Source organism: Pseudoalteromonas sp. S4741, from assembly GCF_005886135.1.
Classification (GTDB): domain Bacteria; phylum Pseudomonadota; class Gammaproteobacteria; order Enterobacterales; family Alteromonadaceae; genus Pseudoalteromonas; species Pseudoalteromonas tetraodonis.
Window position 1 is genome coordinate 1 of sequence record NZ_PNCN01000026.1, and the last position, 48,506, is coordinate 48,506.

At 39.4% G+C, this 48,506-nt stretch carries 53 protein-coding genes; 39 read left to right on the top strand and 14 right to left on the bottom strand.

The annotated features are described in order from the left end of the window. The first annotated feature begins 30 nt into the window (after positions 1–30). Genes CWC30_RS04290 through CWC30_RS04300 form a run of 3 tightly spaced genes read left to right on the top strand, consistent with a single transcriptional unit; the run spans position 31 to position 2,988 of the window. Positions 31–2,472, top strand: coding sequence for an intermembrane phospholipid transport YdbH family protein (locus tag CWC30_RS04290; protein WP_138626520.1), 2,442 nt, complete (start codon positions 31–33; stop codon positions 2,470–2,472). Further along, positions 2,465–2,647, top strand: a complete 183-nt coding sequence (locus CWC30_RS04295) for a YnbE family lipoprotein (protein WP_008468221.1) — start codon at positions 2,465–2,467, stop codon at positions 2,645–2,647. Before CWC30_RS04290 ends, CWC30_RS04295 begins: the two co-directional genes overlap by 8 nt. 11 nt (positions 2,648–2,658) lie before the next feature. Beyond that, a complete protein-coding gene (locus tag CWC30_RS04300; protein ID WP_008468219.1) occupies positions 2,659–2,988 on the top strand; it encodes a YdbL family probable chaperone protein in 330 nt (109 codons plus the stop codon). A gap of 36 nt (positions 2,989–3,024) precedes the next feature. On the opposite strand, the gene CWC30_RS04305 is transcribed toward CWC30_RS04300, so the two are convergent. Next, positions 3,025–3,573, bottom strand: a complete 549-nt coding sequence (locus CWC30_RS04305; protein ID WP_008468212.1) for a DUF1415 domain-containing protein — start codon at positions 3,571–3,573, stop codon at positions 3,025–3,027. Further along, positions 3,570–4,850: a lipid IV(A) 3-deoxy-D-manno-octulosonic acid transferase gene (gene waaA / locus CWC30_RS04310; protein WP_076923179.1), complete on the bottom strand. Its 1,281-nt coding sequence runs from the start codon at positions 4,848–4,850 to the stop codon at positions 3,570–3,572. Before waaA ends, CWC30_RS04305 begins: the two co-directional genes overlap by 4 nt. A gap of 235 nt (positions 4,851–5,085) precedes the next feature. On the opposite strand from waaA, the gene CWC30_RS04315 reads away from it, so the two are divergent. Next, positions 5,086–5,676, top strand: coding sequence for a D-sedoheptulose-7-phosphate isomerase (locus CWC30_RS04315; protein ID WP_008115583.1), 591 nt, complete (start codon positions 5,086–5,088; stop codon positions 5,674–5,676). After that, positions 5,676–7,115 (top strand): bifunctional D-glycero-beta-D-manno-heptose-7-phosphate kinase/D-glycero-beta-D-manno-heptose 1-phosphate adenylyltransferase HldE, encoded by a 1,440-nt coding sequence (gene hldE / locus CWC30_RS04320; protein ID WP_138626521.1) that lies wholly within the window; start codon positions 5,676–5,678, stop codon positions 7,113–7,115. Before CWC30_RS04315 ends, hldE begins: the two co-directional genes overlap by 1 nt. Positions 7,116–7,181: 66 nt before the next feature. Here the strand turns inward: hldE and CWC30_RS04325 are convergent, their stop codons facing one another. Further along, positions 7,182–8,729, bottom strand: coding sequence for a capsule assembly Wzi family protein (locus tag CWC30_RS04325; protein WP_138626522.1), 1,548 nt, complete (start codon positions 8,727–8,729; stop codon positions 7,182–7,184). A gap of 175 nt (positions 8,730–8,904) precedes the next feature. Between CWC30_RS04325 and CWC30_RS04330 the strand changes: the two genes are divergently transcribed. Then, positions 8,905–9,978, top strand: a complete 1,074-nt coding sequence (locus tag CWC30_RS04330) for a hypothetical protein (RefSeq protein WP_036979816.1) — start codon at positions 8,905–8,907, stop codon at positions 9,976–9,978. 43 nt (positions 9,979–10,021) lie between these two features. Here CWC30_RS04330 and CWC30_RS04335 read toward each other — a convergent pair whose 3' ends face one another. After that, positions 10,022–10,744, bottom strand: coding sequence for a 3-deoxy-D-manno-octulosonic acid kinase (locus CWC30_RS04335; protein WP_138626523.1), 723 nt, complete (start codon positions 10,742–10,744; stop codon positions 10,022–10,024). A gap of 123 nt (positions 10,745–10,867) precedes the next feature. Between CWC30_RS04335 and CWC30_RS04340 the strand changes: the two genes are divergently transcribed. From CWC30_RS04340 to glpG, 6 genes are all read left to right on the top strand, one after another. Continuing rightward, complete coding sequence (locus tag CWC30_RS04340; protein ID WP_138626524.1) at positions 10,868–11,929, top strand: glycosyltransferase family 9 protein; 1,062 nt, start codon at positions 10,868–10,870, stop codon at positions 11,927–11,929. Further along, positions 11,926–12,495: a D-glycero-beta-D-manno-heptose 1,7-bisphosphate 7-phosphatase gene (gmhB, locus tag CWC30_RS04345; RefSeq protein WP_138626525.1), complete on the top strand. Its 570-nt coding sequence runs from the start codon at positions 11,926–11,928 to the stop codon at positions 12,493–12,495. The genes CWC30_RS04340 and gmhB overlap by 4 nt, the downstream gene beginning before the upstream one ends. A 163-nt stretch (positions 12,496–12,658) precedes the next feature. After that, positions 12,659–13,855 carry a glycine C-acetyltransferase gene (locus tag CWC30_RS04350; RefSeq protein WP_036979809.1) on the top strand — a complete coding sequence of 399 codons (1,197 nt, stop codon included), beginning with the start codon at positions 12,659–12,661 and terminating at the stop codon, positions 13,853–13,855. Positions 13,856–13,907: 52 nt separating this feature from the next. Further along, complete coding sequence (gene tdh, locus CWC30_RS04355; protein ID WP_138626526.1) at positions 13,908–14,933, top strand: L-threonine 3-dehydrogenase; 1,026 nt, start codon at positions 13,908–13,910, stop codon at positions 14,931–14,933. A 66-nt stretch (positions 14,934–14,999) separates the two neighbouring features. Further along, a complete protein-coding gene (gene glpE, locus CWC30_RS04360) occupies positions 15,000–15,317 on the top strand; it encodes a thiosulfate sulfurtransferase GlpE (RefSeq protein WP_138626527.1) in 318 nt (105 codons plus the stop codon). Then, entirely contained in the window at positions 15,314–16,135 is an 822-nt protein-coding gene (gene glpG / locus CWC30_RS04365; RefSeq protein ID WP_138626528.1) for a rhomboid family intramembrane serine protease GlpG, read from the top strand. The genes glpE and glpG overlap by 4 nt, the downstream gene beginning before the upstream one ends. On the opposite strand, the gene CWC30_RS04370 is transcribed toward glpG, so the two are convergent. Further along, positions 16,132–16,530, bottom strand: a complete 399-nt coding sequence (locus tag CWC30_RS04370; RefSeq protein WP_138626529.1) for a flagellar basal body-associated protein FliL — start codon at positions 16,528–16,530, stop codon at positions 16,132–16,134. The two genes, glpG and CWC30_RS04370, sit on opposite strands and share 4 nt — an antisense overlap. Positions 16,531–16,780: 250 nt before the next feature. On the opposite strand from CWC30_RS04370, the gene CWC30_RS04375 reads away from it, so the two are divergent. Both CWC30_RS04375 and ubiA read left to right on the top strand, forming a co-directional pair. Further along, positions 16,781–17,326, top strand: coding sequence for a chorismate--pyruvate lyase family protein (locus CWC30_RS04375; RefSeq protein ID WP_036979802.1), 546 nt, complete (start codon positions 16,781–16,783; stop codon positions 17,324–17,326). Then, positions 17,323–18,201, top strand: coding sequence for a 4-hydroxybenzoate octaprenyltransferase (gene ubiA, locus CWC30_RS04380; protein ID WP_138626530.1), 879 nt, complete (start codon positions 17,323–17,325; stop codon positions 18,199–18,201). The genes CWC30_RS04375 and ubiA overlap by 4 nt, the downstream gene beginning before the upstream one ends. On the opposite strand, the gene CWC30_RS04385 is transcribed toward ubiA, so the two are convergent. From CWC30_RS04385 to CWC30_RS04395, 3 genes are all read right to left on the bottom strand, one after another. Next, positions 18,198–18,818 (bottom strand): 2OG-Fe(II) oxygenase, encoded by a 621-nt coding sequence (locus CWC30_RS04385; RefSeq protein WP_069438529.1) that lies wholly within the window; start codon positions 18,816–18,818, stop codon positions 18,198–18,200. The two genes, ubiA and CWC30_RS04385, sit on opposite strands and share 4 nt — an antisense overlap. Positions 18,819–18,913: 95 nt before the next feature. After that, positions 18,914–19,792 carry a LysR family transcriptional regulator gene (locus CWC30_RS04390; RefSeq protein WP_138626531.1) on the bottom strand — a complete coding sequence of 293 codons (879 nt, stop codon included), beginning with the start codon at positions 19,790–19,792 and terminating at the stop codon, positions 18,914–18,916. Between the two features lie 243 nt (positions 19,793–20,035). Continuing rightward, entirely contained in the window at positions 20,036–20,485 is a 450-nt protein-coding gene (locus CWC30_RS04395) for a DUF2721 domain-containing protein (RefSeq protein WP_054201982.1), read from the bottom strand. Positions 20,486–20,548: 63 nt separating this feature from the next. Between CWC30_RS04395 and CWC30_RS04400 the strand changes: the two genes are divergently transcribed. The 3 genes from CWC30_RS04400 to tsaD are packed head-to-tail and all read left to right on the top strand — an operon-like array spanning position 20,549 to position 22,555. Then, positions 20,549–20,923 carry a putative signal transducing protein gene (locus CWC30_RS04400; RefSeq protein ID WP_374275697.1) on the top strand — a complete coding sequence of 125 codons (375 nt, stop codon included), beginning with the start codon at positions 20,549–20,551 and terminating at the stop codon, positions 20,921–20,923. Beyond that, positions 20,907–21,497 (top strand): YjaG family protein, encoded by a 591-nt coding sequence (locus CWC30_RS04405; RefSeq protein ID WP_036979791.1) that lies wholly within the window; start codon positions 20,907–20,909, stop codon positions 21,495–21,497. Before CWC30_RS04400 ends, CWC30_RS04405 begins: the two co-directional genes overlap by 17 nt. 44 nt (positions 21,498–21,541) lie before the next feature. Beyond that, positions 21,542–22,555 (top strand): tRNA (adenosine(37)-N6)-threonylcarbamoyltransferase complex transferase subunit TsaD, encoded by a 1,014-nt coding sequence (tsaD, locus tag CWC30_RS04410; protein WP_036979790.1) that lies wholly within the window; start codon positions 21,542–21,544, stop codon positions 22,553–22,555. Between the two features lie 23 nt (positions 22,556–22,578). Here the strand turns inward: tsaD and plsY are convergent, their stop codons facing one another. Beyond that, entirely contained in the window at positions 22,579–23,184 is a 606-nt protein-coding gene (plsY, locus tag CWC30_RS04415) for a glycerol-3-phosphate 1-O-acyltransferase PlsY (protein WP_069438532.1), read from the bottom strand. Positions 23,185–23,391: 207 nt separating this feature from the next. Here plsY and folB point away from each other — a divergent pair, with 207 nt between their 5' ends. The 8 genes from folB (at position 23,392) to trmB (ending at position 29,556) form a co-directional block, all read left to right on the top strand. Continuing rightward, positions 23,392–23,751, top strand: a complete 360-nt coding sequence (folB, locus tag CWC30_RS04420) for a dihydroneopterin aldolase (protein WP_036979785.1) — start codon at positions 23,392–23,394, stop codon at positions 23,749–23,751. Continuing rightward, positions 23,752–24,240, top strand: a complete 489-nt coding sequence (gene folK, locus CWC30_RS04425) for a 2-amino-4-hydroxy-6-hydroxymethyldihydropteridine diphosphokinase (RefSeq protein WP_138626533.1) — start codon at positions 23,752–23,754, stop codon at positions 24,238–24,240. Further along, a complete protein-coding gene (locus CWC30_RS04430) occupies positions 24,237–25,037 on the top strand; it encodes an undecaprenyl-diphosphate phosphatase (RefSeq protein ID WP_138626534.1) in 801 nt (266 codons plus the stop codon). Before folK ends, CWC30_RS04430 begins: the two co-directional genes overlap by 4 nt. Before the next feature lie 173 nt (positions 25,038–25,210). Next, positions 25,211–26,566, top strand: coding sequence for a UDP-N-acetylmuramate:L-alanyl-gamma-D-glutamyl-meso-diaminopimelate ligase (gene mpl / locus CWC30_RS04435; RefSeq protein ID WP_138626535.1), 1,356 nt, complete (start codon positions 25,211–25,213; stop codon positions 26,564–26,566). A gap of 1 nt (position 26,567) precedes the next feature. Then, positions 26,568–27,191 (top strand): flavin prenyltransferase UbiX, encoded by a 624-nt coding sequence (locus CWC30_RS04440; protein WP_138626536.1) that lies wholly within the window; start codon positions 26,568–26,570, stop codon positions 27,189–27,191. Further along, a complete protein-coding gene (locus CWC30_RS04445; protein ID WP_075170692.1) occupies positions 27,188–28,117 on the top strand; it encodes an ABC transporter ATP-binding protein in 930 nt (309 codons plus the stop codon). The genes CWC30_RS04440 and CWC30_RS04445 overlap by 4 nt, the downstream gene beginning before the upstream one ends. Continuing rightward, positions 28,118–28,885 carry an ABC transporter permease gene (locus tag CWC30_RS04450; RefSeq protein WP_010391022.1) on the top strand — a complete coding sequence of 256 codons (768 nt, stop codon included), beginning with the start codon at positions 28,118–28,120 and terminating at the stop codon, positions 28,883–28,885. After that, complete coding sequence (gene trmB, locus CWC30_RS04455; RefSeq protein ID WP_033104026.1) at positions 28,885–29,556, top strand: tRNA (guanine(46)-N(7))-methyltransferase TrmB; 672 nt, start codon at positions 28,885–28,887, stop codon at positions 29,554–29,556. Before CWC30_RS04450 ends, trmB begins: the two co-directional genes overlap by 1 nt. Here the strand turns inward: trmB and CWC30_RS04460 are convergent. Next, positions 29,553–31,421, bottom strand: coding sequence for a GGDEF domain-containing protein (locus CWC30_RS04460; RefSeq protein WP_138626537.1), 1,869 nt, complete (start codon positions 31,419–31,421; stop codon positions 29,553–29,555). The genes trmB and CWC30_RS04460 overlap by 4 nt on opposite strands. A 259-nt stretch (positions 31,422–31,680) precedes the next feature. Between CWC30_RS04460 and panP the strand changes: the two genes are divergently transcribed. Continuing rightward, on the top strand, positions 31,681–33,306 hold the full coding sequence (panP, locus tag CWC30_RS04465) for a pyridoxal-dependent aspartate 1-decarboxylase PanP (RefSeq protein WP_010391026.1): 1,626 nt from the start codon (positions 31,681–31,683) through the stop codon (positions 33,304–33,306). A 249-nt stretch (positions 33,307–33,555) separates the two neighbouring features. On the opposite strand, the gene argE is transcribed toward panP, so the two are convergent. Beyond that, the gene (gene argE / locus CWC30_RS04470; protein ID WP_138626538.1) at positions 33,556–34,701 is read right to left on the bottom strand and encodes an acetylornithine deacetylase; all 1,146 of its coding nucleotides are present in this window, start codon (positions 34,699–34,701) and stop codon (positions 33,556–33,558) included. 221 nt (positions 34,702–34,922) lie between these two features. Between argE and argC the strand changes: the two genes are divergently transcribed. From argC to CWC30_RS04525, 10 genes are all read left to right on the top strand, one after another. Beyond that, a complete protein-coding gene (gene argC / locus CWC30_RS04475; RefSeq protein WP_138626539.1) occupies positions 34,923–35,936 on the top strand; it encodes an N-acetyl-gamma-glutamyl-phosphate reductase in 1,014 nt (337 codons plus the stop codon). Continuing rightward, complete coding sequence (gene argB, locus CWC30_RS04480) at positions 35,933–36,700, top strand: acetylglutamate kinase (protein WP_138626540.1); 768 nt, start codon at positions 35,933–35,935, stop codon at positions 36,698–36,700. Before argC ends, argB begins: the two co-directional genes overlap by 4 nt. Positions 36,701–36,707: 7 nt before the next feature. Beyond that, positions 36,708–37,640, top strand: a complete 933-nt coding sequence (locus tag CWC30_RS04485; RefSeq protein WP_138626541.1) for an ornithine carbamoyltransferase — start codon at positions 36,708–36,710, stop codon at positions 37,638–37,640. Continuing rightward, the gene (locus tag CWC30_RS04490; protein ID WP_076920188.1) at positions 37,637–38,839 is read left to right on the top strand and encodes an argininosuccinate synthase; all 1,203 of its coding nucleotides are present in this window, start codon (positions 37,637–37,639) and stop codon (positions 38,837–38,839) included. The genes CWC30_RS04485 and CWC30_RS04490 overlap by 4 nt, the downstream gene beginning before the upstream one ends. A 52-nt stretch (positions 38,840–38,891) precedes the next feature. Beyond that, positions 38,892–40,757 (top strand): argininosuccinate lyase, encoded by a 1,866-nt coding sequence (gene argH, locus CWC30_RS04495; protein WP_138626542.1) that lies wholly within the window; start codon positions 38,892–38,894, stop codon positions 40,755–40,757. A 251-nt stretch (positions 40,758–41,008) separates the two neighbouring features. Then, positions 41,009–41,206 carry a hypothetical protein gene (locus CWC30_RS04500; RefSeq protein ID WP_109875635.1) on the top strand — a complete coding sequence of 66 codons (198 nt, stop codon included), beginning with the start codon at positions 41,009–41,011 and terminating at the stop codon, positions 41,204–41,206. A gap of 15 nt (positions 41,207–41,221) precedes the next feature. Continuing rightward, positions 41,222–41,755 (top strand): hypothetical protein, encoded by a 534-nt coding sequence (locus CWC30_RS04505; RefSeq protein ID WP_109875634.1) that lies wholly within the window; start codon positions 41,222–41,224, stop codon positions 41,753–41,755. A 62-nt stretch (positions 41,756–41,817) separates the two neighbouring features. After that, positions 41,818–42,267: a hypothetical protein gene (locus CWC30_RS04510; protein WP_249929825.1), complete on the top strand. Its 450-nt coding sequence runs from the start codon at positions 41,818–41,820 to the stop codon at positions 42,265–42,267. Beyond that, positions 42,260–42,805 carry a hypothetical protein gene (locus CWC30_RS04515; protein ID WP_249929826.1) on the top strand — a complete coding sequence of 182 codons (546 nt, stop codon included), beginning with the start codon at positions 42,260–42,262 and terminating at the stop codon, positions 42,803–42,805. The genes CWC30_RS04510 and CWC30_RS04515 overlap by 8 nt, the downstream gene beginning before the upstream one ends. A gap of 228 nt (positions 42,806–43,033) precedes the next feature. Next, positions 43,034–43,552: a hypothetical protein gene (locus CWC30_RS04525; protein WP_075170685.1), complete on the top strand. Its 519-nt coding sequence runs from the start codon at positions 43,034–43,036 to the stop codon at positions 43,550–43,552. A 40-nt stretch (positions 43,553–43,592) separates the two neighbouring features. Here the strand turns inward: CWC30_RS04525 and coaD are convergent, their stop codons facing one another. Then, positions 43,593–44,084 (bottom strand): pantetheine-phosphate adenylyltransferase, encoded by a 492-nt coding sequence (gene coaD / locus CWC30_RS04530; RefSeq protein ID WP_010391041.1) that lies wholly within the window; start codon positions 44,082–44,084, stop codon positions 43,593–43,595. A 177-nt stretch (positions 44,085–44,261) separates the two neighbouring features. Between coaD and CWC30_RS04535 the strand changes: the two genes are divergently transcribed. Continuing rightward, positions 44,262–44,915, top strand: coding sequence for a TetR/AcrR family transcriptional regulator (locus CWC30_RS04535; RefSeq protein ID WP_010391043.1), 654 nt, complete (start codon positions 44,262–44,264; stop codon positions 44,913–44,915). A gap of 100 nt (positions 44,916–45,015) precedes the next feature. Then, positions 45,016–46,473, top strand: coding sequence for a tRNA uracil 4-sulfurtransferase ThiI (gene thiI / locus CWC30_RS04540; RefSeq protein ID WP_010391044.1), 1,458 nt, complete (start codon positions 45,016–45,018; stop codon positions 46,471–46,473). 26 nt (positions 46,474–46,499) lie between these two features. On the opposite strand, the gene CWC30_RS04545 is transcribed toward thiI, so the two are convergent. Beyond that, positions 46,500–47,402 carry a ketopantoate reductase family protein gene (locus CWC30_RS04545; RefSeq protein WP_138626544.1) on the bottom strand — a complete coding sequence of 301 codons (903 nt, stop codon included), beginning with the start codon at positions 47,400–47,402 and terminating at the stop codon, positions 46,500–46,502. Beyond that, complete coding sequence (locus CWC30_RS04550) at positions 47,395–47,745, bottom strand: VanZ family protein (RefSeq protein ID WP_008113182.1); 351 nt, start codon at positions 47,743–47,745, stop codon at positions 47,395–47,397. Before CWC30_RS04550 ends, CWC30_RS04545 begins: the two co-directional genes overlap by 8 nt. 151 nt (positions 47,746–47,896) lie before the next feature. Here CWC30_RS04550 and CWC30_RS04555 point away from each other — a divergent pair, with 151 nt between their 5' ends. Then, entirely contained in the window at positions 47,897–48,379 is a 483-nt protein-coding gene (locus tag CWC30_RS04555) for a YajQ family cyclic di-GMP-binding protein (RefSeq protein WP_008466001.1), read from the top strand. The last annotated feature ends 127 nt before the right edge of the window (positions 48,380–48,506 follow it).

A 48,506-nucleotide genomic window follows, 5' to 3' on the forward strand; every position in this document is an offset into this window, starting at 1 on the left:
GTTCAAGGTTCAAGGTTCAATAAGGATAGTATGATCAAACGCATCGCATGGGGAGTCGTGTTTTTATTTCTGAGTGTTTTAACACTGGGTTATGTATTTCGTATGCCTATAACTCAATGGGCTATAGCGCCAACTTTGAGCCAATCTGGCGTTGAACTACATTGTTTAGATTGGTCACTAAACTCAAATATTAGCTTAGACGTAAACCGATTATGTTTGACTTACCAAGGCCATCAAATTGAGCTTGGTGGAATTGTGGCTGATACAAAAAAAATAACTGTTGGCCGCGCTAATCTTCGTTTAAATGATAGCGAGAGTGTCTCAACAAGTAATAACTCCTTCAAAAAGCTGGCACTTAGTTTACCCAAAGAGCGGCCGAAAATTGATATCAAAAGATTGTTAATTACCCACCCACAACTTCATGATGAATTAGTGGTTAGCATTGGTGAAGAGAAGCTAAATACATTTGTGATTTCAGGTGATGCGATTGCAGAAGTAACAGTTAGCAATCATAAAATTACTGGTCACTTTAAGTTAGCAGATGGATTACTAACAAAGATAAAGCCGATACCCGCGCTTTCATTAAACAGTGGGCATGAGTTCACCTTTGATGGGTTATCCGTTGATATAAAATCAAACATAGATGCTGAGTTTACACAGCAGTTTAGTAAATGCCCAGTAACGCTAAAGGCTTTTGGTGATATGAATATTTACTATCACTTTAACGATAAAAAAGCCTTATTAAATACACAGCAATTAACCAGCTTGGTAACGTTTGATAGTGATTGTTTGACGCTTATAAGCAATCAATCACAGCGTGAATTTGTAGCCAAGCAGCTGCCGTTAAAATGGCAATTGATGCTTAGTGATACGGTAAAGTTTGAAAACGGACAACTTGTTATACCGTCAATGCTATTAAACACTAAAAATAGTGAAACGAAGCTCAGCCTGAAAAACCTAGCAATTAATATTCAGCAGCCGTTAGAGTATGCCAAAGGCAATATTAAGTTATTGTTTATCAGTGAAGACGTTGAGCATATAGAAATAGATGCAGCTTTAAATAACTTGGCTGTGAATGGCAACTACCAATTAAAAGTTGATGAGCTGCCTGGTTTTTTACCCGCATCAGCTAAAAAGGTAGCAAGCACAGGTCAATTTAAAATAGCGGATGTTTTACAACATAAAAAAAATGCGAAAATAACCAGCGAGATTGCTTTTGCTGAGCTTAGTTTTGATAAATTAACAGTAAAGGGCTACAAGGCACAGTTTACGACTGAGATTGACGATAAACAAAATATCAATGCAAGCTTGGATAGCCAATTACGCTCAGTGGCTTATGAGCAATACCAAGTGCGCGGTGTAAATAATCAATTATCAGCATCTTCTAGTTTGGCTGTTGGCGAATTATTTGTCGATTTAAACAGTGAAACTAAACTTACCCAACTTAACAGTGCTCTTTTAAACCTAAGTAATATTCGCATAAGCTCCAAAGGCCTGCAAAGTCGGGCGCTTCAAGCCTCACATCATGTATTTATTGATGGTGTTGAGTTGGTAGCCAGTCACCACATATCTGCTGTGGAACACCCATTTGAGATAACAGTTGCAGATCAAGCTGTGACTAAACTTAACCCTGTTTTACAGCAGTTTGAACCATTAGCCACGCTGACCGACGGTAGCTTTAATGGGGTTGTTCGCGGAGATGTTAATTTACAGCAGGCTGAGTTTGCATTTCAAGTAGAACAGGTAAGTGGCTTATACAACGATTATTTAGCTACGCATTTTAGCAGTCGCTTAACGGGTTCTTATGATTCAGGGCAGCTTAATGTGGCTCCTACTACATTTGAATTAAATGAGTTACGAGCAGGTGCTGTTGTGAGTAACATTGTCGGTAATTTTAGTGTTGAGAACTCTATTGCTCGCGCTGAAAAAATAACTGCTGATGTACTTGGTGGTCGTTTTGCTTTGGATAGCTACAAAGTGACTGAAAAAGCGCAGCAGTCTTTGGTCACATTTGAAAATATTGATGCGAGTAAACTTATTACCTTAGATGATAAATCGGGCATAACACTAACTGGTCGAGTGAATGGCCGCTTACCCGTTTACTTTGATCAACAAGGTATTTCGGTAAAATCTGGTGAATTATCTAACCAAGGAACAGGTAAACTAGTTATTACTGACAATGCAGCTTTTGATGCAGTTAAAGCTCAGCAACAAGAACTGGGCCCGATTTTAAGCTTGTTGGAAGATTTAGACATTCAGAGCTTAAACAGTAGTGTTGACTTAAAGCCTGACGGTTGGCTTTATTTAGGTGTAAACTTAAAGGGATACAATAAGGAACAGGCGCAGCAAGTTAACTTTAATTACAACCATGAAGAAAATGTTTTTACACTCTTAAGAGCATTGCGCTTAAGTGATGAAATTACTCAAAAAGTTGAACAAGAGTATTCAACAAAAGGAACTAAAAATGACTAAATGGCTGATAATACTTACAGCACTGGGGTTGCTTAGTGCATGTACGCACCGCGTTGAAGTGGCAGCGAAAGAGCCAATCACTATTAATTTAAATGTTAAGGTTGATCATGAAATTCGTGTCAAAGTAGATAAAGAGCTCGATAATTTATTTAGCGATGACAGTGAGTTATTTTAAGGAGCTAGAATATGAATATTAAAAATAAATTAAATATAGTAACCCTAATCAGTGCCGTTTGTATGTCATTTTCAGTTTGGGCTATGAGTTTAGATGAAGCTAAAAGCCAAGGCTTAGTTGGTGAAAACAGCTCAGGCTACCTTGGATTAGTTGTACAAAATACAGAAGCAAAAGCGGTTGTTGATGACGTTAACGAAAAACGTAAGGCACAGTACTTAAAATTAGCTAAAAAGAATAACTTGTCACTTGCACAAGTTGAGGCATTGGCAGCAGCAAAAACAATCGAAAAAACGCAAAGCGGCCATTATATTGAAGTAAATGGTAGCTGGGTCAAAAAATAAAGTTAATGGGTCAACTAAAGGTATTAAAAGCCGAGCTTATACGCTCGGTTTTTTACAGTTTTCTAATAATTGTTGCCAAAAATCAATGCCTTTTCGGCGTGCTAAGTTTATATTATGCTCAGGAATAGACTCAGGTTCGTCATAGTTTTCAAGTGCTTCACTCATACTTGCTTCACGAATTAGGTGCAAGGTAGGAAACGGTGCTCTATTTGTGTAGTTGGCCGGATCGGTTTCATCGCTATCGGCAAATACATAATCAGGGTGAAAATTTGCAATTTGATATTTACCTTCAAAGCCTTGTGCAACCAATAGCGCATTTGCTAAATCGACTAAATCTAAAAAGTCTTCAAAGTCACTAAAACCGTTATCGAACATGATTAGCGTGGTTTCTCGTTCGCGCTCGCGGTCAAGCTCGATACATTGCTCAAGCATATCCATTACAGCATCATCGATAGTATTGGCGTTACTTACAATGTAATGAATACAGTTGTTTTCGACTTCTTTACGGGCAAACGGGCAAAAGTTATATTTTACAATAACGGATGAAACCCATTCTCGGGTTTGGCTAATAGCTATGTTAGTCACTGTTTTAGCTCTAAGTATTGATTAATAATAGTGAGTGTTTTTTTTATGGCGCCTTGGTTTTTAGCAACACATTGCGCAGCTTTTGTGCCGAGCGTTTGGCATGCCTTTTTATTTTGGCTAAAGGTAATGAGTTGTTGTGCCAGTTCATCTGCATTTTCTACCACGCATGCCCCTTTGAGCTTTGTTAACTCAGGATAGACATGATCAAAGTTATACGTGTGAGGGCCTGTTATTACACCGACCGAAAATGCGGCTGACTCAAGCGGGTTATGACCACCACGACGAATCAAACTACCGCCAATATAACTAACACTAGCCGCGCCGTATAAACACTGTAATTCACCTAGCGTATCGGCAAGTAAAACGTGTTCGTTTTGGTAATTATTTTGGCTACGACGACTAAAGCTTAAAGTACTTTGTGTGAGTAGTTCAGCCACTTTATCAAATTGCTCGGGGTGTCGCGGGGCAATAATCAATAAAGCATCAGGCTGCTTTTTTAACAACTGCTGGTGGGCATCGAGTATTAATTCATGCTCTATAGGGTGAGTAGAACCTGCGACCCATATAAAGCGTTCTGCTTTTTTATAATATTGCTTTAAAGAGGCTACTTTATCGAGTTGTGTAGTGGTTGGGGTAATATCAAATTTTATTGATCCCGTTACATGGCTTTTTTCAGCAGGTAGCCCTAATTCAATAAAGCGATTTGCATCGGTTTTGTCGTGACTTGCAAGTGCGGTAATTGATTGCATGATACTGCGAGTTAGCTGGGCCACTTTTTCGTAGCCTTGCTGAGACTTTTCAGATAGTCGTGCATTAACTACCAATACAGGTATATTTTGTTTGTGCGCATTAGCCATTAAGTTCGGCCATAGTTCAGTTTCTAAAATACAGAGTAATTGCGGTTTTACTCGTTTTAAAAAGCGAGTGGTGGCCATTGGAAAATCAATGGGTAAATAACTAACAGCAACGCTTTGTTTAAATTGTGCGGTAACTTGCTCTCGTCCTGTTGGAGTATTGCAGGTAATTAAAATATTTAACTGCGGTTGTTCATGTTGTAGGGCTTTAATTAAAGGGGTTGCAGCTAACACCTCGCCCACAGAAGCACAATGAAATACAACTGGTTTGTTGTTTGAAAATAAAGCGCGGCTTATGAAGCCAAAACGTTCCTTAAAGTGAGCGCGATATCCTGCGTTTTTTTTACCTCTTAGTACATATAAGTAAAATACAATCAGTGGGCTAATAATAATTAATGCGAGTGAATAAAAAATGCGTGCCATACTGTTGCTTTGTATAAATGAAAGTGGCGCTAGTTTAGCGTGAAATCGTTTTTTTCTAAATACACAAATATAAAATAGCAACTTGAAAAAGGTAACAACGATAAAAACCTTCTTTATCTGAATAATAACTTTCTACCCGTACTTTAATTTAGTTATATAGAGGTGATTTGGCTATAAAATTATGGAATAATGAAATTAATTTTTCCTGCCATTTCAGTTCCAAGAGGAATATCTCATGTCAATTATAGATTCAGTGGCAACTAGCTACCTAGAAAGTTTAAATCGTCACCAAGTATTGTTCGAAACCATGGAGGCGTATCATCAAGAGGTAATGCAGTTGTTAGAAGCATGTCATAGTGCTTTACAGGCTGGTGGTAAGGTTGTTTGGTTTGGTAATGGCGGCAGTGCGGCTGATGCTCAGCATTTGGCTGCAGAGTTTGTGGTACGTTATAAGTTAGAGCGAGGACCGTTAGCGTCTATTGCTCTCACCACAGACACCTCTATTTTAACAGCGCACAGTAATGACTATCATTTTGACACAGTATTTGAACGCCAAGTTCAGGCGCTATGTAAACCTGAAGATATCGTAATTGGCTTAACTACATCGGGCACCAGTAATAATATTAATTTAGCGTTAGAAGCCGCTAATAAAATAGGAGCATTCACTGTTGCATTTACAGGTCGCGATGGAGGTAAAGTAAAAGACATCGCCAAGTTACCTATTATTATTAAAAATGATGAAACAGCCCGTATTCAAGAGGCGCACATGTTTATTGGCCATTGGCTGTGTGAAGCCATGGATATGGTTGTTGCGGAGCAGCAGTAATGGATTTATCGCTATTAAAAAACTTATCAGCAGCGCGTATTTTAGTGGTTGGTGACGTTATGCTCGACCGCTACTGGTATGGTGATTCTGGCCGTATTTCGCCGGAGGCACCAGTACCCGTTGTAAAAGTCAGTAAATTTGAAGACAAAGCCGGTGGTGCCGCCAATGTGGCTAAAAATATAGCCCGACTAGATGGCAAAGTGGGTTTACTTGGCCTAATTGGCGAGGATGAAAGCGGACAAATTTTAGAAAACATTCTAGAGGGTGAAAAAATAAATTCACAGCTTGTGAGTGTATGCGATTTGCCGACTATTTCTAAAATGCGGGTGATCAGTCGTCATCAACAAGTTGTGCGTTTAGATTTAGAAGAAACTTTTAACGAATCACATAGCCAGCTTTTATTAAATCGATTAGAGCTGGTGCTGAGTGATTACGACTTTATTGTATTTTCTGATTACAACAAGGGCTCACTCGCGCTAATCCAAAAAATGATTTCGGTTGCTAAAGATGCAGGTAAAACCGTGCTTGTTGACCCTAAATCATCTGATTTAGAGTTGTACCGTGGAGCTGATTACATAACCCCTAATTTAAATGAGTTTAAATTAGCGGGTGGTCAGGTTGGTTCAGAAGAGTTGCTTGCTAGCAGCGCGCGTACCCTGATTAGTGATGCGGGTATTAACGCCATGCTACTAACACGCTCAGAACAAGGTATGTCGCTAATTGATGCAACGCAAAAGCATGACTTTGCAGCGCAACAACTCGAAGTAAGTGATGTAACCGGTGCGGGCGATACTGTTATTGCTACATTAGCTGTAATGCTAGGTGCGGGTATGACCGCCAAAGATGCAGTCGAAATTGCTAATTTAGCTGCCGGTATTGCAGTAAGTAAATTGGGAGCGGCTACGGTTTCTCCAGAAGAGTTAAGCCGAAAACTGGGGCTATACTTACAAGCCACTGGCGAGCATTATCAAACCCCATTTGATGATGTATTACAACATATTGAATTTGCAAAGCAAAATGGAGAAACCATTGTATTTACTAATGGTTGTTTTGATATTTTGCATGCAGGCCATGTGCGCTATTTAGCGCAAGCTAAAGCGCGTGGTGATAGATTAGTGGTTGGTTTAAATAACGATGAATCCATTGCCCGTTTAAAAGGTCCTGAGCGCCCAATTAACCCATTAGATGAGCGTGCTATGGTTTTAAGTGCATTAGCCTCAGTTGATTGGGTTATTCCGTTTGGCAGTGAGGATGAAAATGACACACCAGCAAAGCTAATTGAGCAAATTAGCCCAGATATTCTTGTTAAAGGCGGTGATTACACTGTTGAGCAAATTGCTGGTGCCGAGCATGTGTTGCGTCATGGCGGAAAAGTAGAAGTGCTTGAGTTTTTAGATGGTTGCTCTACATCAAAAGTGATTAGCAAAATAAAAAGCTAGCTAGTTAGTGAAATAAAAAAGGGGGATAAACTTTGGTTTATCCCCCTTTTTTTAATACTTGCAAAACTAAAAGTTATATTCGAACTTTGCAAATGCAGACGTATCGTTTTCTGCTCCATCGTTATTAGAGGCAAGTCCGCCAAGGGTTAAGCGCCCCCCCATGGCAAGCATTCTGTAACGTACTTCAAGCTGTTTAGAGCTAAATGCTGTTTTGGTAATCGAGTTACCTAAGTCTGGGTTATTTGGGGATCTATCACGGTTGTCGCTGTTGTAGTCTACATCACGTAATTTTACTTGCCAGTCAGTTCCGCTTGAGAGTTGCCCAAGTACGGTTAATACCAGTGATTGCGCATCATTATCATAGGTAGAGCCGATAGGGCGACCATGGTAACGATACCCTGAATTATAAATACTGTGCTCATAGAAGCAGTTTTCAGTTGCTGATGTGGCAGAACACGCTACGCCGGTATCAGTGTATTCTAGGTTAAATAAAATATTCTGATTATAAATGCGAGTCGTGGTTTGTATTCCACCAAGATAACCTCTGTCTACTGGCTTAATACCGCCACTGGTATCTTCACCAATCGTGCTTGCATATACCGCATAAGGTTGATCAAACAAAGTGTCCGACCAACGAATATCAAAACCCGCGAGTTGATTACCTAAACGAGTAATGAGCTCGCCATCGCAATCATTAGTGCCATCAACACATTCACCTCCGCCGGTTATTAAATCAAAAAAGTCGCCTGCTGAACTGGGTTGTCCCTTGCCAGCCCATTGTGCTGACCAACTAAAGCCAATTTCTAATTGTTGAATTGGACGAAGATTTAAACGAGTACTCCATAATAATGCATCAGGTACAACTCGGGTTGATTCAAGCTTAGCCATTTGTGCAGTAAAGCTCCACTGACCAATCCAGCTAAGCCAAGGTGTTTCGAACGCGCTACTTTGTTCTCTGCTGAGACTTATTGCGGGAAGTGGCTTTGAATTACCAGACATAATTAAGCTGTTATCAACACCCGGCCCCCAAAATTGCTCAACGGCACCCGCTCTTACAATCCAATTACCCATACGATATGCTAAATAGCTGTCATCTAGAGAGGTATCATTGCAGTCAGTTAGTGCTTGCTCGTTTTGAGCTATATCATCAGTTGTTTTACCGTCGACTAAGCAGTTTTTGCCATCATTACGATGATTAATCGCTATTTTAGCTGCAAAGTTATGTCCTAAATAAGCGTAGGCAGCAGTTAACTCTGATTCTTGGCTATTGGTGGCACCAAAGCTAGTGGCTACAAGAGGATCTGAGCTGGCAAATGCCGAAAGCTGTACACTATGCGAACCGCTATTTTCTGACTTATAACGATGTTTTACACGTAATAACGCATCTTGCAGTTGAGGGGGTAATTGTTCTAACGAAGTATTGTTAACATCATTAATAAAGCTTTTCCACATTAATGGATATGTTGTTACTGGCGCTAAAATTATACCTGCATCGGCAAGCTGTTGTATATCTGCTCTAAGAGCATAGTCGTCAGGCTTTACCCAAGGTTCAGCATTTACGGTTGTCGTTACGGCACAAAAAAGCGAAGAAAGTATAAAAATTTTGTTTCGCAAAGCTCAGATCCTTATGATTGAAATTGCCGACAAGTTTAGCAATCTACGCTCTTTATTGCAGTAATTAAATCAGCCAAGATAAATTTAAAATACCACTATAGATTAAAACATTGTAGCTCTATCGGAAAAATGATCTCGTTGATATACTCGTTGCAAAGAAAAAAAAGAGATAGTAATGAGCAACAAACGACTTTTATTTATTCCCGTGTCATCGCCCGAAGGTATTGGTGAATATATGCGCTCGTTACAGCTAGCTAATACCCTTACCTCGGAGTATGACAATTCGTTAGATATTCATTTCATTTTAAATAAGCACACGGCTTATGCTAAAAACTGCCCATTTCCTACCTTATTGTTAAATCAATCGGCAACAAAAGAAAATACGCATGTATGTCAGTTCATTGAACAATACAAACCAGATATGGTGCTATTTGATTGCGCAGGACGAGCCGAACAAATGAAAGCGGCAAAAAAAGTGGGTGCTAAAGTTGTTTTTATTTCACAGCATGCAAAAAAGCGAGCAAAAGGTTTAAAGCTTAATAGAGCGGGCCTTATTGATACTCATTGGGTTGTTCAGCCTGATTACTGTATTGACCCTCTTTCGTGGTATGAAAAGCTAAAATTGAGCATGCTGCCCCTGGCTTACCCTGCTAATGTTGGGCCGTTTACAGTGTTTGCATCAGCACAGCAAAAATCCGATGCACTAACCCGTTATCACTTGAAAGAGAAAGAATTCTTTATTGTTAACGCGGGCTCTGGTGGGCATACAGTTAATGGCGTGAATTGCGCAGATTTATATTTTCAAGCAGGGCTTATTATTGCTAAGCAAACAGGCTTAAAAGGTGTAGTGGTATTTGGTCCTAATTACACTAAATCGTTACCTAAAAGCGATGAGTTAATTTGTTTGCCAAGCCAAGGGGGAGCTGAATTTTTAGCCTTACTAAGTCAGGCCAAGGTTGCATTATTAAGCGCGGGTGATACTTTACTCCAAGCTATTGCCTTGCAAACCCCCACAATTGCGTGTGCTATTTCAAAAGATCAAGGTGAGCGTCTTACCCGTTGTACTCGCACTGAAGTGGCTTATCAGGCACAGCTTGATATTGTTGATATAAGTGAAAAAGTGCAAACGTTACTTACAGAGTCTCGTTATAAATATATTATTGATAAGTATTCTACTTTAGAAACAATCCACAGTTTTGACATTATTACACAAGGTTTGAAAAACATGTTGTTTAATAAGACTCATTAGTTATTAATAATTTAGTTTTTAGGAGCTTGATTTAACAAGTTTTTTAGAATTCGAGCTTTTGGTTGTATTGATTGCGTAATGTTTGCCAATCGTTTTGCTGCCAATGAAAGTGGCTATTGCGGCTTTGCTCTTTTAAAAAGGAGCGTTGTAAGCGAGACATGTTGCTTTGTTGCCATTTTTTATTGGGCACTTTTATTTCGCCACGGTCAAAGTCGATAATATAAACGTCGCCAGAGTCATCAAATAAAATATTATTAATATTTAAATCAGCGTGATACACCCCTTTATTATGAAACTGGGCAATGGTTTGTGCTACTTTTTTTATCTCAATATCACTTAAGGGGCGCTCAATCAGAACATCTAATACACTTTTAGCGCCGCTTACTGCTTCAGTAATAATATCACCTCGGTAAATAAAACTATGTCGGCTCACTTTAGCTGCAATGGGCTTTGGTACATTTAAACCTAACTCTATTAATTGCGTCATTAAGCTAAATTCTTGATAAACACGCGTATGCTTTAGTCCCCAATATAAATATTGGTCACTAAGTAGCTTGCCTATGAGGCCGCCACGCCAATAATGGCGCAATACAGCCGTTAAATCTGCGTGTTTAAAAAACCAAGCAGTTGCACGCCCCTTTTTAGCGCCAACAATTTTTTGCTGTTGCTGCCAGAAGTCGGGGTTAAACCAATCTAACTCTATTTCGGTGCTATATTGAGGATGGCTCAAAATGACATGGTTATTTTTGACGTGTTGATTAAACATAGCTCATAGGATTCGCTTTAATATGTGCACATATTAACGTGTTTTAAGTCTAAGGATAAGTACTTGCAATGACGCGATTATAATTTAAGATCGGGTTTAACTATTTTACTCCCAAGGAAACGTGTGACTTCAGCGCCTACTTACACATCAATTTGTATTTTACGTCTTTCTGCTATTGGTGATGTATGCCATGCAGTGAGTGCGGTACAAGCAATTCAAAAAGCGCATCCAAATGCTAAGATCACTTGGGTGATAGGGAAGGTCGAGGCGATGCTGTTAGCTGACTTACCAGGCGTTGAGCTTGTTGTATTTGATAAAAAACAAGGTAAGGCGGCACTAAAACAGTTAAAGCAAACCTTTAAAGGGCAGTGTTTTGACGTACTGCTTAACATGCAAGTGGCTTTAAGAGCTGGTTTTGTCGCTCGCTGTATTCCTGCCAAAGTTAAAATTGGTTTTGATTGGGCTCGTTCAAAAGAGCTGCATAGTTTATTTATTAATAAACGTATTAAAGCCCAATCTCAGGCGCATGTTTTAGAGGGTTTTAAAGGCTTTGCTCAAGCGATTGGTGTTGATGATTATGTCCCTGTTTGGAATATGCCCTACACCGACAAAGATCAAGCTAAAGCTGATGAGCTGTTAGGTGACGATTATTTATCAACTAAGCTATTTGTTATTTCGCCAGCAGCAAGTAAAGCACAGCGTAACTGGTTAGCCGAACGCTATGCTGCGCTTGCGGATTATGCCAATTCGCAAGGTTTTAAAGTGGTGCTAACCGGTGGGCCTACTGAGCTGGAAATTAATTTAGCAAATAACATCATTAAACACAGTGATTCACCCATTCTGAACTTGGTGGGTAAAACAAAACTCAAAGAATTATTGTGCGTACTTAAGCGTGCAGACTTAGTACTGGCACCTGACACAGGCCCAGCTCATATGGCGGTGACCGTGGGCACACCGGTTATTGGCTTATATGCGCATTCAAACCCAGCGCGAACGGGGCCCTATTTATACCAAGATTACGTGGTTGAGGTTTATCACCAAAACTTATTAAAGCAAACTGGTAAAACCGCCGAGCAATTACCTTGGGGCACTCGGGTTAAGGGCGATGATTTAATGAGTCAAATAACTACGGATGCAGTAAAAGAAATGTTTGACCATGTTGTTAAAAAAGAGTCGTTATTATGAATGATAAACACACAAATAAGGCGCTTTTTTTAGACCGCGATGGTGTAGTAAATGTTGATCATGGCTATGTATTTAAAAGCGAAGAGTTTGAATTTATAGATGGTGTGTTTTCAACGTGTAAAGTATTTTATGACGCGGGCTATAAGATAATTGTTGTAACCAACCAATCAGGTATTGGTCGAGGTTATTACTCAGAAGCTGATTTTTTTGCCCTTAACACATGGATGAAAGCGCAGTTTAGTCATCATCAAATTGAAATTACTGATGTTTATTTTTGTCCTCATCATCCTAAAAATGCATTACCAGATTATTTAAAAGAGTGCGATTGCAGAAAGCCAGCGCCAGGAATGTTACTGCAAGGAATAAAAGATCATCATATTGACCCTGCACTTAGTGTGATGGTGGGGGACAAACGAGGTGATATGCAAGCTGCTATAAGCGCCAATATACGGACTAAAATATTGGTACGTTCTGGGAAAACAGTTGATGAGCAAGCCGTAAAGTCTGCTGACTATGTTTGTGATTCAATCAAGGAGCTTCCTGTTCTGCTTGCTGGTCTGATTTAGTGCATACCTCATGCCCGTAAACTGGCAGCTTTTCCTGCCAGTTAGCTAATTTACGACGAATGACAAACAGTGCAATTTGGCGCTTAAACTTTTACAATACTCGCATTATAAATAGCAGCAACGTGTCTGCTGTTTAACCCGTTCAACCAAATGGAGATCACAGATGAGAGCATCTGCTTTTTTTAGCCAATTACAACAGCAAATCGAAGACGTTAAAGCGGAAGGTTTGTACAAAAATGAACGTGTTATCACTTCACAGCAGCAAGCTCAAATTGAAGTGGCATCAGGTGATAAGGTTATTAACTTTTGTGCTAACAACTACTTAGGTTTAGCTAATAGCCCAGAGCTAATTGCAGCTGCCCAACAAGGCTTAGATGACCATGGTTTTGGTGTTGCGTCTGTGCGTTTTATTTGTGGTACCCAAGATATTCATAAAACGCTTGAGAAAAAAATCAGTCAATTTTTAGAAACTGAAGACACCATTTTGTATTCATCATGTTTTGATGCGAATACGGGCTTGTTTGAAACTATTCTAGGTGCAGACGATGCGATTATTTCTGATTCATTAAATCATGCTTCTATTATTGATGGTGTACGTTTATGTAAAGCAAAGCGTTTCCGTTATGCAAATAATGATATGGCAGATTTAGAAAAGCAATTAATTGCAGCCGATGAAGCTGGAGCTAAAACTAAACTAATTGCTACTGATGGCGTGTTCTCAATGGATGGCGTTATTTGTAATTTAGAAGCCGTGTGTGATTTAGCCGATAAATATGACGCGCTTGTTATGGTTGATGACTCACATGCCGTTGGTTTTGTTGGCGAAAATGGTAAAGGTACACCTGAGTACTGTAATGTACTCGACCGTGTCGATATTATTACCGGTACCTTAGGTAAAGCGCTTGGTGGAGCTTCTGGTGGTTACACTTCAGGTAAAAAAGAAATTGTTGAGTGGCTTCGTCAGCGTTCACGTCCATACTTATTCTCAAATTCATTGGCGCCTTCAATCGTAACGGCGTCAATCAAAGTGTTAGAAATGCTTGAAAATGGCGGTGAGCTTCGCGCTAAGCTATGGTCAAACGCTAAATACTTCCGCGAGCAGATGGAAGCGGCAGGCTTTACTTGTGCAGGTAAAGATCATGCGATTATTCCTGTGATGCTGGGAGACGCCAAAGTAGCGTCACTTATGGCTGATAAGCTTTTGGCCGAAGGGATTTATGTAACTGGCTTTTCATTCCCTGTTGTACCAAAAGGTCAGGCACGTATTCGTACCCAAATTTCTGCAGCGCATAGCAAGGAACAGCTTGATACAGCCATTGCAGCCTTTACCCGTATTGGTAAAGAGATTGGTGTTATTTAATTTTCTTGTTAAATCGCGGCTAAAGTCGCGATTTTTTAATTGAGTGTGGATTATGAAAGCATTATCAAAGTTAAAAGCAGAGCCGGGCATTTGGATGACAGATGCGCCAAAGCCTGAAGTGGGTCATAACGATCTGTTAATTAAAATTCGTAAAACAGCCATTTGTGGTACCGATGTTCATATTTATAAGTGGGATGAGTGGGCACAAAACACTATTCCTACGCCTATGGTGGTTGGCCACGAATACGTGGGTGAAGTAATTGACATGGGCCAAGAAGTTCGCGGTTTTGAAGTTGGCGACCGTGTTTCGGGTGAAGGTCATATAACCTGTGGTCATTGTCGTAACTGTCGTGCTGGACGCGTTCACTTATGCCGTAATACAACCGGTGTGGGTGTTAATCGCGAAGGTGCATTTGCTGAGTACTTAGTGATCCCAGCATTTAATGCATTTAAAATTCCAGATAACATTAGCGATGAACTTGCCTCTATTTTTGACCCGTTTGGTAATGCAGTACACACGGCTTTATCGTTTGATTTAGTGGGTGAAGATGTATTAATCACCGGTGCAGGCCCTATTGGTATTATGGCTGCAGCTGTAGCTAAACATGTAGGTGCACGTCATGTGGTTATTACCGACGTAAATGAATACCGCCTAGACTTATCGCGTAAAATGGGCGCAACGCGTGCTGTAAACGTTGCAAATGAAAAGCTTGAAGATGTAGCTAAAGATCTAGGTATGACCGAAGGCTTTGATATTGGCTTAGAGATGTCAGGTGTTCCTAGTGCATTTAATGCCATGTTAAATAACATGAATCATGGCGGCAAAATTGCCATGTTAGGTATTCCACCTTCAGATATGGCGGTCGATTGGAATCAAGTAATTTTTAAAGGCTTAGTGATCAAAGGTATTTACGGTCGTGAGATGTTTGAAACTTGGTACAAAATGGCCAGCTTGATTCAATCAGGACTTGATTTAAAACCAATTATTACTCATCAGTATTCAATTGATGACTTCCAAGCTGGCTTTGATATGATGATTTCAGGCCAATCGGGTAAAGTAATTCTTAACTGGGATTAATTATCCCCTTGTTAAGAGAATTAAAGGCGGCATTTGTCGCCTTTTTTGTAATTATAAGAGAGTACTATGGCATTTAAACATATATCAATCGCACAAACCCTCAAACTACTAGACAAAGAGGATGTAGTGATTGCCGATATTCGCGATCCTAATTCGTATCAGGCAGGGCACATTCCAGGTTCTGAAGCACTTTCAAATGCAAATATCGCCCAATTTATGATGGAAAAAGAGTTTGACCAGCCGATTATTATTGTTTGTTATCACGGCATGAGTTCACAAGGTGCTGCCAGCTACTTAGTAGAGCAAGGCTTTGAAGATGTTTACAGCATGGATGGTGGTTTTACTGCATGGGAAGCCGCTTACAAGGATAAAGTAGCACGATGATAGAGCTAGGCAGTCTAACTAACCCCCGTGCTGCACAGGGCTTTATAGATTACCTAAAAAGCCAAGGGCTTTCAGGGCAAATTCGTACTGAGGATGGCCATACGCTTGTTATTAGTGTGGCACCTGAAGACTTTCATGCAGTGCAGCCTTTATGGAACGAATTTGCTAAAAACCCTAATCATGAACGTTATCAACAAGCATCATGGCAAGTAGGTACTACGCAGTCACCGTTAAAGTATCAAGGGCAGTCGCTTAATTTAGTTGCCCGTTTTAAAGCCTTAAGCTGGCTTAATCAAGGTATTAGTATTCTCAGTATCGTTGTTTATGTTGCCTTTTTATTTGGTGCGTTTGAGCCTATTTATATGGCGTTGCAGTTCAATCCTGCGTCACCACTTACCTGGTTAACACCTGCTATTGTGCATTTTAGCGCTATGCATATTGTGTTTAACTTAATCTGGTGGGTATCGCTGGGTGATAACATTGAAAAGCAATGTGGTAAATCGAGTCTAATCGGACTTTTTTTAGTTACCGCTTTAATAAGTAATTGGGCACAGTACTTAATGGTCGGTCCTAACTTTGGTGGGCTTAGCGGTGTTGTATATGGGTTGTTAGGCTTTTGTTGGATTTACAGCACCCTTAACCCTAAACAGCCTGCACTGGTTACAACCGCAATTGTTGGATTTATGCTGGTATGGTTAGTACTTGGTTTTGCAGATGTATTATTTGTTGGAATGGCTAATTGGGCACACTTAGGTGGGCTCGTTAGCGGTATGGCTTTTGCCTATACCGCTCAGCTTTTTAAAACAAAAAGTGCCTAATGATATAAATATTTAGTAAATAACAGGTCTCGGATTATTTCTTGGCCTGTTTCTTCCTTAAGTAAGCTTTTTAGTTTTTCTGCGCTTTTAAGGCGTATTTGCTCGCGTCCTGTTAAAGACTTTATTTTGTTTTCATGCTCTTTAGATAATATCTCAACTAACGCATCACGAAGTAACGGCGTGTGGTGTTCCACGATTGCAATATCTGATGTTTTATTTAGCATTAAATCTACCGTGACGCGAACGTAACCCATTTTTTTACTCGATGGACCAATGTAATTAGTAATAATGTCTGGCTCAAACCCAAAATAACCCACAGTAGACTCAGCACGTGCTGATAAGCTAGTTAGGCTGACTAAAAGAATAAAAAGGCCTGTAAATACTGTTTTTTTCATTTCAAAAGCGTTTCCGTAAACTGGTTACAAATAGTTTATACTTATTAATAAATAAGATACAGCAAGATGCTGTTATTTGTTGAGCTATGTAAAGGCCCTCTATACTCAAGTTTGGGATAGGCAATAGCGAGAGTCAAATGTTGATTAGCTTTTTATAATAACAGGGTGTGCTTGGTAGTAAGTAAATCGCGCTTTTTCAAATCTCTTAGCAATGTTATGATCTTGCTGATTTTTATCAAGTAGAGCTATTGTGATTACGTTTCCTCTTTCTTTATCTGCTGATTGGCAGAGTACCGCTCAAGTCAGTGGCTTATCTAGCGCTGAGCAAGAGTGGTTATTTGAACCGCATTCTTTAACGGCTAAATTAAAAAGCCAGTCTCAGCGTTTTGCTGTAAAAGTGTTGAGTGAGCAAAAAGTTAACCTCTCGCAACCTCAGCAAGCTTTATTAAGTAATGAGGTGAACACTGTACTTAACCGTGAAGTTTTATTGTTGTGTGATGACAAACCGGTTGTATATGCTCAAAGCTGGTTGCCAATATCAAACAACAATACAAATAATCAGCTGCATAATATGGGTGAACGTCCGTTGGGTGATGTTATATTTCAAGACCCTGCGTTAAAGCGTACTGATATTGAAATTGCTCGCTTTGATGATAACCACTCATTGCAATCACTGGTGAGCGAACTTAATTTACCCATACACATATTATTAGGGCGACGAAGCGTGTTCTCTTTGCATGACTACAAATTTTTAGTTTGTGAAGTTTTTTTACCAGGAGCCTATTTATACTCATGAAACTAGCCCCTTTATCGGTAAACCATGTACCGTATTACGTTCAGTTAATGCGAATAGATAAGCCCATAGGCACCTTATTATTACTTTGGCCAACTTATTGGGCGCTGTGGATAGCAAATGAGGGGATACCAAGCCTAACAAACTTCATTGTGTTTACCCTTGGGGTAATAGTTATGCGCAGCGCAGGATGCGTTATCAATGATTTTGCTGACAGAAAAATAGATGGCTCAGTAAAACGAACCTGTCAGCGCCCTTTAGCAACTGGGGCTGTGAGTAGTGGGGAAGCAATTAGTTTGTTTTTGCTGCTGGTTAGCATCGCTTTTATTTTAGTAATAATGCTAAATACCAATACTATCTTGTTATCGTTTGGGGCGCTTGGGCTCGCGTTTTGTTATCCCTTTATGAAACGTTACACACAACTTCCACAGGTTGTATTAGGGGCTGCTTTTGGTTGGGCAATTCCTATGGCATTTATGGCATCAACAAACTCGTTGCCTGTGCAGGCATGGCTGCTATTTATTGCCAATATTTGCTGGACGGTGGCTTACGACACTATGTACGCCATGGTTGATAGAGATGATGATTTAAAAATAGGAGTAAAATCAACCGCTATTTTATTCGCCAGTTATGACCGCCATATTATTGGGTTGCTTAACATTATATTCTTAGTATTAATGACATTGATCGGCTTTATTAACCAAGTTGGAGCAAGCTTTTGGCTAGGGTTAGCGGTTGCTGCGGCTTTATTATTGTATCAACAGCGTTTGATTCATTTACGTCAACGAGATGCCTGTTTTAAAGCGTTTTTGAATAATCATTATGTGGGACTTACTGTATTTATAGGCTTATTATTTTCTTACCCCGTTTTTTCTTAACGGGGTGGGTCGATAATACCACTAATTGACGCATTTTTTCTGAACCAACCAGCAATCGAATAGCGGTTATCAAAAGCCGGAAGTACTTCATGCACAAAGCGTTCGCTTTCAAATAATACCAAAGTGCCTGCCGTGGGTTTTATAACCACTTCTATTTCTTTACTTTTAGGCTTGTAAATAACCAGCTCCCCGCCTTTCTTAGGAGAGTTTAAGTACAATACGGTGGTAAAAACTCGATTTGAACGACCTTTGAACGCATCTACATGTTTTTTGTAAAAATCACCCTGCGTATACTTTGCATAGTGACACTCATAATCAAACAAGCCCATGAAAAAGTTACGATTAAGGGTAGTGCGAACAGCTTCCATTATTTGTTGATAGCTAAGCTGTGCATTTGAGCTGCCATCAAACCAGTAGGTTTTATCTTTACGAACGGAGTCATCAATTTGTAAATTGTTTAATCGTCCAATACCGGCAAGGCTAAAGTGAGGATTTATTCTATAGCAATCAGCCATCAACTCGGATATTAAGTCACTATCAATGGCGTTTTCAATAATGGCATAGCCATGCGTTTCAATGTGCTCTAGGTAAATTTCAGCAGCTGTAAAGTTTTTCATTAACGCTAGTCATAATATAAGGGAGCGTTAGTGTAGTGAAAAAAAACTTTAATGCCACTAATTTATAGTTGTTATAAAACGCATGGAGTCATTTTTTATGCTCTAGAAACTTTCTTAATTAGCGAGAGTAGGTGGTCAACATGCTCACCTGCCTCTATCTGCTGGCTTGTTTGCACCACAAGTTGTTCATGGCTAATATCGTTATTCGTTTTAAGCTGGATTAAGTTATGGTTTTCTGCCACAGAGCTGGTGTGTTCAATACCGGCAATGGCAAAATGATCTGACTTTTCAAGTCCAGCCATTACCTGAGCAATACTACCTACTTTAATCGTTGAAGCTTTATTTAGCGAGTCTATTACTTCATTAAGCATTGATTGCACTTGTTTTGACTGTGAAAAACAACTGAACATTGGATAGCTTTCGAGCTCTTTTTTACTAATATCGCTTTTATTTGCTAAAGGATGTTGTTTTGAACAAAATAAAATAAGCTGATCAGGTAATTGTATGTCGCTACCAATACTATTGACTATTTGCGAGCATACACTAATGTCTATTTCACCTTGAAGTAACTTTCTATGAAGCTCAGTTTTATTTTGTAGCTGCATTTCGATTTTAATGTGAGGATATTGGCTTAAAAATTCACCGCAGGTAATTGGTACTATGCTGCTGGTTGTTGTGGTGTAACCAATAACTAACTTTTTCTCTTCAGTGCCATTAATTGACTGAAAAGCGCGATGCTTTATTTGCTCTAGCTCATTGAGGGTATTTTTTGCAAAGTCGAGGAAAAGTTCGCCTGCTTGAGTTAATTTAACCGAGCGAGTAGAGCGGGTAACAAGTTCGTAGCCAAGCTCTGTTTCAAGAGTTTGAATACTACGAGTTAACGCAGATGTGCTAATTTGGGTTTGTTCTGCAGCTTGCCTAAAATGACGAAGTAGGCCAAGCGCTACAAACTGTTCTAATTGTTCAAATCTCACTATACAGTCCTTTTTTATAGGTAAGCTAGGGGAATTGCAGATTAAATACTGACTTTATATCCCTACAGATCAGTTGAAATAATGTTTTTAACCACCTCCTTAGATTAACTTTCTTTTCATCGTATTTAAAGAGAATAGTTGCTAAAAGTTGTTATACCTTTGGGTAATGTTAAATAACTGTAGGGTTTTATTATTGACCAAGTTTATGCAATTTTATAACAACTTTACTAAAGTCTCGATTGGTTAATTGCTGTTTTTGCTTTTAGGGTTAGGCTCAATAAAGTTTTTACTAACTCGGTTACTTAAAGGCTTATTTTCAATGTTTTGTAATTCAATTTCTATGGCATCACAAGAAATATGAATTTCAAATAATGAAGTAAGCAAAGATAAGCTCAAGCAGCTTAAACTGACCCCAAATAAAATAATACCCGTGGTATTAAATTCTATAAATAATGCAAACATAGATAGCGTACATAATAAAAAAGCAGCCACTCCGTATACTTGCATGGTCCTTATTAGTTTTATTCGCTTTCTAAGGTTGGTTATTTGCGCCACCACAACAGGACGAATAGACTCACCTTCACGGGCATTCAGTTCTCGTATTAGTTGCGCTAGCACTAAAAATCGGTTTGTATAGGCGAGTAACAACAACGAGATTGCTGGAAAAAGTAAACCTGGGGTAGTTAGCGTCATAATGTGTCCTTAAATCATATTATTTGCTTTAGGTTACGCAGGCAAATTGTACACATAAAGTAAATGAGGTGGATATTGCAAAATATTAATAATAGCGATTCAAATATAACATCATTTGATTGGGTTACGCTTTATAACGCAGAAAATAGTTTAGAGGCCAATATAATAAAAGGACTGATTCTTAATGCGGGAATTGAGTGTCAAATTAAAGGTGAAATGCTGCAGGGTGCTATTGGCGAGATCCCGTTTGAGCAAACACAAGTAAGTGTGCAGGTTTATGCGATAAAAGAGCGCCATGCACGTGAAATATTGGTAAACTATCAGCAAGTAAAACAATCCGCTCCAGATTGGGTGTGCCCTAACTGTAATGAGCATAATGGATCAACATTTGATTTTTGTTGGTCATGTGGGACTTTAAAGAATGACAAAAGCGAATAATTTTCAGCGTATTAGAGAATTAAATTACCTACAAAAAGCGGTATTGGCCAGTGCGTTAATAGAGCGTATGTTGCCTAATTATGGGCTATTTAGTGAGGCTACCGGCTTTGGCGATGAGGTTATTTTACGCAATGCTTTAAATGTATGTTGGGAAAAAATACTCTTTCCTAAAAGTAAAATTGACTTAGAAAAGCAAGTTGAAAAAATAGAGCCTAATGTACCTGAACTTGCTGATTTTGATATGTTTGGTACTTACCCTGCCATTGACGCTGCAACTTCATTATTGAGCTTAATGCATGGCCTTTTAGCACAAGATGAGCAAGAGTTTGTTAATGTGAGTAAAATATCGCAGGCTACTGTGGCTCGCTTTATTGAGTATCAAATGACGGTTGAAGGGGATGTTGCTGATAATAAAGCAGTGCGTGAACACCCACTAATGCAATACGAAATAGAGGTATTAGGTGAACTAATTGATTTTGTAGAGGCAATGGGGCGTATTACTGCTGAAAATGTAAAAGCATTGAAAAAGCATGTCCTTGCTGATGGCCAAACTAACATTGGTTTAGCACTTTAAGTTATTTGTTTTAAACACCTTGTTAGGTGGCAGGAGAATCAACAATGCGAATTTTAGGCATTGAATCATCATGCGATGAAACTGGTATTGCTATTTATGATGACGAAAAAGGGCTGCTAGCCCATCAATTATATAGCCAAGTAAAAGTACATGCAGACTATGGTGGTGTAGTACCTGAGCTTGCATCTCGCGATCATGTACGTAAAACATTGCCGCTTATTGATGCGGCATTTGCACAAGCGGGTTGTGGACCTGAAGATTTAGACGGTATTGCCTACACGGCAGGGCCAGGTTTAGTAGGGGCTTTGTTAGTAGGTACCTCAATTGGTCGATCTTTAGCGTATGGCTGGGATATCCCAGCGGTTGCAGTGCACCATATGGAAGGGCATTTATTAGCGCCAATGCTTGAGGAAAACGTCCCCGAGTTTCCATTTATTGCCTTACTGGTTTCTGGCGGTCATACCATGATGGTAAAAGTTGCTGGTATTGGTCAATACGAAGTATTGGGTGAGTCGGTAGATGATGCTGCAGGTGAAGCATTTGATAAAACGGCTAAATTACTTGGGCTTGATTACCCTGGCGGTCCTCGTTTAGCTAAAATGGCTGAACAGGGTGTTGCTAAGCGGTTTGTTTTTCCGCGTCCGATGACAGACAAACCTGGCTTGGATTTTAGCTTTAGTGGCCTAAAAACCGCCGCTTCAATTGCTATTCGTGAAAACGACAGTGACGAGCAAACTAAAGCAGATATTGCTCATGCATTTCAAACAGCCGTTATAGATACTTTAGTAATTAAGTGTAAGCGCGCATTAAAACAAACCGGTATTAAGCGCTTAGTAATAGCCGGTGGTGTAAGTGCTAATACGCAACTACGTTTGCAACTAGAGCGTGTGATGCAAGGTATGAAGGGCGAAGTGTATTACCCTCGTACTGAGTTTTGTACTGACAATGGTGCAATGATTGCTTATGCTGGTATGCAGCGTTTAAAAGCAGGGCAGTTTGCTTCGCTTGATATGAAAACTAAACCGCGCTGGCCAATCGATAGCCTAGAAGCAATATAGTTAACCAGAACTTAGGTTATTTATTACTTCTTATCATCTGTAGGGGCTTGTTTAGTTCCTACTTTTGGTTCTTCCCCCTTAAATAAACGCACAATATTAGTGCGATGCCTAATAATGATCAGTAGCGTAATAAAGGTTACCGGTAAGGTATATAACGGTTTTATCCACCATGTGTATAAAGGGGCTAGCGTAACGGCCACTAACGCGGCAAGTGATGAGTAACGAGTAATTGCGACAATCAGCAACCAAGTACCAATCAATAACCCTCCTAAAGAAAGCCCTATCGGTAGTAACGAGCCAAATGCAGTTGCAACCGCCTTACCGCCCTTAAAACTAAAGAATAACGGGTACATGTGCCCTAAGCATGCTGCAACGGCGATTAAACCAAGCTCTAATGGCTCAAGTTTTAAAAAATAAGCGCCCCAAACAGGGATTGTGCCCTTTAAAATATCGAAGACTAAAACTAAGCATGCAGGAAGTGACCCGCCTGAGCGGTAAACATTGGTTGCCCCTGGATTATTGGAGCCATGCGTGCGTGGATCGGGGAGTTTGAATAGCCGCGACACTAAAATGGCCGATGAAATCGAGCCGAGCAAATAGGCTAAAACAAACATTAAAATGACTAACACGCGCTTCCTTATTTTTTAATCATTACTTTTAAGCTATTATTGGCGTCAAAATTTACGGGCTTCTTAAATTACTCGCAATTTTGTAATTATTCTATTGTAGAAGTAATTTTAGTATATTTAAACACTGATTAAAGTATATACAGTATTAATTTGATTGATACAATATGTAATTAACTCAGTGACTTGTTACAGTCATTTGGAGTATCAATGGACAAGGTATTTATATCACAATTGCATGTCGAAACGATTATCGGGGTGTATGATTTTGAAAAGAAAAGTAAACAAAGCCTGTACTTTGATATTGAAATGCTAAGCGACATCAAGCCCGCAGCGCAAAACGACGATATTAACTTGGCACTGGATTACGCTAAGGTAAGTGAGCGTGTTATCGAACACAGTACGGCTAAACCGGTAGAGCTTTTAGAAACACTGGTAGAGCAATTAGCGCAAATCATTTTAACCGAATTTAATACCCCGCAAGTGACAATAAAAGTAAGTAAGCCCGCTGCAGTTGCACAAGCGCAAACCGTCGGTGTAGAAATAACGCGTAACAAGGCTATTGCTTAAATGGCGCAAATATTTATTAGTTTAGGGTCAAATATTAATAAAGCAGAGCATATCAGGCGTGCTTTAGTGGCGTTAAATAAACACTTTAAAAATCCCCAACATTCTTCGGTATTTGAAAGTGAAGCGGTGGGTTTTGCCGGTAATAACTTTTACAACTCCGTACTTGCTGCCACTACCGATATGGCGCTTGAAGATGTGTGTGCGTTATTAAAACAAATAGAGCGCGATAATGGTCGCAAAGCAAATGATAAAAAATTTAGCCCGCGCACCTTGGATCTCGATTTACTCTTTTACGATGATGTCATTTGCGAGAGCCCAGCTCAACTACCACGTAACGAAATTACCAAAAATGCCTTTGTATTACAGCCTTTAGCAGAGGTAGCTCCTGATTTTTATCATCCGGTAGCAAAACAAACGATTGCCCAAATATGGAATGCATATAACAACCCTCAACAAAAACTATGGAAGGTGGAGTTTACTAACCCATGAGTATTATAGAAATAATTGTTTTAGCCTTGATACAAGGATTTACAGAGTTTTTACCTATTTCAAGTTCAGCCCACTTAATTCTTCCTTCACAAATCTTAGGTTGGCAAGATCAAGGTTTAGCCTTTGATGTCGCAGTGCACGTTGGCACTTTAATCGCTGTTGTCATTTATTTTAGAAAAGAAGTTGTCGATATATTGAGTGCGTGGTTTAAATCATTTGGCCAACAAGGTGCAACAGATGACAGCAAACTAGGCTGGTGGATTATACTGGGCACTGTACCTGCAGCGTTATTAGGCTTATTACTAAAAGATGTTGTTGAGCTGTACCTGCGCAGTGCCTGGGTTATAGCTGCTACGACTATTATTTTTGGTTTATTACTTTGGTACGCTGATGCCAAAGGTAAGCAAATGAAAACAATTTACCAGCTTAACTGGAAAACAGCGTTGCTTATTGGCTTTGCTCAAGCGGTGGCTATGATCCCAGGAACGTCTCGCTCAGGCATTACCATGACAGCGGGCTTATTGCTGGGCATGAATAAACAAAGCGCTGCGCGCTTTTCGTTTTTACTCGCAATCCCTATTATTTCTATGATGGGTCTTTACTACACAATAGAGTTGGCTTTAGGCGACCATGTAGTTGATTGGAACACTTTAATTTTAGGTGTCGTCCTTTCATTTTTATCAGCGTACGCTTGTATATTCATGTTCTTAAAAGTGATTGAACGAATGGGTATGCTGCCGTTTGTAATTTACAGACTTTTACTTGGTGTTGGCTTAATTGTATTTTTGACGCTGTAATTTAGCTTATTACCAGCAAGCCCTCCTACTTAGGTAGGAGGGCTTTTTTATTTTTTAGCGCTGTTTTAGCATCAATGAATTGACGAGACGCACATAGTCATCAAGCCTAAAATTTGGCATTATAACGCCATTAAACTTCACAGACGTGCGAAGTACCAAAGGATTAAAAAGTTATGCATATTCATATATTAGGCATTTGCGGCACCTTTATGGGCGGTATTGCGGCCATTGCTAAATCGCTTGGTCATAAAGTGACAGGCTCAGATCAAAATGTTTACCCACCGATGAGCACTCAACTTGAACAGTTAGGCATTGAGCTAACCCAAGGTTACGACATAAAACAGTTAGAGCCTACGCCTGATATGGTGGTTATTGGTAATGCTATGAGCCGTGGTAACCCGTGTGTTGAATATGTACTCGATAAGAGCCTGCCTTATACTTCAGGACCTGAGTGGCTAAAACATAACTTATTACAAGACTCTTGGGTACTCGCTGTAGCAGGTACTCATGGAAAAACGACCACAGCAAGTATGCTTGCATGGATATTAGAATATGCGGGCTTAAAGCCAGGGTTTTTAATTGGTGGTATTGTGCAAAATTTTGGCCTGTCTGCTCGAGTCGGTGAAACGCCATTTTTTGTAATAGAAGCCGATGAATACGACACTGCATTTTTTGATAAACGCAGTAAGTTTGTTCATTACCTGCCGCGTACACTGATTTTAAATAATTTAGAATTTGATCATGCTGATATTTTTGAAGATTTAAATGCGATTAAAAAACAATTTCACCATTTGATACGTACACTACCGCAAAGCGGGAAAGTATTGTGGCCAAAAGATGATGAGGCTCTGAGCGATGTTATAGCAAAAGGGCTGTGGAGCGAGAGCGAAACATTAGGCAATGATTGGGATTATCAGCTACTTAAAGCGGATGGTTCTCAATTTAATGTGTTATTAAACACTCAGCTGCAAGGTGTAGTTAACTGGCAGGCAATTGGTGAGCATAACGTTAAAAATGCCATGATGGCCATTGCAGCAGCGCGCCATGTAGGAATTGCTATTGAGCACAGTATTGCGGCTTTAGGCGAATTTATCAGCCCAAAAAGGCGTATGGAGCTTAAAGCGGATATAAATAACATTAAAGTGTATGATGATTTTGCCCATCATCCTACCGCGATACAAACAACGCTTGCGGGGCTGCGCGCCAAAGTGGGCAATGACAAAATTATTGCGATTTTAGAGCCGCGTTCTAACACCATGAAAATGGGAGTTCATCAATTTACATTGCTAGACTCATTACGCGATGCGGATGAGGTGCTACTGTTTGAACCAGAAAACTTAAGCTGGTCGCTCAAGGAGCAAGCAGAAAAAGCCGGTATGCAGTGTTTTGATTCTACAATCGCCATTATCGAAACAGTGCTTGAAAGTATTGAGCCAAATCAACATGTTTTAATTATGAGTAATGGTGGTTTTAATGGCCTTCATCAACAACTTGTTGATGGCTTGGCCGATAAATACAGCGGAGAATAATGTGCAATTTAAAGATAAAATCACTTTAGCATTTAGTGGTGCATCAGGCGCGCCTTACGGACTAAGGTTATTAGAGGTGTTGCTTGAGCAGCAGTTTCAAGTGTATGTGCTTATTTCAAGTGCTGCGCGGGTAGTCTTTGATACCGAATCAAATGTTAAACTATCAGCAAATGAAGACAAGGCCACAGAGCAATTAAGCCTGTTATATAACGCCAAGCCTGAGCAATTAAAGGTATTTGGCAAAGATAACTGGTTCAGCCCGGTGGCTTCGGGCTCAGCAGCACCGAAAAAAATGATAGTATGTCCATGTAGTGCCGGGTCAGTGTCTGCGATTGCAATCGGCGCATCAGATAACTTATTAGAGCGCGCCGCCGATGTGGTGATAAAAGAGCGAGGTCAACTTATTTTAGTCCCTCGAGAAACTCCGTTTAGCGAAATTCACTTAGAAAATATGCTCAAATTATCGCGTTTAGGGGTCACTATCATGCCCGCTGCTCCTGGGTTTTATCATCAACCACAAAGTATAGAAGACTTGGTTGATTTTATGGTGGCGCGAATTTTAGATCATTTAAATATTGAACATAACCTCACAAAGCGCTGGGGTTATGGTGAGGGTAAGAAATGAATAAGCAAAACATTGCTTTAAATATTGAAGGCCTTACCAAGGTTTACAAAAATGGGGTAGAGGCAGTAAAAGGCGTTGATTTACAAGTGCATGAAGGTGACTTTTTTGCACTGTTAGGTCCAAATGGGGCGGGTAAATCAACCACTATTGGGGTGATATCTTCTTTGGTTAATAAGACCAAAGGTAAAGTTGAAGTATTTGGTCATGATATTGATACCGACCTAGAAGCAGCGAAAGCTAACTTAGGTTTAGTGCCGCAAGAGTTTAACTTTAGCCAGTTTGAAACCCTAAGCCAAATACTCGTTAATCAAGCAGGCTATTATGGTGTTCCTCGCGCGCAGGCGCACAAACGTGCTGACAAGTACTTAGCACAGCTAGGGTTACTTGAGAAAAAAGATAAGCAAGCACGTACTCTTTCTGGTGGTATGAAGCGTCGTTTGATGATTGCACGTGCCTTAATGCATGAGCCAAAGTTACTTATTTTAGACGAACCAACTGCGGGCGTTGATATAGAGCTGCGCCGCTCAATGTGGGAGTTTTTAAGACAAATCAACGAACAAGGTGTGACCATTATTTTAACCACTCACTACCTTGAAGAAGCCGAACTACTGTGTAAAAACATCGCTATTATTGATACCGGTCGCATAGTTGAAAACACTACTATAAAAGCTTTGTTGGCTAAATTAGACAAAGAAACCTTTGTACTGGATTTAAAGCAGCCTACCAATCCGGTGACACTTGAAGGGTATAATTTCACCATGACTGATGAGCACACCATTGAAGTTGAAGTGGCTAAATCACAAGGGCTCAATGCTGTATTTAGCGCGTTAACCGAACAAGGTAATACTGTTCTGAGCATGCGTAATAAAGCAAATCGATTAGAAGAATTATTTGTAGGTTTATTAGAGCAAGGGCGGGGCGAATAAATGTTTAAATATGGCGTAGCCTTAAAAAGTATTTGGATTAAAGAGTGTATTCGTTTTTTGCGTATTTGGGTGCAAACCTTAGTACCGCCAGCGATTACTATGAGCTTATATTTTGTTATTTTTGGAAATTTAATAGGCTCGCGTATTGGCGATATGGGCGGCTTTAGTTACATGGAGTTTATTGTTCCTGGCCTTATTATGATGTCAGTTATAACAAACTCTTACTCGAATGTGGCTTCGAGCTTTTACTCAACTAAGTTTCAAAAAAGTATTGAAGAGTTATTGGTTGCACCTGTGCCTAATTACATCATTGTGTTGGGTTATATGGGCGGAGGCATGACCCGTGGCATTATGGTTGGCTTTATTGTAACGTGCGTTTCTTTATTTTTTGTAGATATACAAATACATAATATTTTTGTGATTATAGCCACTGTTATTCTTACCTCGGCGGTGTTTGCCTTGGGCGGATTAATCAACGCTATTTATGCAAACAGCTTTGATGACATAAGCATTATTCCGACCTTTATTTTAACGCCTCTAACTTATTTAGGCGGGGTGTTTTACTCAATCACTTTACTGCCTGATTTTTGGCAGATGGTATCGCAAATAAACCCGATAATTTATATGGTTAACGCATTCAGATACGGATTTTTAGGTGTTTCTGATGTTGATTTAACGGTTGCGATTGCGGTGTTGTTGGTGTTTATCAGCGTATTATTTACTTTAGCACTGACGCTAATTAAAAAAGGTGTGGGGCTAAGACACTGATGAGCGATGCAAATTCACGTAGTATTGTATCTAATCAAGCGGGACTTCATGAAAAGCTTGATGAAATAGTTAATAAACACTTACAAGCCGAGTTTAAAAAGCCAATTGCAGCGCATACTCAAACCGCATTTGATGAAGTTAATGCTAAGGTGCAAGCCTTTGATGGACCGCTTATTCTAGACTCCTGTTGTGGCGTTGGCGAAAGCACTGCTAATTTAGCGAAACGTCATCCTGATGCGTTAGTTGTGGGCATTGATAAGTCATCTCACCGACTTGATAAGCATGATGTTGAGTATAAACAAACTGAGAGTGGTCAATACATTTTGGTGCAAGCTGACTTAAATGATTTTTGGCGTTTAGCTGTCGCTGCTAATTGGCGGCCTACTCATCATTATTTGCTATATCCAAACCCGTGGCCTAAGTCTAAGCACATTCAGCGGCGCTGGCATGGGGCTGCTATCTTCCCCTTTATTGTTAAATTAGGTGGTTTGCTTGAAGTGCGCAGTAACTGGGATATCTATGTTAAAGAGTTTGCCAGAGCGCTCGAGTTAGCTGGGTATCCTTGTCAAACCGCGTTGTTTGAATCAGACGAAGCAATTACTCCTTTTGAGCGTAAGTACTGGGCCAGTGGTCAGCAAAGCCACCGACTAGCCATTAATATTAATAACTAATTCATTGCTTTTTTAAACTCAGTAACATGTGGCGTTGGTTTGCCAAGGAAACTACCTTGCATCAGCGTCACATTTAGTTGGCTGAGTAACTCTGCAACCGTATTACTTTCTACCGCTTCAACAACCAATTCAAGTTCAAGCTGCTGGGCTATATCAGTGATGTAGGATATAAATAGCGACGTATTTGCATCATTTAATAGCTGCTTTGTGATTGCTCCATCGAGTTTTATACCATCAACCTCCACTTTTAAAGTATTAAGAGTATTGATAAACTCATTACCCCAGCAGTGCATCACCACCTTTGCCCCCTTACTTTTTACCATTGCGATAAATGACTTTATTTCATAGTAATGTGAAATAACCTGCGACTCTAAAATTGAAATAGTAATGTTTTCAGGATTAGGGTAGCGATGAAGCTCATACGCAATATGATCATAAATAGTGGGATCTGCAATGTTTTCAGCGCACAGAGTTAACTCCCAACAAATTGCTGATTTACGAAAACGTGAAACACATTGAGTAAACAGGGCATGGGTTAACATGCCATTCATACGCAGTCTATTTAGTGCATTTGCAAAGGTATCAGGGGTTAAAATCTCCCCTTGTGAAGTGACTATTCTCGGTGAACAATCATACCTAATAACTTCATCGGTATGAGTATTTATAACCGGCTGAAAGTAAGGAACAACACGATGAGCATCAAATGCTTCACGAATTTCTTTTGCTATTTCAACATTATATAAATATAGAGATTTAGCGTCGTTAATTGCCTCACAGTAGTTAACTATACTCTGATCGCCCTGCTTAGATTGCAGTAACGCAATATGAGCATTCTTAAGCAGTAATGACTTATTGCCTCTAGCTACACCAGCGTTAAGTGTAATATAAATAAAAGGCTGATTTAAAAACGGTATATTTTTATTATGCGATTGTATGATGCTATATAGCTCATCAAAGGGAGTTTCTTTATCAGTCAAAATAGCGAGTTTATTAGTTGCAATACGATAAATACGTGCGTGCAAACGGGCTTGCTGCTTAAAGTGAGTGAGCAGCTTTTTCATCACTTCATCGGCTGTTTTTGTGCCAAAAAAACGGCTGATATTATCAATTTCGTTCACTAAAATAATCGCAATTTGTAAATGATGTTCATTGCTTTTTTTTAGCCGTTTTTCTAAGGCAATATGATTTTCAAATCCGCTTGCATGGTCGCTCATTAATGAACGACGTACTCCATAGTAATAAAGAGTATAAACTATTAATAAAATAATAATTACGCAGCAAAAATGAAACATAGATTGATATAAGTCTGTTTTTAACGCATTGCTAATTTTATCAACGCTAATATCTGCAGCTGTAATATAGGTTCTGCCATTTTTTGCCAGATGAGGAATATATACTGTTTTAGAATGGCCGCGATGCGCTGTTGAGGTTTCAAAAATAGGGGCCGTTGATAAAAATGCAGCCATAGTTATTGGCGTGGCTTCGGGATAAAGATCTAAAAACTGAGTAACTTTACCGTTATTTTGATCATCTTGAGTGTAGCTAGAGGCAGTAAAATAAACATTCTCATCAATCAGTACCATTGAATATAAATAATCTATATTTAAATCATTGGCCAATGCCGAAAGCTGGTCGGCTTTATTTTGATAGCTTGAAAAGCTAATTTCTTGCGCTACTTTATCGTGATAATCACTACCTAAAATGTACTTTACGCTGGTGGCTGCATTTAATAAACGATTATCAATGCTGCGTATAACATCATTATTGATGGCAGTGTAGGTGTAGTAACTGTAAATTATTAAGCTGACTAAAAAAAAGACGGTACCGAGCGCCAACCGAGTTAATTTTAGATTTCCTTTTAGCATGTAACATCCTTATTTTTTGTTAGATTTATTATACTTAAAAATTATAAATGCCCAATATTTTAATTACCCTTTGTACTAAATATAAAAAATAGTGAAATGTTATCTATTTTGTATTGTCTTTTATGGCTTAAAACGAGACATTTTTGTCATATTGCAGTAAAGTTAGCGCAATTTTTTAGAAATGCCGTTGCTTAAAAACACCTTAAATTAGCGTGTTTTACAAACTAACAGGTGTTTTAGTCACACACTAGGTATGAAGATGGATCAAAAGCGTTGTGCCGTCGCCTCTAAAGAAAGCCTCAAACGGATATTTACCGTTCCAGAGGCCCCTGACTCAACTTTGAGCAAAATAGAGCTTGAAATTTCGAGTAATTTAGCAGGTTTCTTAAACGAAAATATCGCGGCAATTGAAAAACCATTACATGAAATAGAAAAAGATTTTCAATCTGCGGCTATCCCTGAAGAGCCAACGTTTGTGTCTTGCTATGCCCAAGATATTATGGAACAGCTGGTTGCTCATTCTGTACATACCGCAGCGCCAAGCTTTATTGGTCACATGACATCTGCTCTGCCACATTTTTTACTGCCGTTATCGAAATTAATGGTTGGGCTAAATCAAAACCTTGTAAAAATAGAAACCTCAAAAGCGTTTACCCCATTAGAGCGTCAAGTTTTAGGAATGATGCATCATTTAGCTTATGGACAAAATGATGGCTTTTATTCTAAATGGATGCACAGTGCAAAAACCTCTTTAGGAGCATTTTGCTCTGGTGGCACAGTAGCTAACATTACAGCACTTTGGATTGCCCGCAACCGCTTATTGAAAGCGGATGGCAACTTTAAAGGCATTGCTGCACAAGGTTTAGTGGCGGGAATGCTCCACTATGGTTACAAAGGACTGGCGGTTTTAATCTCTGAGCGAGGTCATTACTCATTAGGCAAATCGGTTGATTTATTAGGTATTGGCCGTGAGAATTTAATTGGTATTAAAACATCGGCTGATAATAAAGTTGATGTAGCTGCTATGCGAGAAAAAGCGCTAGAGCTTGAAGCGCAAGGCATTAAAGTGATGGCAATTATTGGTGTAGCCGGAACGACTGAAACTGGTAATATCGATCCACTAGAAGACATGGCTAATTTAGCACAAGAGATTAATTGCCACTTTCATGTTGATGCGGCGTGGGGCGGAGCTACTTTACTCTCTAATACCCATAGGCACCTTTTAAAAGGTATTGAGCATGCAGATTCAATCACCATTGATGCGCATAAACAAATGTATGTACCGATGGGAGCAGGTTTGGTGCTGTTTAAAGACCCTGCTGCAACTGATGCCATCGAACACCATGCTGAGTATATTTTACGTAAAGGCTCTAAAGATTTAGGCAGCCATACCCTTGAGGGAAGCCGCCCTGGTATGGCGATGTTAGTGCATGCTTGCTTACGTGTTATTGGTCGTAAAGGCTATGAAATGCTTATCGATCGCAGTATTAAAAAAGCACGTTACTTTGCTGATTTGATAAAAGCAGATGAAGACTTTGAATTAATATCAGAACCTGAGCTATGTTTGCTAACTTATCGTTATGTCCCTAAGCAAATTAAAAATGCGATAGCACAGGCCGACGCACAAACCCGTTTAGATATCTTTGCCGCGCTTAATCGTTTTACTGCAAGCATGCAAAAACGTCAACGTGAATCAGGTCGCTCGTTTGTATCGCGTACACGTTTAACGCCAGTTCAATATGATAACCAACCAACCGTGGTATTTAGAGTGGTGCTTGCGAATCCGCTTACATCAGGTGCAATATTAAAAGAGATATTAGAAGAGCAGAAAGAACTAGCTCAAACCGACCCTGTATTTAAAAAGTATTTACGAAAATATATGTAACTAACCTGAACTCTGGTTAAGAGATTTACTAACATATTGAATCAAAGATGATATTTATGTTTATTTTCTCTAGCCAGAGATTTTCAGTGAAAACAAGGCGAACTTACGCGTCAATAGCTAGCCTATTGCAAGTAAATTCAACGCAGTTAGCGCTAAAAATAGCTGCTTGAGATAGATATATTACTCAGAGTTCAGGTTAAATATAAATGCTATAAAAAAGACGCTTAATAGCGTCTTTTTTGTTACTGATTAAAAGCAACTCGCCTTTATGATGTTGCTGATAATTTGTTGCGAAGGCTTTATTTTTTCCATCGCTAAATATTCATCGGGCTGATGCGCTTGGTTAATTGAACCCGGTCCCATGACGATGGTTTCACAACCCAGTTGTTGTATAAATGGTGCCTCAGTACAGTAATTAACAGCCACTGCTTTTTGCCCTGCTATATTTTCGGCTAGTTTAACTAACGCGCTGTCTGTGCTTCCTGTAAATGCTGGAATTGGCTCATGTAAATCAATCACACTGACCGAATTAGGGTATTGCTGATTTATATCGTAGGTTGCATCAAGCAGCAATGCTTGCAGCTCTTGTACACTTAAGCCAGGAAGAGGGCGCATATCAATGTGCATTTCACAGCAACCGCAAATCCGATTTGCATTATCGCCCCCATGAATATTACCTAAATTGAGCGTTGGGTGAGGAATTTCAAAGTGATTTATTGAATATTTATTCTTAAGTTGTTCTTTTAAGATTAGCAATTTTGTAATCACTTTATGCATCACTTCGATGGCGTTAAGACCCCGTTCGGGATCTGAGCTATGTCCTGAACGGCCGACAACTCTTATTGCTGTACTCATATGACCTTTATGAGTAAATACCGGAGTCATATCAGTAGGTTCACCAATAATACAGCGACTTGGCTTTAAATTTGGGTGCTTACAGATTTGTTGTGCGCCAGCCATAGTAGTTTCTTCGTCTGCGGTGGCTAATATTAAAATTGGTTGTGTTTGTTGCTTTTCATCAAGCTCACTAATAGCCTGCAGTACAAAAGCAAAAAAACCTTTCATATCAATGCTACCTAAGCCAAATAGTTTGTTATCTCGCTCAGTTAATTTAAATGGGTTGTGATTCCAACGACTATCATCAAATGGCACTGTATCAGTGTGGCCTGCTAGCATTAAACCGCCGTCGCCTTGACCGCGTTTTGCTAATAAGTTGTAGCGACCTTTGTTGTCTTCTAACTCTATTATTTCACAGTTAAAACCTAAGCTTTCACACCATTGCGCTAGCAATTCAATGACACTTTTATTACTCATGCATAAATGATCTTCAATGGCACTGATAGAGGGGGCAGCAATCAATTGCTGGTACATCGAAATAAATGACGGCAGAGACATAAAAAATTCCAAAATAAGTATTCATTTTAATTGCATAACAATATAAAAGTATTTACTATGAATATCAATTCACTTTTTAAGCATAAATATATTAAAGTTGCGCCATGAAAATAATACGACGATAGTTATCACTCATAAATTTAATCTGTTTGGCTGGGTTATACCCTAGTGTAAACAAACAACATGGAATGTGGTCACTAATTTTAGATAAAGAGTAAATAATGAACGTAGTAATTATAGGTGCCAGCGGTTACAGCGGCGCAGAACTGGCTAGCTTAGTAGCAAAACATCCAACTCTTTCGCTAACTGGTTGTTATGTATCAGCGCAAAGTTTAGATAAACATAAATTGCTTAGTGAATTGTATCCTGAGCATTTAGGATTACTTGATTTACCTCTGCAGCCACTAAATGAACATGCACTTGCTGATATCACTCATTCAGCAGATTACGTTTGTCTGTGCACCGATCATAAAGTAAGTGTTGATTTAGCCCCTCAGTTTTTAGCGATGGGCAAAAAGGTATTTGACTTGTCTGGTGGTTACCGTCTTGAAAGTAATGAAGATTACGTCACTTATTATGGTTTTGAACACCAACATCCAGAACTACTTAATCAAGCGGCTTACGGTCTTGCTGAATGGAATAGTAAAGCCATTACTGATGCTCAGTTAATTGCTGTTGCTGGCTGCTATCCAACGGCTGCATTAAATGCATTAAAGCCTCTTCAACAAGCGTGCTTGTTGAGTGATGAAAAAATTATTATTAATGCGGTTTCTGGCGTAACTGGCGCAGGGCGAAAAGCCAGCATCGGTACGCATTTTTGTGAGGTATCACTTGCACCCTATGGTTTGTTTAACCATCGTCATGGGCCTGAAATACAACAGCACCTAGGTCATGAGGTGTTATTTACTCCTCATTTAGGTAATTTCCCGCGCGGTATTTTAGAAACCATTTATGTACAGCTAAAACCGGGTGTGACCAGTGAGCAAGTAACTAAAGCGTATCAAGTATTAGCAGATGAGCCGTTAATTCGATTGCTTGGTGGCAAAATTCCCTCCATTAAAGGGGTAGCAAAACAACCCTATGTTGATATTGCATGGCAGCAGCAAGACTCACAATTAATAGTAATGGCAGCGATTGACAATTTACTAAAAGGGGCGGCTGGTCAGGCTCTGCAATGTATTAATTTGTCAATGGGTTTGCCTCACACTACAGGTTTAGTAGGAGCGTTTAAATGAGCAGTAAAACGTGGGTTATTAAACTCGGTGGCGCAGTACTCAATACTGAAAATGCCGCTAAAGCGCTTTTTGAGGTTCTTAATGAGCAACATGAGGCACAATTTGTCATTGTTCATGGCGGTGGCTCATTAGTTGACCATTGGCTAGCAGAAGCCGGTTTTGCCAGTGCTAAACACCAAGGTTTGCGTATCAGCCCTAAAGAACAGATGCCTTATATTGTAGGAGCATTAGCGGGAGCAGCAAACAAACAATTAATGGCGCAAGCAATGACTGCTGGGCACAAACCCGTTGGCTTGAGTTTATATGAAGCTGGAATAACAGCATCACAAAAATTAAAAGCGCTAGGGCAAGTAGGTCAATGCCATAGTAATGATGATTCTATTATTAATGAATTACTCAGTGGCGGGCGTTTACCTATAGTCAGCTCCATCGGTTTTGATGAGCAAGGGCTTTGGTACAACGTCAATGCTGACGAAGCAGCCGCCGCGATTGCGAGTAATTTAAACGCCGAACTTATTTTTATGACAGATGTAGAAGCGGTGCTTGATGTGAATAAGCATCCACTACATCAACTTGACACAAAACACATTGATACTTTAATTGCAGAGGGAGTAATTGTGGGCGGGATGGAGGTCAAAGTTAAGACCAGCCTTCACGCTGCCCAACATTTACGACGCGGTGTGTACATTTCCAGCTGGCAAAAGCCAGAAAACTTAACTGCTTTGCTGCAAGGCGAGCATGTCGGAACTAAAGTAACACCATAGGTTGAACATGTTTAAAGATTTTTTAACGGGTCTAGAATTAGACCAACAAGGCGCACTAAATTTATTAAAGTTAGCGCAAGATATTAAAGAAAGCCCAAGTAAATATAGCCAAGTGCTAGCTGGTAAGTCAGTGGTTACTTTGTTTGAAAAGCAAAGTTTACGTACTCGCCTTTCATTTGATATTGGTATAAATCGTTTAGGGGGCCATGCGGTTTACCTTGACCAACAAAATGGTGCAATGGGCGCCCGCGAATCAATAAAAGATTTTGCCTTAAATATTTCAACTTGGGCTGATGGTATCGTTGCCCGGGTTAATCAGCACAGTACGTTAACTACCTTAGGTGAGTATTCGTCTGTTCCTGTGGTTAATAGTTTGTGTGATTTATATCACCCATGCCAAGCATTAGCTGATTTTTTAACGCTACAAGAAGTACATGGTGATGTTAGCCAGTTAAAGCTTGCCTACCTAGGTGAGGGCAATAATGTAACGCATTCATTGATGCTGTTAGCCGCTACTTTAGGAACCGATTTTGTCGCTGTAACACCAAAAGGGTGTTCACCTGATTCGCAAGTGCTTAAAAAAGCAGAGCAAATAGCAGCGATGAATGGCGCTTCTGTCATGGTAAGTGACAGGGTTGAGGCTGCAGTAGGCGCTAATGTTGTTTACGCCGATACCTGGGTATCAATGGGGGATACAACTCCTCTTGAGCAAGTAAAAGAAAAATACATGCCTTATCAATTAAACCAGGCATTGTTAGAAAAAACCGGTGCAACTACGGTATTACATTGCCAACCGGCACACCGTGAGTTTGAAATTACTTCTGAGGTAATGGATGGCCCTGCATCAAAAATTATACAGCAAGCAGAAAACCGCATGCATGCGCAAAATGCGCTACTAGTTACATTGTTAAATCCAAATTTTGTTAAGGAACACCTATGAGTTCAATCAAAAAAGTCGTTTTAGCCTATTCTGGTGGTCTTGATACATCGGCTATCGTGCCATGGTTAAAAGAGAACTACGGCTGTGAAGTTATTGCCTTTGTTGCCGATGTTGGCCAAGGAGCTGAAGAACTTGAAGGCGTGGAAGCTAAAGCTATAGCGTCTGGTGCATCTGAGTGTTACGTGGTTGATTTAAAAGATGAGATGGTAAGCGATTATATTTACCCAACGCTTAAAACGGGTTCTATATATGAAGGGACTTATTTACTTGGTACTTCTATGGCGCGTCCAATCATTGCTAAAGCGCAAGTTGAAATTGCACGTAAAGTAGGTGCCGATGCACTTTCTCATGGCTGTACGGGTAAAGGTAACGACCAAGTACGTTTTGAGTCATGTTTTGCCGCACTCGCACCTGATTTAAAAGTGATTGCGCCATGGCGTGAGTGGGATTTATCAAGCCGTGAATCATTGCTTGATTACCTAGCTGAACGTGACATTCCATGTTCTGCGTCAGCAACTAAAATTTACAGTCGTGATGCTAACGCATGGCATATTTCTCACGAAGGCGGTGAACTTGAAGACCCTTGGTGTGAACCAAGTGAGCAAGTATGGACCTGGACTAATTCACCAGAGCAAGCACCTGATAAAGCTGAACACGTCACTTTATCGGTTGTTGAAGGTGAAGTAGTTGCTGTAAATGGCGAAGAGCTTAAACCTTATGATTGTTTAGTTAAATTAAACGACATTGCATCACCTCATGGTGTGGGCCGTGTCGATATTGTAGAAAACCGTTTAGTGGGTATGAAATCGCGTGGTTGTTATGAAACGCCAGGCGGCACTGTGATCATGGCAGCGCTGCAAGCTATTGATGAGTTAGTACTTGATAAAGCGAGCCGTAAATGGAAAGAAGTACTCGGTGGTGAATTTTCACACTTAGTCTACGACGGTCGTTGGTTTACGCCGCTAAAAGATTCTATTTTAGCCGGTGCAGAAGCGCTGTCTACACTAGCAACGGGCGAAGTGGTACTTAAGCTTTATAAAGGCCAAGTCACTGCGGTTCAGAAAAAATCACCTAACAGTTTATATAGCGAAGATTTCGCTACCTTTGGTGAAGACGATGTTTATGACCAATCGCATGCAGAAGGCTTTATTCGTTTATTCTCGCTATCAAGCAGAATTTCAGCATTAGCTAAAAAGTAATTTTTTATGCCCCTTGGAATTAAGGGGCTATTATCGGGTTTGGAGAGATTTCATGGCATTATGGGGCGGACGTTTTTCTACGGGTCCAGATGAAGCGTTTAAACAGTTTAACGATTCACTTCCCTTCGATTATCAATTAGCAGAGCAAGATATAATTGGCTCTGTTGCATGGGCTGGCGCACTAGAACAAGTGAATGTGTTATCTAGTGATGAGCACAAAAAGCTGGTATCGGCACTTTATGAGTTACTTGAAGAAGTAAAAGTAAATCCACACGCTGTTGCCACTTCAGGTGCTGAGGATATTCATTCTCATGTTGAAGCTGCGCTAATTGAAAAAGTAGGTGATTTAGCTAAAAAGTTACACACAGGCCGAAGTCGTAACGACCAAGTTGCTACCGACTTTAGACTCTGGTGCCGCGATACCGCCGATCATATTTTAAAAGCGATTGCGCAACTTAAAGCAGAGTTTATTGGCTTAGCTGAACGTGAGCTTGGCACAATATTACCAGGTTATACCCACTTACAACGTGCACAACCGGTGTTATTTAGCCATTGGTGTATGGCTTATGTAGAAATGCTTGAGCGTGATGAAAGCCGATTACAAGATGCCCAAGCAAGAATGAACTACTGCCCACTCGGCAGTGGCGCTCTTGCAGGCACTGCATACCCGATTGACCGCCATGCACTTGCACAAGGGCTAGGATTTACTGGCGCGACTAAAAATAGTTTAGATGGCGTATCTGATCGTGACTTTGTGGTTGAGCTATTAAGCTGCGCGTCTATTTCTATGATCCACTTATCGCGGATGTCTGAAGACCTAATTTTTTATAACTCAGGCGAAGCTGGCTTTATTGAACTGGCCGATAATGTGACCTCGGGTTCATCTTTAATGCCACAGAAAAAAAACCCAGATGCATTAGAGCTAATTCGTGGTAAAACTGGCCGGGTGTTTGGTGCGTTTAGCGCAATGATGATGACTCTAAAAGCACTACCGCTTGCCTACAATAAAGACATGCAAGAAGACAAAGAAGGCATTTTTGATGCCATGCCAACATGGCTTGCGTGTATTCATATGGCACAAGCGTGTATTAAAGGTATAAAAGTTAAAGCAGATAAAACCCTTGCAGCGGCAAAAGGTGGCCACGCGAATGCAACCGAACTTGCTGATTATTTAGTGGCTAAAGGTGTACCGTTCAGAGAAGGGCATCATATTGTAGGGGTATTGGTGCAACTAGCCATTAGTGAAGATAAAACGTTAGAGGAGCTTTCACTAGAGCAGTATAAATCAGTAAACCCCGTGTTTGAAGATGACGTGTATCCGGTACTTGAAATTGACGCCTGTATCAAAGCACGCCAAGCGCTTGGCGGTACATCATTAGAGCAAGTAAGCAAAGCGGTGAAAGACGCGAAAAAAAAACAGCAAATAACGGTTCGTGATGCCAACTTAGATGACGTAGAAGCAATTGCTAAACTCGTACAGCACTGGGCAACAGTCGGCGAAAATTTACCGCGAGCTAAAAGTGATATGGTGCACTCAATTAATGAGTTTGCCGTAACCGAGATAGACGGTCAGGTATCGGGTTGTGCTTCACTTTATATTTACGACACAGGATTAGCTGAAATACGTTCATTAGGCATTGATCCTAAAAGCGCAGTAACGGGGCAGGGACGAGAACTGGTTGAACACTTATTAGTGAAAGCCAAAAAATTGGCACTCAATCGTGTCATCGTTCTGACTCGTGTACCAGACTTTTTCGAAAATCAGCGGTTTAGTTTCTGTGATAAAGAGAGCCTACCTGAAAAAGTAATGAAAGATTGCGAGCTATGTTTACGCAAAGAAAACTGTGACGAAGTCGCAATGGAATATATGTTAAAGCCAAGTAATAGCATGGAGATCCCCTGCAAAAACGTGGCTTGAGCAATCCCTAGGATAAAAAACGCACGGTGACCCCGATGCGTTTTTTTTTGAGTAAAATAAAATAATTTTTAAATTAACATACTATTAATTTAAAGTTGGCGTATCGTTTGCATTTATTATTCTGAAGCGAGTTGTTGAGTCAATTAACCAACATAGATTAAACGCGACTGCAGTTATTTACTAACTGCTGCAGGTGGTGTGATTTAAATTTGCGCCAATAATAAAATTTAATACTCAAGAGGATTAATCACATGCAAATTTCAGCGAACAGCCAAGTACAAATGCAAGCATACAATAAAACGCAACAATTAAAGCCTGCAATGGAACAAACTGCTAGCCCTAAAACCTTACAATCTGATACAGTAAGTATATCTCAAGAGGCGATGACTGCAGCTGGTGCAGAACTTCATCGTGGTGGCGTTATACTTGACACTAGTAAGCCTAAGTAACATTAAAGGTCATGAATGTTTTTAACTGAGTTTTTTGGTTTTTTCTCGCTGTCTGCTTTTGCAAGCTGGGGCTTCTTGATGGCATTTTTTTTTAATACTTTTGTATTTTCTTTAGGTATTAAAAGGGATACTACCTTATTACTCAGTTCATTTATTATGATGATTTCTTACACTTTATCTGATTATTTCTTTACTTGGTTATCAATAGAAAATTCACTATATTTAGATTGGGCTCTATACGATTATGCAACTATAGCGGCTTTGACATTAGCCTTTTTCTTGCTAAAAAAGACAACATCCTCTTTTCTATACATAATTTTAGGTCTCTTTATAAACTCTATACTTAGCCTATTTATGTATTTTGACATGTACCTAAGTAATAATCGTGAACCTTGGATTCTGTGGGATGTATATACTTTTGGCGTGAATATTATCGATTTGATAATGATCGTAGTTTTAATTGTAGACAGAGATTTCCTTGGTCTTCATAAATTAAAAAACAAACTCTTCAAAGGCTCAAATACCCAACCAGAAAACAACTTTTCGTAAACATGTATATAAGCTATATCCTTGGTGAATATGTAAGCGCATTCATTCAATGGGGCTTCTTGATGGCTTTCCTGTATTGTTTTGTTAAAAGTATAAATACGCCAAATAAATCTTCTCTATATTTAGCTGCAATAATGCTTTGCTCATATGTATTAAGTGACTATCTATATATATTGAGCCATGTTTATCTTAATTGGATAGCTTATGACTTTTTAACCATTGCCTTTATTGTTTTTGCGATTAAAAGAGCAAAGGTTACTCCTTCTTTACCTGCATATCTCATCATTATTGGCTTAATCATAAATAGTGTATTAGTTGGTTTTATTTATTATGATTTATACATTCTTGGGAATACTCAAGAATGGTGGTTTTGGAGTTTTTACTCTATTTCTATAAACTTGATTGATATATTAATGATAGCCTCTTTGGTAATAAACTTAGATTATGTAAATATCAATCAAGGTGTAAAAGCATTAAAACCTTCAGTTAAAAATGGTCTTTTAAATGGATGACTTCTTGCTCAGTCCATATGTATCTCTTTACCTCGGCGCATTTGTTCAGTGGGGCTTTTTAATGGCTTTTTTATACTCATTAGTAACGAGTATAAATAAACCCAAAAAAGAGGCCTTATGGCTGTCACTGATAATGTCAGTTTCATATTCTTCCAGCTTGTTTATTGATATTCAAAACATTTCTTACATGCAACTATTACTTTTTGATCTAATGACTATTTTGGCTATTTTGGTTGTAAGTAACTTCTTAAATAAAAACATTATATCTTCTTATCTATTATTAGGGCTAAGCATAAACTCACTGTTATTTTTTGGCATGCATCTGGATGTATTTGTTTTTAGTAACAGCTCACCATGGTGGTTCTGGTCATTTTATTCTTTGGGAATTAATCTTATGGATTTTATGATGATAGCCATTTTCTTTATCAATAAAGACTTTTTGAGAGTAGGGTCTGTTGACCTTTCAAGGTTAAATTTGCAGCAGTCTGTTTGGTATTTAGGCAAGGCAGAGCCTATGTGGTGTGGTTATTCCCCATAAATAGGCGATAACGCAGCATCAATGCCAAACAGGCGCTGCCCTTCGGGTTCTGCCTAGGGGCGATTTACTCTTTGTTGCTCGGTTCTTACTTAGTCCACTAGGTTACAAACCTCGCGCCGCGATTAAACCGCTCCTAGTTTGAACAAATTGTAATCCGCAAAGGTCAACAGACCCTAGTGAAATTTAAAAATTGGCTTGTAAAAATTAGTATTAATAAGGCTATTATTAATGGCTGATTTTCTTTGGCAGTTAGTCGCGATTTTTGATTATATGTCGATTTTTATAACTTGGTTATTTGTAATCTCTTTTTTGTATAACCTATCGACAAGTATAAACAATCCCAATAAAAACCTTTTGCTTCTCTCTTTTATTATGATGCTATCTTATACTTCAAGCATGTTTATTGATCCAACTACAGAGACACCTCATCTTAAAATGTTTATGTTTGATATAGTGACTATTCTTTTGCTAGTTATTTGGGGATACTTTATTAAGGGCAAAATTATTCCTGTTGCTTTTTATTACCTTATTGTAGGGCTTAGCTTTAATGCACTCATGTTTTTAGGTATGCATTACGATGTCAGCATGCAGGATAATACCGATTACTGGTGGTTTTGGGCGCTTTATGCAATAGGTCAAGTTGTCAGTGATTGTGTTATGGCGGTAGTTTTAATCATAAATAAAGACGTATTAAAAATACTCTGGTTAGGGAAGAAATTTAAAGGCCGTTTTATTTTAGGAGTCTAAAAGTAGCGTCTCATTTATACGCTACTTTCTGAAAAAATTATTAATGCTTGGTTTTCCCTAGCCTCGACTGCAATGCTTTCATTACTATGCTATCAACAAACTCACTCACATCCCCGTTATGGCGTGCAACTTCTTTTACGAGCGTTGATGATATAAAGGTATTACGCTCAGCAGGTGTTAAAAATACACTTTCTAAATCAGGGTTTAAACGGCGGTTCATATTTGCGAGCTGAAATTCATAATCAAAATCAGAAACCGCTCTTATACCTCTAATCAATACATTTGCGTTATGGTCACGAGCGAGATCAGCCAGCAGTCCTGAAAAGCCAATCACTTTTACATTATCTAAATGGCTTAAAATTTCATTTGCTAAATCAACGCGTTCTTCTAAAGTAAAACACGGTTTTTTACTCGGGTTATGAGCAATAGCAACAATAACGGTATCGAACATTTTAGCCGCACGCTGAATTAAATCAGTGTGGCCGTTGGTAAGAGGGTCAAATGTGCCTGGGTAGATTGCGGTCACTTTCATAATATTTACTGTGTTATTATTTTTAGCCGTAGTGTAGCAGTGTTTAGTGTGCAAAGCAGCCTTGTAAGTAAATTGTGAAGAACTTCATGCCTTGATTGTTTTAACGCTGACTATTTGTTTATACTAGTGGATTGTTTTAATGCAGCATCGTATTTTCGAAAATTGAGTAATGAGTATATGAATACCAAGGATAAAATAATTCAAACCAGTATTTCATTGTTTAATGAACATGGTGAAAGAGCAATATCAACTAATCATATTGCATCGAGTTTAGGCATGAGTCCGGGTAATCTTTACTACCACTTTAAAAATAAAGAAGACATTATTCGCCATATATTTGCACTTTATCGTGATCATTTAAGTACTCACTTTAAGCCAGTTGATAAAGGCGACGATGCTTTTGAGCATCTTGGCCCTTATTTAGATTCGCTATTTGAATTAATGTGGCGCTATCATTTTTTTTACGACAACCTTGGCGATATTCTTGCTCGCGATAGCCATTTAAAACAGGGTTACATTGATTTTCAGCAGGAATTACTTGAGCAGGTACGTAACATCATTTTGGCCTTGCGGGATAGTGAAATTATTGCCATTGATGAACAAGATGCCATTGAACTTGCTCATACGCTAAAATTAACGGTTAGCTTTTGGACACCCTATATGAAAGCAAGAAGACTAAGTGGTGTGCTGGTTGAGCAAGATATTTACCCTGGCATTGTAAAAGTACTGACTTTATTTAAGGCTTACAGTACAGAAAAAAGCGCAAATAAAATTAATCAGTTAAGAGACAAGTACGCACTTTTAGCAAATGCTGCCCCCCAGAATCCTTAAGCCTGTTGAGTTGGTTAGTTCCTAGGCGCTAAATTTTTTGCTATAATCCGCCGCGCCCAATGCCTGGGTGCGCGAATTCCCGCAGTCTAAGAGTTGAACTATGCTTAAATTTATCGTCAAACTTCACCCTGAAATAGCCATTAAAAGCCGTTCAGTCCGTAAACGCTTTACCAAAGTGTTAGAAAATAACATTAAAATTGTATTGCGTCGTGTTGACGAAAAAGTACAAGTACGTAATAACTGGGATAATATTTCAGTTGTTACAAAACTAGATGATGCTCAAACTCGCCTTGATTTTATTGATAGCTTGCAGCGCATTCCTGGCATCGTACAGTTTATTGAAGTGACCGAAACAGACTTTAAAACCCTTGATGACATCTATCAAAAAACCATTGCGTTAGTTGGCCACACTATTATTGGTAAAACCTTTTGTGTCCGTGCTAAGCGCATAGGTCAACATGATTTTACTTCAACTGAACTAGAGCGCTACGTTGGTGGCGGGCTTAATCAACATGTTGAAGGAGCTCGAGTAAAGCTAAGCCGCCCTGAGGTAACGATTCGTTTAGAAATTAAAGACGAAAAAGCCTACATAGTGACGCAAACCCATTTAGGAATGGCGGGCTTTCCACTGCCAACACAAGACGATGTATTATCGCTTATGTCTGGTGGATTTGATTCTGGCGTTGCCAGTTATCAGATGATCCGTAAAGGCGCTCGTACACACTTTTTATTCTTTAACTTAGGTGGTGCTGCCCACGAAATTGGGGTTAAGCAAGCGAGCTACTACCTATGGAAACAATACAGCTCTACGCATAAAGTTAAGTTTATTACTGTTGATTTTGAACCAGTTGTTGCGGAAATTTTAGAAAACGTTGAAAACAGCCAAATGGGTGTTGTGCTTAAACGTATGATGATGCGAGCGGGTAGTGCCGTTGCTGAAAAACTAAATATTCAAGCTTTGGTAACGGGTGAAAGTATAGGTCAGGTGTCTAGCCAAACCTTAGCTAACTTAAGTGTTATTGACCGTGTAACCGAAACGCTGATTTTACGTCCTCTTATCCAACATGATAAGCAGGAGATCATTAATATAGCTCGCCAAATAGGCACTGCAGAAATGGCTGAGACGATGCCTGAATACTGTGGTGTGATCTCTAAAAAGCCGACAGTTAAAGCCAAAATTGAAGTCATTAAAGCAGAAGAAGAGAAGTTTGATTTTGATGTATTAAATACCGTTATTGATAACGCCCGTGTTATGGATGTGCGCGATATTGATGTTGAAGCTAAGCAAGAGCTTAAAGAGGCTGAGTCAGTTACAGAGTTACCTGAAGGAGCGGTTGTTGTTGATATTCGCTCACCTGAGGAAGAAGATGCCGCACCGCTTGAAATTGATGGTATTGAAGTTATCCACTTACCGTTTTTCCGTTTAGCAACTAAGTTTGGTGATTTACCTAAAGGCAAAGACTATTACTTATATTGCCAAAAAGGGGTAATGAGCCAGTTACAAGCGCTTATTCTTCACGAAGAAGGCTTTACCACTGTAAAAGTCTATCGTCGTTAATGGCTAAATATTTTAAAAGCGCGGATTTATTCCGCGCTTTTTTTTGCCAGAATTTCAGTGAGTAAATCGTCGTTATACGGGGTCGCAATATTATGTCGCTTGCCTTGCTCACTAATATAACCACAAATTGCCATGATCTCAGTTTGCCTATTGTGCATAACGTCTTGATGCATAGATGAGTAATTTTCTGCCGTTAAACTCATTACCTTGTAGCCACGCTCGAGAGCATCGATAAGCTTAATATTAAGTTTAAGCGCGGTCGCAATATGGCACGCCTCTGTTAATAAATTAATAATTGAGCTATTGAACTGTGGCGCACGTAACTGGCCATTTTTTATATTGTACAGAGCGGTTAATGGATTTATGGCAATATTAACTAGTAGCTTTTCAAACCGTAGTTGCTCAATATTGTTGCTGACAATTAATTGCGGAATAGTGTGTAATTGCGCACTAAGCTGTTGAATATTTTGAATAGCCAGTTGATTACAGCCCCCTAATACACTTTGCCCGTTTCCGGTATGCTGCACAATATTAGGGTTTGACTTAAATCCAGCCATGCTAGTGGTTAAAAAGTACAACGATTGCTGCTGTGTTAACTGTGCATTTAATTGTTCAACATTACCCATGCCATTATGACTCAGTACAATATGGGTATTATTACCAAGATAAGGCTTTACTTGGGCATAGGCTTGTTGCACTGCAAACGCTTTAACAGTGAATAAAACAATGTCAAACTCGGGAGCTTGGGCTAATTGCTGTTGTGAGATAAAAGTGGCGTTGATTTTTTCAGATGCAGCGTTACTGTGGCTGTAAAAGCGAGTATTTACTGTGCCTTTTTTGGTAAGAACATAAACTGTGTGATATTTACCTAAAAAATGGCTAAATAACAAGCCTATAGCACCATCACCAACAACAAGTATGTTAGCCATAACGCTTCTTTTTACGTAGTGTTAATAGGGCTTTAGCTAAAAAATAGCTCGCCGCACCAATAAAATCGGCAACAAAATCGGCCAGTGATGCTTGTCTGTAAGGAAGGCTATCTTGCATAATTTCTATTGCGGCACCATAACCGGCTAACAGTAATATTTGTGCATATAAAGGTAGTTTAAAGGCTTTATCCATAATAATGGCAAGTAAAAAGAAAATACCAAAATGCGCCACTTTATCTACATGCGGAAATAAGTTTGCAGCGCCTTTTACCTCTTTAGCAAATAAGAAGGTAAATGCGACAATACTAATCAAAAAAATAGCTTGGTAAACACGCCTTGTCACGAAGAATCCTAAAATCGTATAAAAAAGAAGCCTCAGTATATCAAACTAAATTAGTATCGCACCTGAACAAGATGCAGAAAAGTGTAAAGATTTATCATTTTAACGTTATAATTGCCGCATAAAATTAAGATTAGCTAGTTAGGAGAACATCATGCCTTCATTTGATATTGTATCTGAAGTAGAAATGAACGAAGCACAAAACGCGGTTGATAATGCCAATCGTGAATTAGAGACACGATTTGATTTTAGAGGGGTCGATGCCTCAATTGAATTAAACGATAAAACAATTAAATTAAAAGCTGAAGCAGATGCTCAGGTTATGCAGTTGTTTGATATTTTAGCTGGGAAGGTTTCAAAGCGTGGAATGGACGTTGCGAGCCTAGAACTACAAGATATTTCTCGCGCAGGCAAAAATGTTTTTCGTAACGTTGCACTAAAGCAGGGTATCGAAAAAGATATGGCTAAAAAAGTAGTAAAAGCCATTAAAGATTCTAAAGTAAAAGTGCAAGCGGCTATTCAAGGCGAAGAAGTACGCGTAACGGGCAAAAAGCGTGATGACTTACAAGCTGCTATGCAAGTTGTACGCACTGCCGATTTAGGTCAGCCATTTCAGTTTAAAAACTTCCGCGATTAATTTATTGTTTCGAGCTAGGCACTATAGGCGCTTAGTTCAAAGCAACATGTATTTAGCCAAACACGCTATATTGTTTGGCTTTTTTATTTTTGAATCTATGATAATTACCGAACCCCGAACCCCGAAC

What these genes read in the sequence shown, in the direction of transcription:
- CWC30_RS04445 (WP_075170692.1), top strand. Translation starts at nt 27,188, where the DNA reads ATGAATAAGCAAAACATTGCTTTAAATATTGAAGGCCTTACCAAGGTT.
- CWC30_RS04510 (WP_249929825.1), top strand. Translation starts at nt 41,818, where the DNA reads ATGGCTTTCCTGTATTGTTTTGTTAAAAGTATAAATACGCCAAATAAA.
- CWC30_RS04430 (WP_138626534.1), top strand. Translation starts at nt 24,237, where the DNA reads ATGAGTATTATAGAAATAATTGTTTTAGCCTTGATACAAGGATTTACA.
- glpG (WP_138626528.1), top strand. Translation starts at nt 15,314, where the DNA reads ATGATAGAGCTAGGCAGTCTAACTAACCCCCGTGCTGCACAGGGCTTT.
- coaD (WP_010391041.1), bottom strand. Translation starts at nt 44,084, where the DNA reads ATGAAAGTGACCGCAATCTACCCAGGCACATTTGACCCTCTTACCAAC.
- CWC30_RS04300 (WP_008468219.1), top strand. Translation starts at nt 2,659, where the DNA reads ATGAATATTAAAAATAAATTAAATATAGTAACCCTAATCAGTGCCGTT.
- glpE (WP_138626527.1), top strand. Translation starts at nt 15,000, where the DNA reads ATGGCATTTAAACATATATCAATCGCACAAACCCTCAAACTACTAGAC.
- CWC30_RS04395 (WP_054201982.1), bottom strand. Translation starts at nt 20,485, where the DNA reads ATGACGCTAACTACCCCAGGTTTACTTTTTCCAGCAATCTCGTTGTTG.
- CWC30_RS04335 (WP_138626523.1), bottom strand. Translation starts at nt 10,744, where the DNA reads ATGTTTAATCAACACGTCAAAAATAACCATGTCATTTTGAGCCATCCT.
- CWC30_RS04505 (WP_109875634.1), top strand. Translation starts at nt 41,222, where the DNA reads ATGTTTTTAACTGAGTTTTTTGGTTTTTTCTCGCTGTCTGCTTTTGCA.
- trmB (WP_033104026.1), top strand. Translation starts at nt 28,885, where the DNA reads ATGAGCGATGCAAATTCACGTAGTATTGTATCTAATCAAGCGGGACTT.
- panP (WP_010391026.1), top strand. Translation starts at nt 31,681, where the DNA reads ATGGATCAAAAGCGTTGTGCCGTCGCCTCTAAAGAAAGCCTCAAACGG.
- CWC30_RS04545 (WP_138626544.1), bottom strand. Translation starts at nt 47,402, where the DNA reads ATGGCTAACATACTTGTTGTTGGTGATGGTGCTATAGGCTTGTTATTT.
- CWC30_RS04555 (WP_008466001.1), top strand. Translation starts at nt 47,897, where the DNA reads ATGCCTTCATTTGATATTGTATCTGAAGTAGAAATGAACGAAGCACAA.
- hldE (WP_138626521.1), top strand. Translation starts at nt 5,676, where the DNA reads ATGGATTTATCGCTATTAAAAAACTTATCAGCAGCGCGTATTTTAGTG.
- CWC30_RS04315 (WP_008115583.1), top strand. Translation starts at nt 5,086, where the DNA reads ATGTCAATTATAGATTCAGTGGCAACTAGCTACCTAGAAAGTTTAAAT.
- CWC30_RS04400 (WP_374275697.1), top strand. Translation starts at nt 20,549, where the DNA reads ATGAGGTGGATATTGCAAAATATTAATAATAGCGATTCAAATATAACA.
- tdh (WP_138626526.1), top strand. Translation starts at nt 13,908, where the DNA reads ATGAAAGCATTATCAAAGTTAAAAGCAGAGCCGGGCATTTGGATGACA.
- gmhB (WP_138626525.1), top strand. Translation starts at nt 11,926, where the DNA reads ATGAATGATAAACACACAAATAAGGCGCTTTTTTTAGACCGCGATGGT.
- argB (WP_138626540.1), top strand. Translation starts at nt 35,933, where the DNA reads ATGAGCAGTAAAACGTGGGTTATTAAACTCGGTGGCGCAGTACTCAAT.
- waaA (WP_076923179.1), bottom strand. Translation starts at nt 4,850, where the DNA reads ATGGCACGCATTTTTTATTCACTCGCATTAATTATTATTAGCCCACTG.
- folK (WP_138626533.1), top strand. Translation starts at nt 23,752, where the DNA reads ATGGCGCAAATATTTATTAGTTTAGGGTCAAATATTAATAAAGCAGAG.
- mpl (WP_138626535.1), top strand. Translation starts at nt 25,211, where the DNA reads ATGCATATTCATATATTAGGCATTTGCGGCACCTTTATGGGCGGTATT.
- CWC30_RS04500 (WP_109875635.1), top strand. Translation starts at nt 41,009, where the DNA reads ATGCAAATTTCAGCGAACAGCCAAGTACAAATGCAAGCATACAATAAA.
- tsaD (WP_036979790.1), top strand. Translation starts at nt 21,542, where the DNA reads ATGCGAATTTTAGGCATTGAATCATCATGCGATGAAACTGGTATTGCT.
- CWC30_RS04515 (WP_249929826.1), top strand. Translation starts at nt 42,260, where the DNA reads ATGGATGACTTCTTGCTCAGTCCATATGTATCTCTTTACCTCGGCGCA.
- argC (WP_138626539.1), top strand. Translation starts at nt 34,923, where the DNA reads ATGAACGTAGTAATTATAGGTGCCAGCGGTTACAGCGGCGCAGAACTG.
- CWC30_RS04460 (WP_138626537.1), bottom strand. Translation starts at nt 31,421, where the DNA reads ATGCTAAAAGGAAATCTAAAATTAACTCGGTTGGCGCTCGGTACCGTC.
- CWC30_RS04290 (WP_138626520.1), top strand. Translation starts at nt 31, where the DNA reads ATGATCAAACGCATCGCATGGGGAGTCGTGTTTTTATTTCTGAGTGTT.
- CWC30_RS04525 (WP_075170685.1), top strand. Translation starts at nt 43,034, where the DNA reads ATGGCTGATTTTCTTTGGCAGTTAGTCGCGATTTTTGATTATATGTCG.
- argE (WP_138626538.1), bottom strand. Translation starts at nt 34,701, where the DNA reads ATGTCTCTGCCGTCATTTATTTCGATGTACCAGCAATTGATTGCTGCC.
- CWC30_RS04385 (WP_069438529.1), bottom strand. Translation starts at nt 18,818, where the DNA reads ATGAAAAACTTTACAGCTGCTGAAATTTACCTAGAGCACATTGAAACG.
- CWC30_RS04535 (WP_010391043.1), top strand. Translation starts at nt 44,262, where the DNA reads ATGAATACCAAGGATAAAATAATTCAAACCAGTATTTCATTGTTTAAT.
- folB (WP_036979785.1), top strand. Translation starts at nt 23,392, where the DNA reads ATGGACAAGGTATTTATATCACAATTGCATGTCGAAACGATTATCGGG.
- thiI (WP_010391044.1), top strand. Translation starts at nt 45,016, where the DNA reads ATGCTTAAATTTATCGTCAAACTTCACCCTGAAATAGCCATTAAAAGC.
- CWC30_RS04485 (WP_138626541.1), top strand. Translation starts at nt 36,708, where the DNA reads ATGTTTAAAGATTTTTTAACGGGTCTAGAATTAGACCAACAAGGCGCA.
- CWC30_RS04490 (WP_076920188.1), top strand. Translation starts at nt 37,637, where the DNA reads ATGAGTTCAATCAAAAAAGTCGTTTTAGCCTATTCTGGTGGTCTTGAT.
- CWC30_RS04405 (WP_036979791.1), top strand. Translation starts at nt 20,907, where the DNA reads ATGACAAAAGCGAATAATTTTCAGCGTATTAGAGAATTAAATTACCTA.
- CWC30_RS04370 (WP_138626529.1), bottom strand. Translation starts at nt 16,530, where the DNA reads ATGAAAAAAACAGTATTTACAGGCCTTTTTATTCTTTTAGTCAGCCTA.
- CWC30_RS04450 (WP_010391022.1), top strand. Translation starts at nt 28,118, where the DNA reads ATGTTTAAATATGGCGTAGCCTTAAAAAGTATTTGGATTAAAGAGTGT.
- CWC30_RS04295 (WP_008468221.1), top strand. Translation starts at nt 2,465, where the DNA reads ATGACTAAATGGCTGATAATACTTACAGCACTGGGGTTGCTTAGTGCA.
- CWC30_RS04350 (WP_036979809.1), top strand. Translation starts at nt 12,659, where the DNA reads ATGAGAGCATCTGCTTTTTTTAGCCAATTACAACAGCAAATCGAAGAC.
- CWC30_RS04330 (WP_036979816.1), top strand. Translation starts at nt 8,905, where the DNA reads ATGAGCAACAAACGACTTTTATTTATTCCCGTGTCATCGCCCGAAGGT.
- argH (WP_138626542.1), top strand. Translation starts at nt 38,892, where the DNA reads ATGGCATTATGGGGCGGACGTTTTTCTACGGGTCCAGATGAAGCGTTT.
- ubiA (WP_138626530.1), top strand. Translation starts at nt 17,323, where the DNA reads ATGAAACTAGCCCCTTTATCGGTAAACCATGTACCGTATTACGTTCAG.